This window comes from Streptomyces sp. NPDC017520, from assembly GCF_044329855.1.
Lineage (GTDB): Bacteria > Actinomycetota > Actinomycetes > Streptomycetales > Streptomycetaceae > Streptomyces.
On record NZ_JBIRKB010000002.1, the window covers coordinates 691119 to 748789 of the forward strand.

The 57671-nt window shown below is 72.8% G+C and carries 30 protein-coding genes (2 of these 30 cut by a window edge); 13 read left to right on the top strand and 17 right to left on the bottom strand.

The annotated features are described in order from the left end of the window. The 9 genes from ACH4KB_RS07100 to eccD form a co-directional block, all read right to left on the bottom strand. Nucleotides 1–23708, bottom strand: the 5' portion of a protein-coding gene (locus ACH4KB_RS07100; protein WP_398064411.1) for a lonely Cys domain-containing protein. It extends 14155 nt beyond the left edge of the window; only the first 23708 of its 37863 coding nucleotides appear in the window; it begins with the start codon at nt 23706–23708; the stop codon falls past the left edge of the window. Next, complete coding sequence (locus ACH4KB_RS07105) at nt 23709–24074, bottom strand: hypothetical protein (protein WP_398064413.1); 366 nt, start codon at nt 24072–24074, stop codon at nt 23709–23711. A gap of 32 nt (nt 24075–24106) precedes the next feature. Beyond that, a complete protein-coding gene (locus ACH4KB_RS07110) occupies nt 24107–24541 on the bottom strand; it encodes a YbaB/EbfC family nucleoid-associated protein (protein WP_398064414.1) in 435 nt (144 codons plus the stop codon). Between the two features lie 146 nt (nt 24542–24687). Further along, nucleotides 24688–28389 carry an AAWKG family protein gene (locus ACH4KB_RS07115; protein ID WP_398064416.1) on the bottom strand — a complete coding sequence of 1234 codons (3702 nt, stop codon included), beginning with the start codon at nt 28387–28389 and terminating at the stop codon, nt 24688–24690. Between the two features lie 110 nt (nt 28390–28499). Next, complete coding sequence (locus ACH4KB_RS07120) at nt 28500–28988, bottom strand: type VII secretion system-associated protein (protein ID WP_398064418.1); 489 nt, start codon at nt 28986–28988, stop codon at nt 28500–28502. 176 nt (nt 28989–29164) lie between these two features. Continuing rightward, entirely contained in the window at nt 29165–29494 is a 330-nt protein-coding gene (locus ACH4KB_RS07125; RefSeq protein WP_398064419.1) for a WXG100 family type VII secretion target, read from the bottom strand. 88 nt (nt 29495–29582) lie between these two features. Then, nucleotides 29583–29939: a hypothetical protein gene (locus tag ACH4KB_RS07130; RefSeq protein ID WP_398064421.1), complete on the bottom strand. Its 357-nt coding sequence runs from the start codon at nt 29937–29939 to the stop codon at nt 29583–29585. Between the two features lie 412 nt (nt 29940–30351). After that, complete coding sequence (gene eccB / locus ACH4KB_RS07135; protein ID WP_398064423.1) at nt 30352–31800, bottom strand: type VII secretion protein EccB; 1449 nt, start codon at nt 31798–31800, stop codon at nt 30352–30354. Between the two features lie 21 nt (nt 31801–31821). Then, nucleotides 31822–33222 carry a type VII secretion integral membrane protein EccD gene (gene eccD / locus ACH4KB_RS07140; RefSeq protein ID WP_398064425.1) on the bottom strand — a complete coding sequence of 467 codons (1401 nt, stop codon included), beginning with the start codon at nt 33220–33222 and terminating at the stop codon, nt 31822–31824. Nucleotides 33223–33785: 563 nt separating this feature from the next. On the opposite strand from eccD, the gene eccCa reads away from it, so the two are divergent. Continuing rightward, entirely contained in the window at nt 33786–37751 is a 3966-nt protein-coding gene (gene eccCa, locus ACH4KB_RS07145) for a type VII secretion protein EccCa (protein WP_398064684.1), read from the top strand. A 238-nt stretch (nt 37752–37989) separates the two neighbouring features. Here the strand turns inward: eccCa and ACH4KB_RS07150 are convergent, their stop codons facing one another. Continuing rightward, the gene (locus tag ACH4KB_RS07150; protein WP_398064427.1) at nt 37990–39177 is read right to left on the bottom strand and encodes a S8 family serine peptidase; all 1188 of its coding nucleotides are present in this window, start codon (nt 39175–39177) and stop codon (nt 37990–37992) included. Nucleotides 39178–39399: 222 nt separating this feature from the next. Between ACH4KB_RS07150 and ACH4KB_RS07155 the strand changes: the two genes are divergently transcribed. Further along, nucleotides 39400–42708, top strand: a complete 3309-nt coding sequence (locus tag ACH4KB_RS07155; protein ID WP_398064429.1) for a right-handed parallel beta-helix repeat-containing protein — start codon at nt 39400–39402, stop codon at nt 42706–42708. Between the two features lie 98 nt (nt 42709–42806). Next, complete coding sequence (locus ACH4KB_RS07160) at nt 42807–43520, top strand: DinB family protein (protein WP_398064431.1); 714 nt, start codon at nt 42807–42809, stop codon at nt 43518–43520. Nucleotides 43521–43896: 376 nt separating this feature from the next. On the opposite strand, the gene ACH4KB_RS07165 is transcribed toward ACH4KB_RS07160, so the two are convergent. Continuing rightward, on the bottom strand, nt 43897–44556 hold the full coding sequence (locus tag ACH4KB_RS07165) for a pirin family protein (protein WP_398064433.1): 660 nt from the start codon (nt 44554–44556) through the stop codon (nt 43897–43899). 249 nt (nt 44557–44805) lie between these two features. On the opposite strand from ACH4KB_RS07165, the gene ACH4KB_RS07170 reads away from it, so the two are divergent. From ACH4KB_RS07170 to fabF, 5 genes are all read left to right on the top strand, one after another. Continuing rightward, complete coding sequence (locus tag ACH4KB_RS07170; protein ID WP_397916662.1) at nt 44806–46005, top strand: PucR family transcriptional regulator; 1200 nt, start codon at nt 44806–44808, stop codon at nt 46003–46005. An 89-nt stretch (nt 46006–46094) separates the two neighbouring features. Next, nucleotides 46095–47009, top strand: a complete 915-nt coding sequence (locus tag ACH4KB_RS07175) for an ACP S-malonyltransferase (RefSeq protein WP_398064435.1) — start codon at nt 46095–46097, stop codon at nt 47007–47009. 9 nt (nt 47010–47018) lie between these two features. After that, nucleotides 47019–48050: a ketoacyl-ACP synthase III gene (locus tag ACH4KB_RS07180; RefSeq protein WP_381754503.1), complete on the top strand. Its 1032-nt coding sequence runs from the start codon at nt 47019–47021 to the stop codon at nt 48048–48050. Nucleotides 48051–48113: 63 nt separating this feature from the next. Continuing rightward, nucleotides 48114–48365, top strand: coding sequence for an acyl carrier protein (locus ACH4KB_RS07185; protein WP_398064437.1), 252 nt, complete (start codon nt 48114–48116; stop codon nt 48363–48365). 76 nt (nt 48366–48441) lie between these two features. After that, nucleotides 48442–49704: a beta-ketoacyl-ACP synthase II gene (gene fabF, locus ACH4KB_RS07190; protein ID WP_398064439.1), complete on the top strand. Its 1263-nt coding sequence runs from the start codon at nt 48442–48444 to the stop codon at nt 49702–49704. 105 nt (nt 49705–49809) lie between these two features. On the opposite strand, the gene ACH4KB_RS07195 is transcribed toward fabF, so the two are convergent. Further along, complete coding sequence (locus ACH4KB_RS07195; protein WP_398064441.1) at nt 49810–50304, bottom strand: DUF3145 domain-containing protein; 495 nt, start codon at nt 50302–50304, stop codon at nt 49810–49812. Nucleotides 50305–50704: 400 nt separating this feature from the next. On the opposite strand from ACH4KB_RS07195, the gene ACH4KB_RS07200 reads away from it, so the two are divergent. Together ACH4KB_RS07200 and ACH4KB_RS07205 are read left to right on the top strand one after the other, a co-directional pair. After that, on the top strand, nt 50705–51601 hold the full coding sequence (locus ACH4KB_RS07200) for an SGNH/GDSL hydrolase family protein (protein ID WP_398064443.1): 897 nt from the start codon (nt 50705–50707) through the stop codon (nt 51599–51601). A 181-nt stretch (nt 51602–51782) separates the two neighbouring features. Next, the gene (locus tag ACH4KB_RS07205) at nt 51783–52799 is read left to right on the top strand and encodes an aldose epimerase family protein (RefSeq protein WP_398064445.1); all 1017 of its coding nucleotides are present in this window, start codon (nt 51783–51785) and stop codon (nt 52797–52799) included. A 76-nt stretch (nt 52800–52875) separates the two neighbouring features. Here the strand turns inward: ACH4KB_RS07205 and ACH4KB_RS07210 are convergent, their stop codons facing one another. Together ACH4KB_RS07210 and ACH4KB_RS07215 are read right to left on the bottom strand one after the other, a co-directional pair. After that, the gene (locus ACH4KB_RS07210; RefSeq protein WP_073742187.1) at nt 52876–53484 is read right to left on the bottom strand and encodes a LysE family translocator; all 609 of its coding nucleotides are present in this window, start codon (nt 53482–53484) and stop codon (nt 52876–52878) included. Continuing rightward, the gene (locus tag ACH4KB_RS07215) at nt 53481–54296 is read right to left on the bottom strand and encodes an EI24 domain-containing protein (RefSeq protein ID WP_398064447.1); all 816 of its coding nucleotides are present in this window, start codon (nt 54294–54296) and stop codon (nt 53481–53483) included. Before ACH4KB_RS07215 ends, ACH4KB_RS07210 begins: the two co-directional genes overlap by 4 nt. Here ACH4KB_RS07215 and ACH4KB_RS07220 point away from each other — a divergent pair. Further along, a complete protein-coding gene (locus ACH4KB_RS07220; RefSeq protein WP_398064449.1) occupies nt 54295–54435 on the top strand; it encodes a hypothetical protein in 141 nt (46 codons plus the stop codon). The genes ACH4KB_RS07215 and ACH4KB_RS07220 overlap by 2 nt on opposite strands. Nucleotides 54436–54473: 38 nt before the next feature. On the opposite strand, the gene ACH4KB_RS07225 is transcribed toward ACH4KB_RS07220, so the two are convergent. Both ACH4KB_RS07225 and ACH4KB_RS07230 read right to left on the bottom strand, forming a co-directional pair. Further along, nucleotides 54474–54902: an organic hydroperoxide resistance protein gene (locus ACH4KB_RS07225; protein ID WP_069754619.1), complete on the bottom strand. Its 429-nt coding sequence runs from the start codon at nt 54900–54902 to the stop codon at nt 54474–54476. 101 nt (nt 54903–55003) lie between these two features. Then, nucleotides 55004–56023 (bottom strand): NADP-dependent oxidoreductase, encoded by a 1020-nt coding sequence (locus ACH4KB_RS07230; RefSeq protein ID WP_398064451.1) that lies wholly within the window; start codon nt 56021–56023, stop codon nt 55004–55006. A 132-nt stretch (nt 56024–56155) separates the two neighbouring features. Here ACH4KB_RS07230 and ACH4KB_RS07235 point away from each other — a divergent pair, with 132 nt between their 5' ends. Beyond that, entirely contained in the window at nt 56156–56587 is a 432-nt protein-coding gene (locus ACH4KB_RS07235; protein WP_398064453.1) for a MarR family winged helix-turn-helix transcriptional regulator, read from the top strand. A 21-nt stretch (nt 56588–56608) separates the two neighbouring features. On the opposite strand, the gene ACH4KB_RS07240 is transcribed toward ACH4KB_RS07235, so the two are convergent. Continuing rightward, nucleotides 56609–57469: a hypothetical protein gene (locus ACH4KB_RS07240; protein WP_398064455.1), complete on the bottom strand. Its 861-nt coding sequence runs from the start codon at nt 57467–57469 to the stop codon at nt 56609–56611. Nucleotides 57470–57593: 124 nt separating this feature from the next. On the opposite strand from ACH4KB_RS07240, the gene ACH4KB_RS07245 reads away from it, so the two are divergent. Beyond that, nucleotides 57594–57671 carry the 5' end (the start) of a hypothetical protein gene (locus ACH4KB_RS07245; RefSeq protein WP_398064457.1) on the top strand. Its footprint extends 492 nt past the window's final position, so 78 of the gene's 570 nt are visible here — the first part of the coding sequence; the start codon lies at nt 57594–57596; its stop codon lies beyond the right edge, outside the window.

Below are 57671 nucleotides of genomic sequence, written 5' to 3' on the forward strand. Positions count from 1 at the left end.
AGGTCGAGGAAGAGGTCACGGCGCTCCTCGACCTCCAGTCCGATGGCGCCGTAGCCCGGTTCGACCGGCGCGTCCAGCTCGGCGTGGACCGTGGAGGAGGACGGGGCGAACTCGGGGAGCGCGTGCTCCAAAGCCTGTCCACCGGTGCCGACGACGACGGCACGGGCGTCGGACGCCGCGACCGCGGGCGGGAGCGAGGACACCTGCCGACCGTGGCCGGCCGAGAGGTCCACCCACACCACACCGCCGCGGCCGCCCACGTGGTAGGCCGCCCAGGCGTGCCCGGGGGCCGTTCCCTGGCGGTGCGCCAGGACGAGGGCGACGGCTCCCGGACCCTGGGCGGTGACCGCTCCGGCCACCGCGTCCCACGAGCGGACCCGGCGCCACCCGGGACCCATCACCAGGGACGACTCCGTCGCGGGTACGCCGACCGCCGTGTCGTCCACCGTCCGCGCCGGGCGCACGCCCTGCGGGAACAGCTCCCCGCGCAGCGCCCCCAGCAGCGCCAGGCATCGTTCGACCGTCAGGTCGCGCACCGGTTGCCGGTCCGTCACCCGGCGTACCAGCGCGGTCAGTCCGGCGCGGTCGAGCGGCGGCCGCACGGTGACCTCGGCCCCGGTCAGGCTGCGCGGCACGGTGAGCGCGGTCGTGGACGGGGGCGCGGTGGACGGTTCCGTGTCCGGTACGGGGGTGAGTCCCGCGGTCGGCTCCGGGGAGGAGAACAGGGCGTCGCCGTACGGGGCGGGCACGAGGACGCTGGAGTTCAGGCCCTTCAGCCACGCCTTGCGCCAGACGCCCTGCTGTCCGCTCGCGGCCTCGGGCCGTCCGATCAGCCGCAGCGGGGCGGCCGTGGCACCCGGCGGCGGGGTGGTGGGAGTCACTGTCAACGTGCCGCTGTACGACCAGCCGTTGCGGGCGGTGCGGTTGGAGAACGCCTCGGACAGGGCGGTGGGGCGTCCCGCGCCGCCGCCCGCACCGGAGAGCACGAACAGCACGGGGACCCCGAGCGCGATGGTGCGCAGCGGCGGGGCCAGGTCGAGGAGGGCCAGGAACTCGCGGTCGGCGACCCGGAGGGGCCGCGTGCCCGGCAGGTGGAGGACCACGAAGCCGTCGGCGTCGGTGTCGGTCCACGCGACCATGACGTCCGTGGATTCGCCCTCGGCGGCCCACGGCGCGCGGAAGTGCTGGAGCGAGTGGCCGTCGCCCTCGGTGTTTTGCCGGCCGACGGCCCGCAGGTCGATCCCGCCGGGCGCCGGGTTGCCGCTCCAGTTGAAGCCCTGGAAGCTATCCCCGGCCCGGAGGTGGTGGGCGGGGCCGAACGCGCCCTTGGAGGCGAGGTGGAAGGCGGCCAGCGTGAAGAAGTCCGCCGGATCGTGCCCGGCCGCGATGGCCTGGGCCGTCAGCATGTACAGGTGCTGCTTCCGCGCCGGGGCCCACTCCTCGTCGGGGAACACGTGCAGGACCCGGCGGCCCAGCTTCTCGATGAACGCGTCGTCCCGGCCGGCCATCTGCTGGGCGGCGCCCGCCATCGCCCAGAAGGCCTGCGTCACGGCGCGTTTGGTCACCGGGACGCTGTCGGGCTGCCGCAGCACGTTCCGTACGAGCGGCGCGCCGAACTGGGTGACCTGCCGCACCGCGTGCTGGATCGCCGGGTCCCCGATGGCCTCGCCGAGGGCGGCCTCCGGCTTCTGCGCCAACAGGCCGGCGGCCAGGTCCAGGACCTTGCGGTAGTCGTCGGGACCCGGGTTCTCTCCTCCCACCCGCTGGGCGACGAAGGTCCACAGCTCCATGCGGAAGGGGGTGAGCCGGTTCAGCGCCTCGTCGTTGGCGCGCAGGGTCTCCATGGCGCTGATGCCCCGGAACAGCCGCGCGTGCAGGGCCTTGTCCTGCTCGGCCTCGGGGCCGAAGACGATGCGCAGGGCCCGCATCAGCCGGAGGGAGGTCGCGCGCACCTGCGGTGACGCCTCCCCCTCGCCGGTGTGCAGACCGCCAATCCGGGCCATCTCGTCCAGCTCGTGCGGGAGGGGCTCGGGGACGACCCACCTGCGCCGCCCGACGACGCCGCCGGGGGCGTCGTGCAGGATGTGGGCGTCGGTGTGGAAGCCGCTGCTCATCAGCGACCCCTCGGTGATGCGGCGGCTCACGTTCGCCGTGTGCTGGGCGAGGGAGACCACTTCCAGCGGGTCCTGGACGGCGGGCGCGGGGCGGTTGTCCAGCTGCGGCAGGGCCGGGTCCCCCGGCGCGTCGCTCCAGCAGACCTCCAGCTTCAACCGGTGGCCCTCGGGCAGCTCGGTGACCTCGGACAGTCCGCCGACGTACCGGCCGCCGTCCTCCGCACTCAGCCACACCGTACGGCCGTCGACCAGGGCGAGTTGCAGACCTCCCGGCAGTCCGTGGGCGGCGTACACGTACGACGCCGGCTCCGGAGTGCGGGGCTCCTCGCTGATCAGCGCCGTCCGGCTGCCGGACGCCATCAGGTGGACCAGCTTCCCGGCGCGCTGGTAGGACCGCATCAGCATCTCGCGGCCCCGGGCGTCGTCGCCGTGCGACATCCGGCCGAACCGTTCGTTCCGGTCGGAGACCAGGGGCCGGGTGAGGACGCCGCTGTCGCGGAAGACGGTGCCGTCGAGCGCCGTCCAGACACGGTCCGGGAGCGGTGCGGCCGCCTTCGTGGGCCGGAACGGCACCCAGGAGCCGAGCGGCTCGTCCGGGCCGTGGTCGATGAGCGCCGGGATGTGCTCGCGCTTCTTGTTGCGCACCAGGCGGCCGTCGCCGCTGGGCGCCCACACCGGGCGCTCCAGCAGGTTGGCGACCGCCCGCAGGTAGGCCAGGTACCGCTCGTTGGCCAGGTGCGGGACGACCAGGACGACGGGGACGTCCTTGCGCAGCTTCGCCAGCTCGGGGTCGGCCGCGAGTTCGGCCGCCAGCTTCTCCGCGTCCAGCGTGCGACCGTCGGGGAACCGCACCCCGTCCGGGCCGCTCCCGCCCCACACGACGTACGCCGAGTCTCCCCACGGTGCGGCCTGGTCCGCTCCGGCCTTCTCCTTGGGCGGGGTGCCCGGCTCCTCCTCGTACACCCGGACGCGTCCGATGCGCAGCTGGCGCACCTTCTCGTCCGTCAGGTTGCGGCCGCGCGGGGCGCCGGAGGCGTTCGTCATCAGCGTCCCGGGCGACAGGAGCGAGCCGGCCGGGGGCTGCCCCTGCTCGCCGACGCTCAGGGAGCCGATGTCCGGCAGGGGGCCGGCCTTCCGGTCCGACGGGCTGAAGACGATGAGATCGCCCGTGCCGGAGGCGGCCACGGGGGCGTTGGTCTGCCGGGCGGCCCGGGTCCAGGTGCCCGGGGCCCTGGTGGCCGGGTCGGTCAGCGCGAGGATGCCGAGCGGGGTGGTGGCGGGGTCGCCCGAGGAGAGCATCATCGGCGCGCTGTACTGGTACGCGGGGCGTCCGGTGCGCTCGGAGAACCGCTGCGCCAGCTGAGGGCTCAGGGCCCCCGGGCCGGTGGTCAGGAACAGCACCGGCTGCTTCAGCGGGAGGGTCCGCAGGCCGGGGTCCCTCTCCAGCAGGGCCAGGAACTCGTTCTCGGAGACGGGGAGGGGCGGGCGGCCCGGCAGGTGCAGCACGGTCCGCCCGGCGCCGTCGACCTCCACGGCGTTCAGCACCGGAATCGGCTTGTGCGGGCCGGTCCAGGCGGGCTGCACCGAGCCGAAGCTGCTGCCCTCGGGCCCGAACGTCATCTGCCGCACGGTGCCCCAGTCGACCCCGGCGGGCATGGCGGTGCCGGACCAGTTGACCCCCTGGACGTTCGCTCCCTGCCTGAGCAGGGCGGACGGGGCGAACGCGCCGCTCTCCGCGAGGTGGTAGGCGGCCAGCGCGTCCTGGTCGCCGACGTCCACGCCCTCGGCGATCGCCTTGGTGAGCAGCGCCCACAGCGGCTCCTGCTGCGACCGGTCCCAGGCCGTGGCGGCGTCGAGGTGGAGGATCTTGCGGCCCATGGCCTCCCGGGCGGCGGGCGTCATCGGGCGCAGCAGCCGGGCGGCGCGGGTCGTGGCCCACAGGGTCGAGGCGACCAGCCGGGGGGAGAACGGCGCCGGGGCGGGCAGCGACTGCACGTGGCGGATCATCTGCTCGCCCTTGTCCGCCAGTTGCTTGAGGGCGATCTCCAGCGACGGCGCGGACACCGCGTCGGTGAGCGCGGCGTTCTCGTCGGCGCCGATCTGCTCCGTGGCGAAGTCGAGCAGCTCCACGTACCCCCGCTTGTCGGGGGCGCGGCCGGTGTGCTCCTGGACGAAGAAGTCCAGCATGTCCAGCCGGAACGGGGTGAGGCGGGCGATCGTGCCGTCGTTCGCCCGCATCCGCTCCAGCGCGACGACGCCGTTCATGACCCGCTCGAACCGGCCGTCCGGCCCGCCGCGATGGTCCTCGAACGTGAGGCCGAAGACGGTGCGTACGGCCCGGAACAGCCGCAGCATCGTCTGCCGCGTCTCCGGGGAGACCGGGCCCGGTCCGCGGTGCAGTCCCGTGTTCCGGGCCAGGGTGTCCAGCGCGGGTCCCAACGGCTCGGGGCGGCGCAGGACCCTGCCTCCCCGCTGGCCGGTCGCCGAGGCCAGGGCGATGCGCTGGGTGTCGTTGAAGCCGGTCTGGCGGGTCGAGCCGTCCGTCTCCCGGCGGGTGAGGTTGGCCACCAGCTGGTCGAGCGGCACGCTGTCGAGGGGGTCGTCCACGTGGGGCGTCTCGCCCAGGTAGGGGTACTGGTGGCGCGGGTCGCCGTCCGAGGAGCTCCAGCACACCTCCAGGTGCACGCGGTGGCCGGACGGCAGCTTGCGCATCTCGGGCAGGCCCGCGATGTACGCCGCCGCGTCCTCCTTCTCCAGCCACACCGTCCGGCCGTCGCGCAGCGGAAGGTGCATCCGGCCCGGTTCGCCGTGGCCGGCGTAGACGTAGACGGCGGAGTCCATCGAGACCGGCTCGGAGCCGACCGGCTCGTGTTCGGTGCCCGCGTCGGTGCCTTCGGGGAGCCGGTGCGAGAGCTCCCGCAGTGCGCGGAACCGCCGGAGCCGCTGCGCGCGACGCCGCAGCCCGTCCTTCTGCTCGACGGCCAGCCGCCCGAAGTGCCGGTGGTCCTCATCGGTCAGCGGCACGGTGAGGACGTCGCTGTCGCGGAACACGGTGCCGTCCAGCGCCGTCCACGTCCGGTCGAGGTAGGAGCCGATCGCGGTCGAGGGCTCGACCGAGACCCAGTCGCCGACCGGGACGTCCGCGTCGCGGTCCAGCAGCGCGAGGACGTGGGCGCCCGACCCGTCGGGGACGGCGCGGCCCGTCCCGCTCGGCCCCCAGACGGTGCGGCCCAGCCGGTCGGCCACCGCCTGAAGGGTCTGCTGGTAGCGGTCCCCGGTGTACGGCACGGCGAGGACGACGGGCACGTCCTTCGGGAGCTTCGCCAGCTCCGGGTCGGCGGCCAACGCGTCGGCGACCGCCTCGGGGCCCAGCTCCCGGCCGTCCGGCAGCAGCGCCCGGCCGTCCTCGCCGTCGGCGATCACCACGTACGCGGCGTCCGGCCACGGCGCCCGGCCGGTCGAGACGACCTTCGCCGCGGCGTCCCCACGCTTCTCGATGGTCCGCAGCGTGCCCGGGAGGACGCGGTCGACTTTCGCCCGGGTCCAGTTACGGCCCTGGGTGGCGCCGGAAGGCCCCTTGATCCTGGTCTTCGGGTCGAGCACGGCGTCGCCGGGGCCGGCGAAGGCGTTCGACGCCGTGGTGGTGACGGATGAGGGCGCGGGCGCGGTCGGTGTGACCGGCTGCGCGGCGGGCGCCGGGGCGAAGAGGGACATCTCCTCGTCCTGGCCGGTGACATCCTCGACGACGCCGCCCGGGGCGGGTGCGTCCCAGGCGCGCACACTGTGGTGGAGCGGAGTGATCGCCGCCGCCGCGAGCTCCAGATCGACTCCGGCCGATCCGGCGGCGGAGAGCAGCAGGAACTGCAGCGCCACCGGCAAAGGCGGTTCGGCCTGCCCGTTCGCGGTGAAGTACGCGCTGATCGCGGTACGGAGGTCGCGCCAGGTGAGCGGATTCGTCAAGCCGTTGGCCGCGCGGGTCTGCTCCAGCGCCCGGAAGCCATGGAGCAGCGTGGCGAGGGCGCTGCCCTGATCGTCGACGGTGGGACCGTAGACCAGCCGGGTCGCCCGGACCCACCGCAGGACGTCCGGCGCCCGGCCGCGGTCGCCGGTGATCCGCTCGGCCCACCGGGCCAGTTCGGGGGTGGTGGGCTCGGGGCGGAACCCGGCCCACCAGTCGCCCTCGGCCAGCTGCCAGCGCGGTCCGGTCGGTCCGTCACCCGGGGCGAGGACGGGTTCGATGCCACTGCCGGTGGTCCAGATCCAGTGGCCCAGGCCGTTGGCCAGGATCTGGCCGGCCACCGGCGTCTCCAGCGGGTCGGCGGAGGGCGGGCCGGCCAGATCGGCCCCCGCCACCACGACGGGACGGCCGGGGGCGAGCGCGGTCAGATGACCGTCGAACGCGAACAGGAAGTCCACGATCCGCGCGTAGTCGACGACGGCGTCGGTGCCGTCGGACCGGGCCAGCGCGGCAGCCATGGGTCCGCCGCGCAGTCCGACCAGGTAGGCGTCGTGGAACGGCAGGTTCTGGACCGGGCTCTCCAGGGTCACCGGGCCGGGGCGCACGTAGGTGAAGCCGACCACCTCGCGCAGCAGCCCGTACGTCTGCCGGCGGGCGTCCTGCCAGTCCTGGCCGGGGCGGGAGGAGGTGCCCAGCGGGGTGCCGTCGGCGGCGCGGTGTCTGACCGCGAGGACCTGGTCCAGGAGGACGCGGGAGCCGTCCGCCGCGATCAGTTCGGACGCCCACACCATCGGCGGCGGGGTCCGCTCCGGGTCCGCCAGGACCTCCAGGGCGCCCCGCGCGGCGGTGACCATGGCCTGGAGCCGGGGCCGGTGCCCCGGGGGAAGCGTCTCGACGGCGTCGGCCGCCTCCTGGACCGCCGTACGCAGGGCCCGGTGCAGAGGGTGGTCGGCGGGCAGCGGGGTGCCGAGCGCGTACTCGCCCAGGGCACGGGAGATCTGCTGGCTCTCACCCACCGACATCAGGCGGCGGGTGGGGCCCGACGGCTGGGGCAGGCCGGCCATGAGGACCATCTGGACGAAGTGGGCGAGGCCCCGGACGGCCTCGTTGTCCAGGATGCGGTTCAGGGACTCGGTCAGGACGTCGTCGGGCAGCGGGGCCCGCTGCGCGACGGCCCGGCGGTAGGCCTCGCGGCTCAGCTCCGCCAGCTCGGCCACGGCCCGCCGGATCTCCTCCGGCGTCATCAACTGCTCGCCGTCGTAGGCGAAGTGGCGCAGCTCCGTGAGGACCAGCGGGATGTCGAGGCGGCCGTCGTCGGTGTCCAGGGTCGGATACCGGTGGTCGTCCATGTCGACGGTCTGCTTCTGTGTGACGACCTTGCCCTCGGAGGTGCGCCCGGTCAGCACGGAGGTCGTGTGCTCGCGCGCGGAGGGGACGTCGCCGATCGTGGCGTCGAAGTAGCCCGGGAAGAGGGGCGTGTTGGGGGTGATGGTCCGGCGGTAGAGCTCCAGCAGCCGTCCGAGCGTGGCGGCGAGGCCCTCGCTGATGCCGTCGTGGTGTCGGTCCAGAAAGTTCCTGGCCCGGGGGCGCAGCGCCCGCAGGACCCGGTCGAGGGCTGGGCGCGACGCCACAGCCAGGCCGTTCTTCACCATGAACGCGGCGGGACCCTGGTTGAGGATGACACCGGTCGGCCGGGCGACGGTGTGGGCGTAGGCGAACCGGAGGTAGCCCCACAGGTCGTCGACGTCGGGGACCGGTGCGAGGAAGGGGACGACCACGTCGGGCACGTCGGTCCGCCCGGTGACGGCTCGGACGAACTCCGCGGTGGCCTTCATCGCGAACTCCCGGCCCGATGCCTCCACGGCCCCGATCGCGCCCTTCGGCAGCCGGTCCACCGACCGGTCCTGGAGCAGGCTCAGCCCCAGGGCGGGGAAGCCGGTGGTGGGCTGCACGTAGGCGCGGTTCGTCCGGACCGGGGTCTGGCCGACCAGGGTCCTGCCGCCCAGGTCGGTGACCGTCCAACCGTCCTCGACCGGCAGGAGGTCGGCGAGGGCCGTCTGCGGGGCGGCGCCCGGCTCGTCGCGGCCGTCCAGGGCCCGCTCCACCCGCGCGAGCCGCTCCAGCGTCTCCTCGGGGGACTGCCGCCGCTCGCCCGGGAGCACCGCCATCGGCTCGACGACGATCTCGCCGATGAGGTAACCGAACTGCTGGGGCTTCGGGTCGCCCGGCGCCACGGGCGGAAAGGTCAGGTGCAGGCGGCCGTCGGCCGTCCGCGTGACGCTCGCGTGGTCCGTAACGATCGTGAAGCCGGGGGCGGTGGCCAGGATCTGCTTGGCCGGGACGTCGCCCATGCCGCTGATCACGAAGACCAGCCGCCGCTCGACCTCCAAGCCGATGGCGCCGTAACCGCGGCCGGTCGCCGCGTCCAGCAGGGCGTGCGGGGTGGACGACGACGCGGCGAAGACGGGCAGGGCCCGCTCGACGGCCCGTCCGGCCGGGTCGACGACCACCGCCCGCGCCTCGGACGCCGCGACCGGGGGCGGTGCCGGGGAGATCTGTCGGCCGTCGCGGGCCGACAGGTCCAGCCACATCACGCCGTCGAAACCGCCGAGGTGGTAGGCGGCCCACGCGTGGCCCAGCGCCTCGCCCTGACGCCGCGCCAGGACGAACGCCGCCGCTCCCGGCCCCTGGGCGGCGACGGTCCGGGCCACCGCCTCCCACGAGCCCACGGGGCTCCAGCCCGGCCCCGGGACCAGGGCGGAGGCCGGTGTCGCGGTGCCGAGCGCCGCGTCGTCGACCGTAGCCGCCGGGCGCACGCCGCCCGGGTACAGGGCGCCCCGGAGCTCGCTCAGCAGCACCAGGCACCGCCGCACGGTGAGGCCCTGGCGCGGTGCGGGGCCCGCGATCCGCCGGGCCGTCGCCGTCAGGCCGGGGCGGCTGAGCGGGGCGGACCGCGGCGGCGCGGGCGGCGCGGGGACGGGTGCGTGGGGCTGCGGCTCGTACGCGCCGCCGGTCTCGTCCCACAGTGCGCGGAAGGCCGCCCACGTGTGTTCCTGGGACGAGGGGTTGGCGCCCCAGGGGTGCACGGCCCCCGGGTCGGGTCCGTACAGTTCGCGGAGCAGCGGCAGCAGCTTCGGCTCGTTGCGCCGGACCCACTTCGCTCCGTTGTTGCGGGGGTGTCCGGTGTAGGGGTCGGTGCCGGTGTTCGTGCCGAGGTAGGCGTTGGTGAGCTGGGCGAAGTACTCGAACTCGTTCCGGGCCGAGTAGTTGCGGTGGGTGCCGGAGCTGTCGTACAGCGGCCCGTCGGGCCAGGCGCCGAAGCTGCCCGCCAGCACCTTGTCGTGGTACGCCTCGGTGACGAGCCGGCGCTGTTCGTCGGTGAGGCCGTGGCGGTGGAGGGCATGCGCGAACTCGTGGGTCGCGGCGGAGTAGCCGTCGGCGTACAGCCCCGAGCCGGGCACGGCGGTGGTGTCGCCCAGGAGGTTCTCCTCGCCGACGGCGACCAGCCCGCCGGCCTCGGCACCGCGCAGGATGTCGAAGGGGCGCGCGTTCTCGTCCGTCTCGCCCCGCAGGGTGCTGAACGGGTCGAGTGAGGTCGTCGCGGCGTCCTTGGGGACCACGATCAGCCGCGCCTCCTCGTTCAGCATGCGTTCGGCCACGGCGGGCGAGCGCAGCATCCGGGCCACCTGTGCCCGCGCCTCGATGCCGGAGGAGACGGGGAGGTCCACGCCGGGCGGCACGTCGACCATGAGGAGGGCGGCGGTCCGGGCGAACTCCTCGGCGGTCAGGGTCCGGCGCAGCCGGGCGGTGAGCGCCCGGTCGGCGGCCAGGGCCTCCCGGTCGGCGGACGACAGCGACAGCAGCCGGGAGGTGCGCTTCTCCTCGGTCATCGCGGCCAGCCGCGCGGCCAGTTCGGTGCGTTCGGCCACGGGCAGGTCGGGGCGCGCTACGGGCGTCGGCGTCGGCGTCGCGGCGGGCGTCGGGGCCGTGGCCGTGGCTGTGGCTGTGGTCTCCGGCGGCGGGGCGGGCAGGGGCTGTCCGCGCAGCCGTCCGGCCCGGGTCGGGCGGGCGGGCGCCGAGGAGACGGTGCTGCGCAGGGACGGGCCGTCGCCTTGCCCCTCGGCGCGGCGGCCGGTCTCCAGCGCGTCGGTGAGGGCGGGCAGGTCCTCCCACGCCTGGGTGTGGCGGCGCGCCTGCTCGCCCAACTCCTCACGTGCCTCGATCAGTCCGGTCTCGATGCCGTCGGCCTGGTCCTGGATCGCGTCGCGGGCCGCGGTCGCCCGCCGCAGCCCGGCCTCCGCCTGCCGCAGGACACGGGCGGCCTCGGCCGCGCCCGCCTCGGCGCGCCGGAGGTTCCCGGCGAGCGTGGTCTCCCGGGTGAGGGCCCGCTCCAGTCCGGTCCGCAGTTCCTGTGCCGTCGCGCGGGCGGTCTCCGCCGTGTCCAGGTCCTCCTCGCGCCGCTGGTGCAGGGCCCGGCCCTGGTCCCGGAGCGCGTCGGCCTGTCCGGCCGCCGCTTCCAGAGCGTCCTGCCCGTCCGGGGACGCCGGATCGGCGTCCGGGGCGGCGGCGACCAGCTCTTCGAGCCGGGCCACCTCGGCCCGTGCCCGCTGCCACCGGGCGTGGAGCCGACGCTCCTCGTCGGCGGTGTCGTCGTAGCGGACCTGTGCCTCGCGGGCCTCGGTGTCGAGCCGGGTGATCTCCGCCCGCCCCTCGGTGATCCGGCCCCGCACCGTGGTGAGTTCCGTCGTCACGGTCGCGGCGGTGCGGCGGGCGGCCGTGTGGGCGCGGTCGGCGTCCCGGTGCGCGGTGGTGGCGGTGTCCAGCATCCGGTCGGCGGTGTCCAGCGCGGTGAGCGCGCCGGGCTGCCGCCGGGCCAGCCGCCCCTCGCGGTAACGGGCCGCCGCCTCGGCCCGTACGGCGTCGAGGTGGACGCCGATGGTGTCCGCCACGTTCTGCCATGCCTCGCCGGTCGCCGCGGTGGTGTCGGTGAGCGAGCCGTCGGCGGCGAAGGGCCAGATCCGGAGCTCCTGGCCGGTGCGGATGACCAGCTCGACCGGCTTCCCGGTCCGGGCAGCCGTCAGGGAGCCGACGAACAGGGCGCGGGCCAGTCGGGTGCCGTCCGGGTCCGAGCCGAGCGTGAGCCACAGCTCCGCCGACGCGTCCTGCTCGTCGATGGCGTCCGCCAGCACGTCCGGCAGGTCGGTGACCGGGTGCTGGGCCCAGTCGCGCAGGTCGTCCGCGTCCTGGTCGGCGAGGATCGCGGGCAGGTCGTAGATCTGCGGGCCCGGTCGCGCCGGGGTGACGCCGAAGCCGAGGACGTCGCGTTCCCAGAGCCGGGTGGTGGAGCTGCCGGTGACGTACCGGACGCCGTCGGGGCCGTTGACCTCGATGACGGTGTCGACCAGGGTCTCGTAGGTGCGGGGGATGCGCCGGTCCGCCGGATCGCTGGTCGCCCCGGTCCGCAGCCGGCTGAAGGAGAAGGCGGAGGCGTTGCCCCCCGACGAGAGGGCGTGGGGCTGCTGCGCCGCCAGGGGGAAGGTCACCCCGAGCACCTGGCGGCTGCCGTTGGCCAGGCTGTAGGAGCCCTGCTGGTTGAGGACGAAGGAACCGGCGGCGGACGAGGCCACCGCCGCCGTGCGGTTCTGCCGGCGGACCCGGTCGATGGCGACGTCGCCCGCCTCCGTGACCGGTCGCGGGTTGTGCAGGGATATGCGCACGGACGGTGCGGTGCCGGGGCTCTCGACCGGCCAGCTGCCGGGCATCACGCCGGTCAGGCCCGCCGCCGTGCGGGAGGGGTCGAGGCTGATCTCGCCGGCCTGGATCAGCTCGCCGAGCCGCGCGGCGACGGCCTCCGCCGAGGCGTTCGCGGGCAGGCCCCACGAGGCGGCCATGCGCGGGTCGACGTCGTGCAGCGCCTGCGTCAGCTGCGGGGCGGCGTTGTAGTCGTACACGGGCGTCGGGCCGGTGGTCTCCAGCCGGACACCCTGCGGGAAGGGCGTGGTCCCCTGGGCCGCGGCGTCGGCCGCCGTGAGCAGCAGCGGGTCGCCGCCGAGCAGCGCGGGCCGGCGGGGACCCTCGTGCTGCCTGGGCTGGTCGGCCTCGGAGGCGACGAACCGCAGTGCCGTCGCCGCCGGTACGGAGACCCGGCTGACCGGGCGGCCGCGCAGCAGGCGCCCGACCCAGCCGCGGACCCGCTGCGCCGTGTCCCCGTCCAGGCCTGACAGGTTGAGCAGGCCGGCCTGGAAGAGGGCGCCGGGAATGTTGGCCGGCCACTGCCACACGACCTGGGAGCGGACGGAGGCGGTGTAGCGGTAGTCGACGGCGAAGTCGGCGACGCTGCCCGACCGCGTCCAGAAGCGGTCCTCCGTCGCCACTTCGGAGCGGGCCGTACGGGCCCGGGTCTCGGCCACCGCCAGGGACGGCCCCGCGCGGTCCGTCCACCCGGTCGCGCCGGGGCGCGGGTAGCGGGAGACCGGGTTGACCGTGCCCTGACGGATGGTGGTGGTCCCCGTTGTGGTCACCCTGGACTGCGGGGTGTGGGTGTCGACGTGTTCCAGGCCGGTGCCCGTGGCCGCCCTGCGGCCCCGCAGGCCGCGCAGGGCGGGCGTCTGGAGAATCGGTTCGGCGGTCAGGGCCACTTCGACCAGGCGCGCCCCGCCGAAGGCGACGTGGAGGAAGTGGAAGCGCACCTGCCCGCCGGGGCCCCGTCCGGGCAGGGCGCGCAGCGCGGCGGGCTCGGTGACCCGGGCGACCTCGGTCGCCACGCCCGACAGGTAGGAGGCGTGGGCGGGGCGGACGACGCCCGGCGCCTCGTTCTCCACCAGGTCGGTCAGCTCCTGGCGCATCCGGTCGCGGCGCTCGTGGCGGTTGGTCGTGTCGTCGAGCTGGGTGACCGACAGGACGGTCGCCTTGCCCAACTGGCGGGTCCGGGCGTACCGGTCGGGCAGCGGGACGTCGAGCGGGTTCGGCGTCAGGGCGGGGATGCCGGGCATGCCCTGGAACCAGGCCGCCAGTTGGGCCACGGCCTGGGCGGGGGCCAGGTAGGTGACGGCGCGCGGCAGATCGATGGCGACCGTGACCGGGGCGAAGGCCCCGAGGCCGACGGTGTTCCCCGCGATGTTGCGCACCCCCCAGCGGACGGTCATCAGCAGCGTCAGGTCGTTGCCGATCCACAACGTGTCGCCGCTGTGCTCCGTGGCGTGGGTGATCTTCGTGCCGGACCCCACGGTGGCGGTGCCGTCGGTGCGGCGGGACTGGGAGTAGCGACCGCCCGGGTTGGCTTGGTGGACCAGCAGCTCGGGCGGGGTCGGGGCCGCCTGCAACGCCGTGAGCTGGAGGTTGCCCTGGTGGGTGACGCCGACGCCGCGCTGCCGGCCGGCGGTGTCGCCGCTCAGGACGTCCTGCTCCGAGTAGAGCGATTCGGAACCGAGTTGGCGGGGGTTGGAGAGGTAGCCGGTGACCTCCAGCATCATCACCTGGTCGGCCGCCATGCCGGGCAGCGTCAGCCCCTCCACCACGTAGGCGCCGCCCAGGATCTGCGGGGCCCTGGAGATGAGCTGGCCGGGCCTGATCGCGTCCTGACGGGCCTCGGCCGCCAGGGTGCCCCGGTCGTTCAGGGAGGCGCCCGCCACGGCGACGGAGGTCCACTTGTAGGTCGCCGCCGCACCGTCCGTGGACGTCTTGGCCGCCCAGACCACCGGTGCGGCGGCCCAGTTGACAGCCGAGCCGGCCCGGTTGACTGCGCCGGACAGGCTCGCCGGGAGCGCCTCCTTCACCGCGGAGCCCCGTCTGGCGGTCTCCGTGGCCAGCCCGGACAGCGTCGCGGAGGCGCGCTGGACGGCGCGCCCGACACGGCCCCGGCCCGGACTGCCCGGGTAGGTGCCGGCGACGATCTGCCGCAGGGCCGTCATCAAAGCGGTGGTGCCTCGGAAGGTGTCGACGATGGCGCCTTCCGGGAGCCTGGTCAGGCCGGGCAGCGGACGGCCGCGGTCGTCGACCAGGGCGAGGCGCCGCCGGTCGTCCGTCGGCCCGCCGTCGGTGACAGGCTGCCGGATCACCTGTGCCGGGCGGGGCGCGGGAGCCGGGGCGGGCACGGAGGCCGGGGCGGGGACGCGGGTGCGGTAGTGCGGCACCAGCAGTCGGACGCTTCCCGCGACGGTGTGTGCGGCGGCGACCTGGAGCTGCATCTCCAGGTCGTCCTCCGCCTCGGCCCGCACCGGGTTCCCGTCGGCGTCGGTCTCGGCGAACCGGACGAACGGGTCCTCGTCGGTGCCCTCGTACAGGTCGAGGCCGAGCCTGGCGGGCACCTCGAACAGTTCGCTGCCGTTCCGGGTGGTCATCGTGAACTGGTCGTAGCCGACCTGGCCGGCGGTGGAGGAGGCGTCCGTGAGCTGCCGGGTGCCGAGGTAGTCGGGGGCCGTGTTCAGCCCCCAGGAGCCGCGGGCGATGGGGGCGTTGAGACCGCCGCCGCCTCCGAGGGCGCCGCTCAGCGCCGTGCCCCGCTGGCGGGCGCCGCCGGACTCGTACGAGCTGGAGCCGACGTGCAGCACGTCGGGCAGCCGGCGGGTGTGAACGGCGGGGCGCGAGGTGTCCCGTGCGGCGGAGAGGACCAGCTGCACCCGGCGGGTGCCCGAGACCGCGTTCGGCCGCTCGAACCAGACCGACTGCCCGCCGTCCACGGCGTCGGGCGCCGACGAGGCGAGACCGAAGGTCGAGCGCATCTGCCGCAGCCGTCGCAGGTTCTCCAACTGGGCCACGACGAGCGGCTCGTCCAGCCGGAACGCCGCAGCCCTGTTCCGGGGCCTGACGGGCGGCAGGAACCCCTCCCTGCGCAGCCATGCCTCGGCGGCGGTGAACAGCGGGTCCGCTCCGTCCACCTTCAGCGGCGTCTCGGTGTACCCGATGCTCTCCAGGTTCTCCAGGTGTTCGGGGAGTTCGCGCAGTTCCTCGGGGGTCGGGCGGTGGCCCGCCATCGTGGCGCGCTGGGCGATTCGCAGCCGCAGGCCGTCCGACCACGGCCCGAAGGTGCCGCTGACCCGGCCTCCGCCGGCCCGGTGCAGCGTCGCGGTGTAGGCGACCCGCCCGCTGGTCAGCAGATGGCTGCTCTTGGTGCGGAGCCCGTGCATGAGCGTGGCGCTGCTGACGTTGCTCAGCTGGTCGGTCAGCTGCCAGTTGACGGCGGCCTTGCCCATGAGGTTGCCGCCGAAGGACGAGGCGGCGGCGGGGTGGCCGGGGGTGTGGTCAGTGGTGAACGCCGGTCCGCCGGCCCCCTCGACGCCCACACCGCTGGTCAGCTTGGCCGACTTGTCCACGCTGGAGGCGTGCGAGAACCAGGTCTCCAGCGTGGACTTGCCGTCGGCGCTCTTGCGTATCGGCCGTCCCGGTTCGATCACCGCGGTCAGTTCCAGGACGCCGACCGCGTTGCCGTCGTCGTCCAGGAGAGTCGGCGAGAACACCCCGCCGTCGCGCTGGAGGTGCGGGGTGCCCTGGAGCATCCGCTGCGAGAGGAAGCTCTCCAGCGCCCGTTCCGAGTCCTCGTCCAGGTCCCGCAGCGCCGCGAACGTGTCGTCCTGGAGCAGTTCGGTCAGCAGGCGCCGCGGTTCGGCGACGCTGTCGCCGCCCCACAGCGGCAGGTCGTCGACATCGCCGGGCTCCGGCAGCGCGGTGGTGTCGTCGGCGTCGAAGGCTAGGTGCTCGTGGAACCAGATCGTGAGGGCGCCGTGCGACTGCTCGGGCTGCCAGTTGTCGGTCTCGCCCTCGCGGGGGGTGTCGAGCTGGATCTGCCACCGCCCGTCGACGTCCATCGGGTGCGCGGGCTCCTCGGCCTGCTGCTTGCTCGTGACCAGGAAGGTCTCGCCGACGGTCACGGACTGGGTGAGCTGGTTGTGCGTCGCGGACACGTTGACGGTGCTGTCCCACCACCGGAGCGCCCCGGCGCGGTCGTCCGGGAAGATCCCGCTCCACGGCACCGAGCCGGTACGGATGTTGCCCGCGCCCTCCACGTGCGAGGAGGACTGCCCGCCGCCCGCCCTGGCCTCGACCCCCATGTCCGGGACGGTCGGCGGGCGCCGGCCGGTGTTGCTGCCGTACTTCGTGGACCGCACGGGGTCGGCGTGGGAGAGGCGTACGTCCACCGCCCGGTCGCGGCCGCCGTGCCGGAGCGTGATCCGGTGCCCCTGGCGGCTGCGCAGGTACGGCCGGTTGAGCTCGATCTCCTCGGCGCTCAGCACGTCCTGGAGCTGGGTCAGCAGCCGCTGTCCGTCCGCGTCCTCCGGGGCGGCGCCGAGGGCCTGGACGATGCTCCGGTGCAGTCCGTCCAGGACGGTGGCGGGAGTCGGCTCGTGGAGGACGAGGCCGACGTGCCCGTCGTGGCGCCGGCCGTGGTCGCGTACGTACTGGGAGAGCACGGTGGGCGCGACGGCGGTGGACGTGGTCGCCACCGCCGGGGAGGATTCGGTCCCGGGCGCCCGCCCGGTGAACGTGTGGAGGGAGCCCTGCTGGGCGGAGGCTCCGGGCAGGGCGGCGGGCCGCCGGGTCTGCCAGTGGTCCGGCCGCGTGGTCGTCCCCTCCGTCAGGACGATCACGTTCCGACCGCTCGACGGGTGCGGGACGGGGGCGCTGGGCAGCTCGGACAACAGCGTCGTCCGGGCCGTTCCCGCACGCCCGGCGATGTGCTGCGCGAGCCCGCCGGGGTTGGTGTGGGCGCCGATCACGAGCAGCGGGGCGCGCAGGGCGATCTGCTGGTGCACCCGGTCGTGGCGGAGCAGGGCGGCGATCTCGCTGCCCGGCACCCAGCGGCTGGAGCCGTCGGGCCAGGGCATGGACACATGGCCGTTCGTGCTGTCCGCGTTGAGCACGTACGCCTTCGTGGCCGATCCCGGCGGGGCGTCGGGCCACGGCGCCGGGTGCGGGGTGGCGCCGTCCGGGCCACCGTCGGGCGAGACGAGGTACCCGTCTGTCGCGATGTCCCCGGTGACGGGCCGGCGGGTCCAGTCGCGGCCGGTCGGCACGCCGTCGGCCGTCAGCCGGGTGCTGTCGTCGAGGGCGCCGTGCCGTACGAGGTCCCAGGCGGCGAGGTCCGCCGGGTCGGCGGGATCGAACCCGGAGACGGTCGCGCCGGCCATCAGCCACAGCAGCCGGTCGCCCGCCTCGTCCGCCGTCGGGTCGGCGGAGACGGGAAGGTGCAGCGCCTTCTTCGCCAGGGCCACGAGGTCGGTCACCGACCGCAGGGCCTCGGCGCCCCTGACCGCACCCCACACCAGCCGGCTCACGTCCGCACGCGACACCGCGGCCGCGTCCGGCAGCCGCAGCACGTCGGCGGCGAGCGCGGCCAGATCCCGCCCGGCCAGGCGCTTCAGCGCCCAGTCCAGCGACGGCAGGGGCGTGTACTGGTGCAGCGTCAGCCGCCCGGCGGCGGCCTCGTCCTTCTTTCCGGCGGCGTCGATCAGGACCCGCCGGACGTCGTCCCGGGACGGCGGGTCGTTGCTGGTGCGCCGGTGGCGCGCGTGCGTGACCAGGTGCAGGTGGTGCAGCGTGAACGGCCCCATGACGCGCAGATGCGGATCGGCCCGGCGCATGTTCTCCAGGGCCCCGATGCCTCTCAGCAGCGCCCCGAACTGCCCGTCCGAGGCCACGTCGGCGCCGAACGACCGCCGCAGGGCCTTCACCAGCCTCAGCGTGGTGTCGAGGACGTCGGCGGGGACCGGCCCGTCCCCGGTGTGCAGCCCCGCCGTCCGTGCCAGGGCGGCCAGGGCGGCCGGGCCCGGTTCGGGAAGCAGCAGGCGGCGCTCGCCCTGCTCGCCCGAGGGGCTCGCCAGCGCACCCGCCTTCGGGGTCGCCGCGCGCATCAGCACATGGACGCGGTCCACCGCCATGACCCCGGCACCGCTGCCGTTCGCCACGCCCTGCGCGTACGAGGTGGCGCCGAGGACGTCGAACACGTACGGGGGCTCCCCCGCGTCCGACAGGTAGGGCAGGTCCTCGGCCGTGGCGTCGGCCCAGCACGATCCGAGGTCGATGACGGCGTTCGGGCCGAGCTTCCGCATGCTCGGCCGGCGGCGGATGTACCGGCCGCTCTCCTCCCCGTCCACCTGGACCGGTGGGCGGCCGTCGGCCACCTCCATCACGCCGCGCAGCGGCATGCCGTGCTGCGCGAAGTGGTAGACGGGCCGGCCGTTCTCCAGTAGCGGGGCCGGTTCGCCGATCACCCCCTCCGACACCGGGTCGAACGAGACGAACTCGGTGATCTCCGACATGGCTTCGAGCATGGGCTCGTTCGTGACCAGGTCCGGGTCGGACATGGTGACGCGGCCGAGGGACCGGCCGTCGTCGCCGATGGTCCGCGTCTTGATGGCGGCGTCGGGGAGGATCGTGCCGTCCAGCGTGGTCACGAAGCCTGCCTCGGCCACTCCGTCGGGACCGAGGTCGTCGGCGTCGCTGCTGAACCACCCGCCCAGGGGCCGGCCTTCGGACCGCCGGTTCTCGACGACGATCCGCTCGACGCCGGTGGTGGGGTCGGTGACCAGACCGACCTGGCCGCTGTGCGCCCAGACGCCGTCGCGGCCCGTCCGGAACGCCAGGGTGCGGGGCAGGGCCAGGCCCTGGTCGCCGCCGTGGGCGAGCACCAGGACGACGGGTGTGCCCGCCGGAAGTCCGGTGATCCCGGGGTCGCGGGCCACCAGCTCCGCGAACTCCTGCCAGGGGACGCGGATGTGCCCTTGTCCCCAGGGGAGCATGACGTGGTCGTGGCCGCCGTCGGCCACCACCACGTACGCGCCGGTGCTCGCGTCCCACAGCGGATCGAGCGGCCCCTGGAACTGGTCGTCGCGGCGCTGCCACACCTGGGTGGTGTCCACCGGCCCCACGGGCCGCCCGGTGAGGTTCAGCCCCTGGTAGGCCCCGTTCGCCGCCGTGATGTGGCGCGCGTGGTCCAGCGCCCCGCCGGTCGCCAGGTGATAGGCGCCGAGCGCGTCGACGCTCGACGACCACCCGGCGGCCATCGCGTTCTCCACCGTGACGAGGAGCCGGGCCCTCTGCCCGGCCGAGACCTCGGCGTCGGCGGGCAGGTGCAGCACGCGCCGGGTCAGGGCGTCGGTGTCCAGGGCGCTGCCGGGCTCCTCCCGCAGCGTCAGCCGCTCCAGTTCGGCGGTGGCGTACGCCTGCGCCGACGCGGGCGCACCGCCCGGCAGCCTCGTGGGGAGGCTCAGTTCACGTCGTACGCGGGCGGCCGTCTCCGTACCCGACACCGCGTCCGCACCGTGCGCGGCGAGGTGCTGGGCGACCTGCCGCACGGCGTCGAGATAGTCCCCGCGCGCGTGGCGCGAGTCGGCGAGCACGGGGTGCAGCTCGAACGGCAGCACCAGCGATGTCGCCCGCCGCCACGCCTCGGCCGGGTCGGTGCCGGCCGGTGCTCCGGCGGCCCGGAACGCGTCGAGCGCGAAGTCCTCGTAGGCTGCGTGCCAGGTACGACGGGAGGCGCGGGCCGCGATGCCGTCGAGCGCCTCGGACCAGGGGCCGGGCCGGTTCATCAGCAGGCGCACCTGCTGGACCGGGTCGGTGATCCCGCTGTCCTCGAAGCGCGCGGAGCCGTTGAGGGCGGCCTGGAGCGCGGGGCTCTGGTCCGGCGTGACACCGGCGGCGGCCAGCTCGTCCGCGGTGATGAGGTCGCCGGGCGCCGGGCCTGGCGGGTCGACGGGCAGGTCCTCGGCGGTGACCAGAGCGGCCGTGAGCCGCCGTTCGGCGTCCGTACGGTGCACGCGCGGCACGATCGCCGCGACCGCGGCGTCGTGGGCGGCGTCCGCGCCGAGGTCGCGCAGTCGGTCCAGGGCCGCGTCGAGCCGCCGCTGCGCCCGGTCGACGTCCTGCCACGCATCGTACAGCCGCGCGGTGTCGTCGGTGCCGCCCCGGCCGCTGGTCACCCGCTCGTCGAGCGTGCCGACGGTGCGGACGGCTCGGTCGAAGGCGGCTACGGCGTCGTCGTGCTCCCGGCGGGCCGCGTCGACGGCCTCGTCGACCGCCGCGGTGCCGGGGAAGGCCAGTAGGGCCGGATCGTCGGCGGGCGCGGTCTCCTGGTCCGTGCTCCGGCCCTTGCCCTTGCCCGCTTCCGGAGTGGGTCCCCGGCCGTCGCCCCGGCCCTCGGTGGTCAGGGGAACGGCGGCGGGCGGGGCATTCTCGGCGTCCTGCCGGACGGCTTCCTGTCCGGAGACCGGCCGGGCGTCCCGGTCCGCGTCGGCGGCCGTGGCAGGGGCGGACGCGGGCGCGGTGGTCTCCGACTGCGTGCCGCTCTCCGTCGGCGCGGAGGACGCAGTGCGGAAGGGGACGGCCGCCGCGACCGGCGCCTGGGGGTCCGCGGTGCCGGGTGCGGGCGTCCGCAGGGCCTGCGCCGGGTCGTCGATGCCGCTCGCGGGTCGGGTGCTTCTCGCGGTGAGCGGGTGGTCGACGACGGCGGCGCTCGTGACGACGGACTCGACCGCCGCCAGGAAGTGCGGCGGAACGGCGGGACCGGGCGTACGGGCGTCCGCGTCGCTCTGCCGCACCAGGCGGCGCAGCAGCGCCTCGGCCGCCGGGCCCCGGTCCGGTACGCCCGCGTAGTTCAGCAGGTGCTGGAGCACCGCGGCGTCGTCGCGGGTCCGACGCTCCGCCGCTTCCTCCGGCGAGGCGGCCGGATCGGTGCTGTTGAGACGCCAGTTGAGGTGGTCGGACCCCTCCGGCCGCGCGGTCCGGCTCAGCTCGACGGCCTCGGGGTGGTCCGGCGCGGCCGTGAGCGTGAGGTCGATGTGGAGCTGGTCGCCCGATCCCGGGAGCTGGAGACCGTGGTTCACGTGTGCGTCCAGGAGTGAGCGCATCCGCTCCTGGAGGGCGTCCAGTTCGGCGTGGGGGAACCCTTCCCCCGTCCGGATCGGCAGGTGGAGCGAGACGTTGCTCAGCCAGCGTCCGTCGTCGGCCTGGATGCGCTGGACCCAGGCCCGTACGGGGGTCTCCGGGCCGTCGAGCGGCGTCGGGTCGGCCGGGGTACGGCCGGGGTCGGACGGCGGGTCGATGCGCACGGCGGTGGCGGGCGCGTCGGTCCGCCCCGCCCGCCACTGCTCGGGCCGCACGGGATCGGCCACCGGCACGGCTGGCTCGGGTGCCGGGCCGGCGGGGAGGCCCGTCCCGGCCCCGGCTCCGAGATCACCGGTGACGCCGCCCGCGCGGTCGTCCGTCGCACCGTCGACCGGCAGGTCCGAGGAGGTGCGTACGGGCTCCGGCGCGGCCGGGGCGTTCTCGGGCCCGGTCGCGCTCCGTCCGCCTCCGGGTGCGTGAGCGGTGTCGTCCGTCCCGGTGCCACGGGGCCGCGGGGCGGCCGGGCTCTCCGTGCCGTCGGCCGGGACCGGCCGGCCCTCCGTGTCTGCCTGGTCCGTCTCCTGCTCGCCCGGCAGGCCGCCCGCATCGCCGGGATCGGCCGCACCGTTCCGGGTGGGCTGCTGCGAGGAGCTCCCCGTCCCGGAGGAGCCCTGCTGCGAGCCCTGCGGGGTGCCCTGCTGTGTGCCCTGGTTCCCGGCTGCCGGCGCCGGGGTGATCGGTCCGGCCGAGGTGGCGAGGGGCGTGGGAGGTGCCACGGCGTCCGCGTCGGCCGGGTTCGGGGCGCCGTCGGGCCGCTGGTGCGCGGTCTCGTCGAGGCCCGGCTGCCCGCCGGTGTTTCGGCCGCCCGTGCCGCGTCCGGGGGTCTCGTGCGCGTTCTCGTCCTGCTGCCGGCCCCCTGCGGTGTCCGCGTCCGCCAAGGCGTCGTCGGGGAGGCCGGCGCTGTCCGAGCCGTTCGAACCGCCGATCGGGCTCGGGCCCGGCGCGGTGGACGAACCCTTCGGCCCGGTGAGGTTGTCGGGGAGGTCGTTCGTCGCCCCCGACCCGTCCGGAGACGTACCGGGCAGCAGGTCGGGCGCCAGTTCCGGCGTCAGGTCGGGTGTGGTGTCCGGGGTCAGGTCGTACGAGGTGAGGTCGGTGCCCGTCCCGGGCCCGGAGGTGCGCCCCGACGTCGGCGGGGGCGTCAGCGGCGTGGTGTCGGGCAGGGACGAGGACGGCAGCGTGGAGGGCGTGGACGTCGAGGGTGAGGGCAGCGACGACGTGGGCGGCGGCAGCTGGGGCAGGGGCGATCCGCTCGTACCGGTGAGGCCGTTCGAGCCGGTGAGGCCGTTCGAGCCGGTGAGGCCGTTCGAGCCGGTGAGGCTGTTGGACCCGGTGACGCCGTTCGGACCGACCACACGGTTCGGACCGACGATGTCGCCGGGGTCGAAGACGCTGTTCGGGCCGGTGACGCCGTTCGTACCGTCGGTGTTGCGGGGGGTGAGGTCGGTGGGGCGGGTCAGCGCGTCGGGTCCCGCCTTCGGCAGGGTGTTCACGCCGACCGGGGGCGAGACGGCCGGCGGCGGCGTGTACGTGGGGGGCGGCAGGACGCCGATCCCGCTGCCCGGCCCGTTCGGCAGGTCGGCCGAGACCGTGTTGGGGAAGGGGGTCGCGGGGCCGGGGGTGAACGGGTTGGTCCTCGCCACCGAGGGGCCCTGGACGTCCGGGCCGCTCGCCGGGCCGCCGGGCTTCTCCGACCCCGACGGCCCTCCGTCGCCGCCGCCCAGGATGCTGTCGGGGCCCGGCAGGTCGTTGATGTCGGTGAACCGGTCGTTGTTGAAGTAGTTGTTGTAGATCGAGAAGGCGCCCGCGCCGACGGCCAGCCCCGCACCCATGTCGAACACGGTGCTGGTGCCGGAGCCGACGAACGTCTCCCACTTGAACTCCCACTTGTCGTAGAAGGCCCCGTTGATGATGACTTCGGCGGTGCTTTCGGCGGTGGCTCCGACGACGAAGACGGTGACCACGGTGGGAGGGCCGTTCACCAGTCCCTTGAACAGCAGACTGTTCGGGTCGATCTTGAACTTGCTGAAGATGTCCCCGAGGAGGTCCTTGAAGTAGTTCTTGATGGGCTTCAGGAACTTGTCGAAGATCTCCATGAAGCCGGCGGTGAGCGCGCCGAAGGCGGCGGCGACGCCGACGTCCTTCCAGTCCACTCCCCCGGGCTTCCGGCCTCCCGGGTTCAGCGCGATCTGCGCCAGCCGGACCGCCAGCGTCTGGATGGCCTCCTGGATGGCCTCGCCCAGGGTCGGCGCGATGTGCGACATCCGCAGCAGGCGGTCGATGATGATGAGGATCGCGAGCTTGCTCCGGGCCCGCGCCAGGAACATCTGCGAGACCGACGCGCCGCCGGTGAACGCGATCAGCGCCGCCAGGATCGCCAGTTCGGCGATCAGCATGATGATCTCGGCGATGATCTCCCACTTGGACGCCTGGATCTTCTGCGAGTAGTCCACCTGACCGTCGGCCAGTTCGTCGAGCTGGAGCAGCAACGCCTGGATGGGGTCGGTGCCGGTAGGTGCGTCGGTGAGCATCCGCACACTGTCGATGTACGGACGCGCCACCTCCGGCGGCAACGCCGCCTCCACCATCTGGATCGTCTCGCGCGAGGCCGCGCGCAGATCGATCAAACCCTTCTGGAGGGCCAGGTAGAGCTCACGACTTTCCCACGCCAGATTCTCCCTGGCCTGCAGGGGCATTTCGCCCAGCAGGATCCAGAGCATCGTCCGGACGTCCGGCGGAAAGTCGATCTCTTCCACTTAGTGCCGGCCGCCCTGGGAGGAGTCGCCCGGCGTGTCCATGCTGGACATCTGCCGGTCGATCTCGTCACGTGCGTAGCTCGAAACGCCTTCGATGTGCTGGCCGTTGGCCCAGACCGCCTGGCCCAGTGCCGTGAACGCGCTGCCGACGGCCCTGATGAGGTCCAGGCACGCCTGGTTGTTGGCGTCGTACTTGGGCAGCACTTCGAGGGCGAAGTCGTCGCTGTAACCGGCCCAGCCACGGTAGTTCTGGATGTCGGAGATGAAGTTGTCGCCGATCTTGGCCGCCTGCGCGGGCAGTTGCTCCATCATGTCGCTGGCCCGGCGCAGTTCGCCGGGGTTCGCGGTGAACTTCCCTACCGCCATGAGTGCCTCCCTCTCGTCCGGTGGTCCGTACGTCAGTCCTCGTGGATCTCGTCGTGCAGGCGGGCCGACGAACGCCTCCCGCCGCCGTGCGAGTCCTCCAGGGCCGAGCCGAAGGCCCGGTCCCAGTCGATGTCGATGCCTCTGATGCCCGTGGCCCGGCCCGTGGTCCGGGTCAGCGGCTCGAAGGCGTCCATCACCTTGCGGGCCATCTCCGAGCGGCCCTCCTGCACCGCCTCCATGATCGAGGCGGCGAGCTTAGGGCCCGTCATGGACCGGTGCCGGTTGTCCGGGAACTTCAGCCCCGTCAGCTCGCCCTGCGGGCCGACCGTCACCTCCACCGCGCGGTCCCGCGATCGGGCCGACGCCGAGGACTGGCCGAGTTCGCCCTCAGCCCGTGCCACGGCCTCCTGCACAGCCGTGAGTTCGGCCATGGCCTCGGCCAGCTTCTTCTCCATCGATTCGCTCAACAGTCGCCCTTCCACCTGCGCGTACACCATTCTGTCGTACGCGTGTGCGTGCTACGAACTCCCCTGCGCCTGAACGGTGTCCGAGGCGGCCGGAACCGTCTCCTACCGCTCCCGCGCGGTATCCGCCGTGACCGGCGCATCGCTCCCTAGCGTCCGATCACCGCCGGTGCGCCGCCTTCGTCGGTGCCCCAGACGTCATCGTCCTCCGGCACCCAGGAGTCGCGGGTCCGCTCGCCGCTCTGGGTCGCGGTCTGGCCCGGCGCGCCGCCCGCGCCCGGGGCGCCGCCGGCCATCGGCGGGAGGAAGGGCGAACTGCCGGCGGTCGGGCCGCCGGCCGCCACCCGCACCTCGTCGTCGGCGTAGCGCCCGCCCGAGCCGGGAACCGGGGCCCCCGGCCGCGCGCGGCGGTTCCGCGAGACCGAACCGTCGATGACGTTGCGGACGCGCTCACCGGAGTCCGACTGGCCTCCTCCGCCGCCCATGCCGCCACCCATGCCGCCACCCATTCCGCCACCCATGCCACCGCCCATTCCGCCCCCCATCGGGGCACCGCTGCCGCCGCCTTCGCCCCCGCCGTAGCTACTGGGACCGGGGAACGGCCCGCTGTTCAGGAGCGGGCGGTTGTGGCTCGGCGCGTTCGACCCGCCGGATGCCCCGTTGCCCGCCAGGGGCGACTCGTAAGGCTGGTCGTCGAACAGCTCCTCCTCGTAGGACATGGGGTCGTACGAGGGGGGCGTGTGGCTGGAGAGTCCGTCGCCGAAGGAACCGGGATGGAGGGAACCGTTGTTGAGCTGGCCGGATTCGAAGCGGGACGGGCCGGACTCGTCCAGGTAGCCGGAGACGGTCGAGCCGTCGGGCCGGGTGATGGTGGTGGTGCCGGTGTCCGGGTTGATCGTCTGCGTGGAGCCGTCCGGGAACTCCGTGACCACGTTGCCGCCGGGATCCAGGTGCGTGACGCTGCCGCCGGGGTTGGACAGCAGGTCCCCGGTGTTGAGCGGACCGGAGATGACGGAGCCGTCGGGCCGGGTGATGGTCGAGGAGTGCGTGTTCGGGTCGATCGTGACCTTGGAGCCGTCGGGGAATTCGGTGATCACGCGGCCGTCCGCGTCGAGCCGCGACTCACCACCGCCGGGGAGTTCGAGCGGGCCGTCGTTGACCGGTCCGGTGATGGGGGTGGATGACAGGTCGGGAATGTCGCCGCTCCCGAAGAGGTCCCGCCGGGAGCTGTCGAGCCTGGACTCCGCCTCGGCCTGCCGGCGCTCCTGCTCCTGCCGGACTTCCTCCTGCTTGGCCTCGGCCTCCTTCTGCCGGGCCTCCTGCTCGGCCCGGACCTCGTCCTGCTTGGCCTCGGCCTCCTGCTGCCGGGCTTCCTGCTCCGCCCGGACCTCGTCCTGCTTGGCTTCCTGCTCCTCGCGCAGCCGGTCCTGCTTGGCTTCCTGCTCCTCGCGGATGCGGTCCTGCTTCTGCTCGGCCTCGGCCTGCTTCTGCTCGGCCTCCTTCTGCCGGGCCTCCTGCTCGGCCCTGGCCTCGGCCTCCTTGGCCTCCTGCTTGGCCTCCTGCTCCGCCTGCTTCTGCTCCGCCTTCGCCTCGGCCTCGGCCTGCTTCTGCTCCTGCTCGGCCTGCTGCTGCTCCTGACGCTCTTCCTGCTCGGTGCGGATGCGGTCCTGCTTCTGCTCGGCCTCGGCCTGCTTCTGCTCCGCCTCCTTCTCCTTGGCCTCCTGCTCGGCCCTGGCCTCCGCCTCCTTGGCCTCCTGCTTGGCCTCCTGCTCGGCCTGCTTCTGCTCCGCCTCCTTCTCCCTGGCTTCCTGTTCGGCCCTGGCCTCCGCCTCCTTGGCCTCCTGTTCGGCCCTGGCCTGAGCCTCCTTGGCCTCCTGCTCCTTCTTCGCCTCCTCCTGCTGGGTCTTCGCCTGGTTCATCTGCATCATCTGCATGTTCTCCGCACGAGCCTGGGCCTCGTCCTGCTTGGCCTCCTGCTCCTTGCGGATCTGCTCCTGCTTGGCCTCCTGCTCGGCCCGGAGCTGTTCCTGCTTGGCCTCCTGCTCGGCCTGCTTCTGCTCGGCCTCCTTCTCCTTGGCCTCCTGCTCGGCCTTGGCCTCCGCCTCCTTGGCCTCCTGCTCGGCCTTGGCCTCTGCCTCCTTGGCCTCCGCCTTGGCCTCCTGCTCCGCCGCCTTGGCCTCGGCTTCCTTCTCCTTGGCCTCCTGCTTGGCCTCCTGCTCGGCCTCCTTGGCGGCTGCCTTGGCCTCGGCCTCCTCCTCCTTGGCCTCGGCTTCCGCCTTGGCTTCCTTCTCCTTGCGCTCCGCTTCCGCCTTGGCCTCGGCCTCCTTGCGCTCGGCCTCAGCCTTGGCCTCAGCCGCCTTGCGCTCGGCCTCTTCCTTCTCCTTCTTCCGCTCCGCCTCAGCCTTGGCGGCCTGGTCCTTCTGCCACTGGATGAACTCTTCCTGCTTCCGCGCGGCGTCCTCGGCTGCCGCCTTGGCCGCGGCGGCGTCCGCCTCCGCCTTCTCCTCGGCGAGCTCGGCCTTCTCCTCCTTGTACTCGGACTCCAGCGTGTCGCTCGTCCCCCGCGAGTTGATCGATCCGAAGTCCAGCTCGCTGTTGCTCCAGCTGTCGCGCACCTTCGTCATGGCCGCGATCGCCGCCTTGTCGAGGTTCTCCTCGACGGTCTGCTTCCACATGAGAAGGGCCTTGTTGCCGACCTTCACCCAGGTGTCGAGCTCCTTGAGCTCACCGAAGTCCTCGGCGCCGACGGTCAGCGCCATGTCGCCCGTGCCGGTGATCTCCTCGATCGCCGCCTGGTTGCTGAAGTGCTCTTCCGAGATGTAGTTCGTCGTGGTGGTGTAGCCGCCGCCGTACGACCCGTGGGTCTCGATCTCGTACGTGATCTTCGTGATGTTGCGGTCCCAGACGTACTCCATGATCGCGGAGAGGAGGGTGTGCAGCACCACGAGCGGGTTGCCGTACTTGTACTGCCACTCGCTCCAGACGCCGTGGAGATCATTGACCGCTTCCTGGAAGGCCTTCTTCGCAGCCCGGATCTCGTTGCCCTGCCTGGAACCCCCCTCATCGCCGTTGCCGCCGCCGATCGGTTTCATGTCGTCGGCGTAGTCGGAGTACTGCTTGTTGATCTTGTTGATGAGGTCCCAGAAGACACCGGCGGCCTTGCCCCGCCAGGCCTTGTCCTTCTCCGTGCCGAGCCGGCTCTGCCACTCCTCCACGATCTGCTGCTGGGACGAGAAGAACGTGGCGACCCGGTCGAACGCCGAGGCGACGGTGTCGAAATTGGCCGGGGTCACGGAGTCGGGGTCGTTGACGGGGAGGCTGTTGAAGCTGAACCCGTAGGTGCCCTGACCAGGTTCGAAGATCATTTTCTCCAGGGCGAGCCCGGTGCCGTAGGCGTAGCGTGCGGTAGGGGTGGTGTCCCAGGTCGGCTTGCCGTCCATCCCCAGGTGGCCGTCGATGCCGCTGGAGAACTGTCCGCCCTCCTGCCACCCCTGGCTCGGTATCCGTCCGTCCCCCTTGCTGCCGAGCAGGGTGATGCGTGCCCGGTACATCGACACGTCGGAGCCCGTCCCGCCCTTGGCGTGGTAGAAGGGGATGACGAAGTCGGTGTTCTTGATGTCGGAACCGGCGTTCTCGTAGAGCCAGTTCAGGTCTTCGGTGTCGACGTAGTCGACATAGCCCACGTCGGAGATCTCCACCTTCATCAGGGGGATGCCCTCATTGCCGACGAGCGAGTCGAACAGGTCGTTCCGGTTCGGCGCCTTGAAGCCCGTGAAGAAGCCGACCGCCTCGGCCCACTGGTCGTTGGAACCGCCGAGGTCGTCGGTGACCTTGCTGGAGTCGAGCGCCATGCCGAATGCCTTTTCGTCAGGGGAGACAGGGGTGCGGGCGGGGGACGGCCCGCCGGACCGGGGGCGTGCGGAGGGGCGTCGGCCGGGTCACCGGCCGACGGCGACGAAGGTCAGTCGTCCTCGTCGTTGTCCGAGCCGCCACCGGCGGATTCGGAGAGCACCTCGTCCACACCCTCGAAGAAGTCGACCATGTCCTTGCCGTCGATCTTCTCCAGGTTGCCGTCCTGGGTCTTGAACAGCTCCGCGATGGTCTCCTCCAGGTCCTCCTCGATCTGCTCGAAGAGTTCGACCTGGAGCTTGAGGATGTCGTCGAGCTGGTCGACCAGTCCGTTCAGGCACTTGACCAGGTAACCGCCGTTGGTGCGGCCGTTCTCGTCACCCGCCATCGTCCCGATCGCGAGCGGCCTCGCCTGCCCGTCGAAGAACCCTGCCGCGGTCTTCGACCCGTCGTCGCCGCCCTGCAGCGAGGGAATCGCCGGCACGCCGTCCGTGCTGTCCTCGCGCATCTTCTTGATCTCGGCGAGGAACGGGACGAGGTCGTCGTCGAGGAAGCTCTGCAGCCACGCCTTGTTGAGATTGAGTGCGGGTGCTTCCGCCATGTCGCGCTTCTCCAGTCTTCCGGGATGTCCAGGGGCTCTCGGGGCCGGTGCGCCCTCCGCCGACGACCCGCTGGGACCGCGGCGGACGGCGCGCCCCGACTACGGCGGGGCGGCCGTGCGCGCGAGGACGCACGCGAACGGCCGCCCGGGAAGGACCAGGGGCGCGCCGCCCCGGGTCAGCTGCCGATGCGCACGCTCTCCCAGAGCGACTTCAGTGAGTTCTCGCTGTACTGGTAGCTGCCCGAGACATCGTTCAGCAGGGCCGAGTGCTCGGCGAGTATGCGCTTCATCTCCTCGACCGCGTTGTTCCAGGACGCCTGCTTCTGGGCGTACGCGGCCTTGTCCTCACCTTCCCAGCTGCGCTGGAGCTCCTGGAGTTCGGCTTCCAGGTTGGTGAGGATGCTGTCGATCGCCTTGGTCTGCTGGACCATGTCGTCGGCGGCGTTCTCCATGTGGGAGTAGTCGACGTAGATCTGGCCGTCGGTGAAGTCAAGCGGGGGGGTCATGGTCTTCCTCGTCTCGCGGCAGGTGCGTCAGGGACAGTGGTGTGCGGAGCCCGGTCACCCGTCAGGGCTCCGGGTACGCGAGGAGTGGTCAGCGGCCCCCGGTGGAACCGGCGAGCGCGTTGAAGATCTCCTCGGAGCGGTTGAACGCCTGCTGGATCGAGTCGTTCGAGTTGTTCTGCTGGATGCCCTGCGCGCGCATGGTCTCCTCCAGCGTCGTGATCATGTCGCGGAGGTTGCTGGAGATGATCTCCGCCTGCTGGTCCCACCGGTCGAGCAGCTTCTGGAACGCGCCACCGTCGCTGCCGGCGTAGCCGGAGGCGAGGTTGTGCTTCATGTTCTCCACGTCCTGGCGGCTGCTCTGCACGCCGGTGAAAGCCATCTCCAGTGCGGTGACACCGTTCTGAGTGGCTGACGCCAGTGACTGCTGTGCGCCCGTACCTGCCATGTTGCTGCGCCTCCTGATGTGTCGCGCCGCGGGGTTCCGGTTCCCGCGTGGCGCGGTGCCTGGCCGGACGCGGCCGGAAGACCGGCATCCGAATGGTCTGGACGAACGGAGCCTAAAGAAAAGGGCGTTGAGGATTCAATGCCTTGCGTCATCTCCTCGGCCCCGGCCCCGCTTTTGGGGTGATTCGTGAAGGAGATTTGATCTGGATCTGAGGTGGGCACCTTGTGGAATCACCTTCCGAATGGATCGGCCCCCGTGCCCGAACGGGCAATGCCCGTTCGGGCACGGGGAATTGCCGGATCCCTTCGGGGAGGAAGACGGCGGATCCCCGCCCCCCGTTGTCACGACACACGCATTTATCAGCCGCGCCACAGGAAATTCACCTCCTCCGGTACGAGCCCCCGCCGGGCACTCATGTCCGCGTACAGCGGGGGGCCGTGTTCGTGTTCCGCCCCACGGCCGCAGCCTCCTTGGTGAGGTCCGGCCCGGTCGGCAGCATGGCCAGCAGCGGCGCGGGCAGGCCCCGTGCCTGGCCCTCGCTGTAACCGAGGGCGGCGAGTCCGTCCGCCGTGCCGACCCGGTACTTCATTCCCGTGTCCGTCACCAGGTAGACCGTGGTGCCGAGCGTGCTCCCGCTCGCCCCGAGCGCGCGCACCAGGGACCCGCCGCCCGGCCGCACGCTGATCGTGCCGACCGGCATGCAGGCCGGGGTGAGGCCCTCGGGCGGCGCCTGTGCGGCGGGGCCCAGAGTGCCCGTCCCGGTCAGCGCCACGCTGACGCGCGGTCCGCGCTCGCTCGGCTGGACCCGGATGCATACGGTTCGGTCCTCGCCGAGTGCCACCGCCTCCGGCGGCTCCGAGGGCAGGTTCGTCTCCTCCGCGCCGCCCTCCGCGCCGGGGGCCAGCCGGCCGCTCAGCGCATCCGCGCCCAGCGTCACGACGTTCGCCGCGCCTCCCCCGTACACCTTCTCGCGGGTCTCCGGGTCGCCGAGCACCAGCGCGGCCCCGGTCGCCGTGAGCGGCGTCAGGCCCTGCTGGCGCAGCAGGTAGTAGCGGTCGGCGGAGCCCGGCACGGTGACCCGGAAGACCTGGCCGATCCGGGACTGCGCACCGCCCAGCGAGGGGCCCTTCCTGCCCTTGCCCAGTACGTTCGGCGGGCGCAGGTCGGGCCCTGAGGGCAGAGCGTTCAGGAAGGCGGCGGAGACGGGCAGCTGGGGCGTGGAGCCGTAGCCGAGGGCCTCGCGGGCGCGGGTGTCGTCGTCGAGCAGCAGCTTGCTGCCGCGCCAGACCAGGTAGTCGGCCTTGTCCGGCCCCTTGACCAGCATGGCCTGGTCGGTGGGCAGCCCGGCGGCGTCCGCCGGCAGGCCCACCGCGACGGTGGTGCCCGTCTTTGCGGTCCCGCTGCCCGAACAGACCTGCCAGGGGCCCGTATCCAGGTCCGCGCTGCCGGGCAGGGCGTCCGGGGCGCCGCTGATGCCGACGGGCGCCCCGTGCGGCGTACCGCTCAGGGACTTGGAACCGACCGTCACCGCCTTCATGTCGGCGCCCGCGAGCAGCCGCGCCGACGCGTAGTTGCGCACCGGGCGCAGCCGCCCCTCCAGGTAGAGATAGCGGGACCCCGTGTCCTTGTTCACGACGAGGGTCCCGGCTGCCTTCCAGGAGTCCTTGGTTCCAGGCTTGAGGAGGCCGAGGACGAAGGAGCCGGCCGACAGCAGGACGGCGATGACGATGCCGATCACCACGCCCCGGTTGGTCCGCCCCTGCGGGCTCTCCGGGGCGTCGGGGTCGGCGCGGAGCAGGCCGGAGGTCAGCCGGCCCATGACGAACATGTGAGCCTGGACCTGGTCGCGTTTGGACTGCATGACAGTGGGTCTCCCTTCCGGTCAGCCGTTGAGGGACCGCAGGGCGCCGTACACGCCGAGCACCCACAGGGCGAGCGGAAGCACGGCGATCGCCAGGGCCGAGTGGAGCACTTCGCCCGCGCGGCCCCAGTACGGGACGAGCCGGCGCCCGGGCACGGTCCAGGCGACGATGGCGACCGCGGCAGCCGCCGCGAGCAAGCCCGCGGCCGTGACAAGGCGGTTCCCCGGGGTCGCGGCGGGAGCGGCGACCAGCACCAGCAGGAGCAGCCCGAGCACCCCCGGGACCACCAGGGACATGCGCTGCCAGATGTTGCCGAGGCCACGGGCGTGCAGGACGAGCAGCAGGCACAACGCCACCGTCATGATGATCTCGGCCAGTTCGCGCTCCCATGCCAGGACGACCACGCACGCGGCGCCGACCAGGCCCACCGCTCCGTAGAGCGACGTCATCCAGCCGTCGGCGAGGATGGCGCGGGCCGAGACCGCGGAGGCGGCGTGCGGCTCGATGCCCTCCTGCAGTTGCTGGGCGTTGGTCGGCAGGGGAGGCATCCGCATCCCGGACATCCGGAAGGCCAGCGAGGGTACGAACGCCCCCAGGACCACCGAGAGGACGGCGAGGATCCCGGCGGCGTGCACCGGCGCCAGGTCCGTCGTGAGGAGCAGGACGGCGGCGATCGCGGCGAACAGCGAGACGACGGCGACGCTCAGAAAGAGCGCGGCGAACGCGGCCACGACGGCGAGCGTGAGCACCGCCCCGCCGGCCATCGCCGCACTGGCCGCGAGCAGCCGCGCCCCCAGCGTCTCGTAGGCGTGCGGCCCGCTGAGCTCCCCGCCGGGCAGCAGCCAGCCGGCCAGCGCCAGATAGGGCCCGACCATGAACCCGAGCGCGGCTCCGGCACCGGCGTCCCCGACCGCCCGGCTCGCCGCGCCGGCGCCCGCGAGCAGGAGGAGGCCGGCCGCGGTCCCGAAGACGGACCGGGACAGCGAGGATCCGCCGGGCCAGGCGATCACCAGGACACCGCCGATGAGCACCGCGACAACGATGCCGAGCAGCACCCAGCGGCTCACCTTGGGGGTCCAGCCGAAGGGGTGGTCGCGCATCGTGGTGGCGATGCCGTCGACCAGATCGTCGAGGTGCACCTCGGGCAGAGCCTCGTCGCGCGGCCGGAGGTAGAGGGTGTCGCCGTCGCGCAGACCGTAGGAGTCGAGGGTGAGTTCCTCGTCCAGCGGTTCGCCGCCGAGCCGCTGGAGCACCCAGCCGCCGTGGTCGATACCGGCTTCTTCGAGGTTGTCGCCCGCGTAGCCGAGCACGGCGGGCAGCAGGTCCGCCACGGGGACGTCGGCGGGTACGGCGAGATCGATGCTCTTGGCAGGAGCTCGTACCGTCAGACGGCACAGCTCGGCCACCTGAGTGTCAGTCATCGAGATAGCTCACGCTTCTCCGGTTGCGGCTGAGAACGGACGGGGGAACAGGGGCCGGCGGACCGGTGAACACTCCTGCTTCGGTGGGGGGTTCCAAACCATTGGACAGCGACGGTTGTTGACGACCAATACAGCGATCGTAATATCAGCGGCCTAGTCTGGATCACGTGGCCCGCACAGTGGAATACGAAACGGTCGTCCGTGTCCGGTGAATTGCGGCGTGGCGGGCCGTGCGGCACGAAGGGCGGTTCGGCATGCGCGGTTTCGGCCGGGAAGACGGTTCCACATGCGCTGTCCCGGCCGGGAATACGTCCGCGCGGACCATGAGCCGAAGCCGTGATGTAGCGGAACTGTGACACAGCGGTTCGGCGCCCACTCCCGTCCGGCGCGGGTGCCCCGGGCGGACTTCAGACCCCGGCCGGGGCGCGGCGTAGGGTGCGTGCACGGCGAAGGCCCGTCCGCGTCCCGGCCCGGCCGACGGCGGCGCGTGGCGCGTGGCGCGCCCTGCGACGCCGTTCGGCCCGCTCTCCCCCCATGTCCCTGAAGGAGACGGTTCCTTGAGTGTGATCCTGTTCCGCCGCCCGGCCCGACGCCGGGGCCCGGAGATGCCCGACGGGGAGCTGAATCTCCAGGAACCGCCGATCCTCCCCGAGACGGTGCCCGACACCTCCGCCGTGTGGACGTACCTGCCCATGGCACTGATGTCGGTCTCGATGATGTTCATGTTCATGCGCCCCGGTATGACCCGGGGCTCCGGCGGGTTCATCTACATCGCCCTGGGCCTGATGGTCCTCGGCGCCGCCGCGATGTTCATCGGCCAGTTCATGCGCCGGGCCGCGGAGCGCAAGCAGAAGCTCAAGGGCGAGCGCCGGGACTACCTGCGCTACCTCACCCAGATCCGGCGCAAGGTGCGCGGCGCGGTCGTGGACCAGCAGCAGGCCCTGGCCTGGCGGCACCCCGAGCCCGCCGCCCTGTGGTCGATGACCGGCACCACCCGGCTGTGGGAGCGCCGCCCCCGGGACGAGGACTTCGGCGAGATCCGGATGGCCGTCGGCGAGCAGAAGCTGAGCCTGAAGCTGACGTCGAGCTCGACGAACCCCGTGGAGGACCTGGAGCCGCTCAGCGCGCACGCGTTGCGCAGCTTCGTCCGCGCCTACTCGACGGTGCCGGAACAGCCCATCGCGATATACCTGCGCGCCTGGGCCCGGGTGCTGTTCCAGGGCGACGAGGAGCGGATACGTTCTCTGGCGCGGGCGCTGCTCGCCCAGTTGGCCACCTTCCACTCGCCGGACGACGTATGGATCGCCTTCTGCGTCTCCGACGAGCGGCGCGCGCACTGGGAGTGGACGAAGTGGCTCCCCCACAGCCTCCACCCGCACGACACCGACGGCGCGGGTCCGACCCGGATGACCGTCTCCGCCTGGGGCGAGCTGGAGAACCTCCTCGGCGCCGAGTTCATGGAGCGGCCGCAGTTCGACCCGGACGCGGTGCCCGGACGCGAGGAGCCGTTCACCGTGATCGTCGTGGACGGCGGGGTCGTCCCGGCGGGCCACCGCCTGGACGGTCCCGGCTTCCGCAACACGGTCGTCCTGGACCTCAGCGGTGCGCTCTCCTGGCGGCCCGGCCGTATCACCCTGCGCTTCAAGGTCGACGAGGACGAACTCGGCCTGGTGCGCACCGACCGCGAGCGCAAGGAGCAGCTCACCCGGCTCGGCAGGCCCGACGGCTTCGGACTGACCGGCGCGGTGTCGCTCGCCCGGCGGCTCGCCCCGTACCGCATGGGCCTGGGCTCGGCTTCGGACTCCTCCGAGCCGCTCTCCTCCAACGTGGAACTGACCACGCTGCTAGGCATTCCCGACCTGCACCGCCATGACCCGAACACGCTGTGGCAGCAGCACACCGGCCCCAACCGGCTCAAGGTGCCGATCGCGGTCGGCGCGGACGGCGAGCCGGTCGAGCTGGACATCAAGGAGTCGGCCCAGGGCGGCACCGGGCCGCACGGGATGCTGATCGGCGCCACCGGTTCCGGCAAGAGCGAGCTCCTGCGGACCCTGGTCCTCTCGCTCGCCCTGACGAACTCCTCGGAGACGCTCAACTTCGTCCTGGTCGACTTCAAGGGCGGTGCCACCTTCCTGGGTCTTGAGGACCTCCCGCACACCTCCGCCGTCATCACCAACCTGGCGGGCGAGGCGGCGCTGGTCGGCCGCATGCAGGACGCCCTGCACGGCGAGCTGATGCGGCGGCAGGAGCTGCTGCGCTCGGCGGGCAACTACACCTCCGCGCTGGACTACGAGAAGGCTCGCGCATCGGGCGTCCCGCTGGAGCCGTTGCCCAGTCTGTTCGTCGTCGTCGACGAGTTCAGCGAGCTGTTGGCGGCCCATCGCGAGTTCATGGAGCTGTTCGTGATGATCGGCCGCCTCGGCCGGTCCCTCGGCGTGCACTTGCTGCTCGCCTCGCAGCGCCTGGACGAGGGCCGCATGCACCAGTTGGAGAGCCACCTCTCCTACCGGATCGGTCTGCGAACGTTCTCCGCGATGGAGAGCCGCGGCGTGCTCGGCGTGCCCGATGCCTACCAACTGCCGTCGGCCCCCGGCAGCGGCTTCCTCAAGTCGGGTGTGGAGGCGCTGACCCGGTTCCGCGCCGCCTACGTCTCCGGCCCGTACCAGCAGCGCCGCGGCAGTGCCAACCAGGCGCGGGTGGCGAGCCAGACCGTGCCGTGGACCAGCAGTTACGTCGTACCGCGCCAGCTCCCCGACACACCGGAGCCCGAGCCCGAGCAGCAGGAGGAGACCGGCGAGACCCTGCTCTCGGTCGCCGTGGACCGGCTGCTCACCGCCGGCCCGCCGGCCCACCAGGTGTGGCTGCCGCCTCTGGACCTCCCCGCCACGCTCGACCAGGTGCTGCCGCCGCTCACCCCGCACCCCGAGTACGGGCTGACGACCGACGCGGCGCACCGCGGGCGGCTCACCATCCCCCTCGGCATCATCGACCGCCCCTTCGACCAGCTCCGCGACCTGCTGACCGTCGACCTCTCGGGCGCGGGCGGGCACATCGCCATCGCGGGCGGCCCGCAGAGCGGCAAGAGCACGATGGTCCGGACGATCATCACCGCGCTGGCGCTCACCCACACCCCCCGGGAGGTCCAGTTCTACTGCCTCGACTTCGGCGGCGGCGCGCTCGCCGGGCTGGCCGGACTGCCGCACGTCAGCGGGGTCGCGGCGCGACTGGACGCCGAGCGGGTGGGCCGTACGATAGCCGAGGTCACGACGCTGCTGGCGGAGCGCGAGCGGTTCTTCCTGGACAACGGCATCGACTCGATGGCGACCTTCCGCCGTCGGCTGGCCGCCGGGGAGTTCCCCGAGCACCACCACGGCGACGTGTTCCTGGTGATCGACGGTTGGTCGACGGTGCGCCAGGACTTCGACCGGCACATCCAGACGTTCGGCGCGATCGCCGCGCGCGGTCTGAACTACGGCATCCACCTGATCGTCACCACCGCCCGCTGGGTGGAGGTGACCTCCGCGATCCGGGACCAGGCCGCGACCCACCTGGAGCTGCGGATGGGTGACCCGATGGACTCCGAGATCGACAACCGGCGCGCCGCGACCGTGCCCCGGCTCCCTGGGCGCGGCCTGACCCGGGACGCCAAGCTGCACTACCTCACGGCGCTGCCGCGCATCGACGGCGTCGAGTCCGTCGACGATCTCTCCGACGGGGTGGCCGGCCTGGTGGCGGCGGTCCGCGAGAGCTGGCAGGGCCCGCCCGCCCCGCAGGTGCGGATGCTGCCGACTCGCCTCAAGCTGTCCGAACTCCCGCCACCCAAGGGCGACTTCAAGATGCCCATCGGCCTGGAGGAGGAGCGCCTGTCGACCGTGTGGCACGACTTCTCCGAGACTCCCCACATGATCGTGGTCGGGGACACGGAGAGCGGCAAGACCAACATGCTGCGGATGACGGCCAAGGCCATCATGGACCGGTACACCCCGGCCGAGGCGCGGATCATGGTCGTGGACTACCGCCGTGCCCTGGTGGAGGCCATCCCGGACGCCTACCGGCTCGGCCACGCGGTGTCGATGGACGCCCTCAAGGAGCTGATCGGCGGGGCGGCACGGGCGGTCGCCGCGCGCGTACCGGGTCCGGAGATCACCCCGGCCCGGATGCGCACCTGCGACTGGTGGGACGGGCCGCGGCTGTTCATCCTCGTGGACGACTACGACATGCTCGGCACCAGTGCGATGAACGCGCCGTTCGACCCGCTGCTGAACCACCTCGCGCTCGGTTACGAGGTCGGTCTGCACATGGTCGTCGCCCGCTCCGCCGCCGGTGCCGGCCGCGGCCTGGGCGAGCCCATGCTGCGGCGCATGCAGGAGGTCAACACCCCGACGCTGCTGCTGTCGTGCCCGCCCTCGGAGGGCTTCATCCTGGGCAGCGTCAAGGGCCGCAACCTGCCACCGGGCCGGGGTACGCGGGTGACGCGCCGCAAACAGATCCAGGTGCAGACGGCCGTGCTGGAGGACGAGGAGTCCTGAGCGGCGGGCCCGGGTCTCCCGGCCCGTGACGGGGACGGGGGGCCCGGGCCCGCCCACGGGCCGGGACGCGCGGATGATCCCCGGCGCAGGGACGCCCGGGTCCGGGGGCGTACCGGACGACCAGGGACGGCCAGGGACGGCCAGGGACGGCCAGGGACGGCCAGAGCCCGCGAAGTCCCGCCGAACGCACGGGAGTTCCGAAGCCGCCCGCGCCCCGCCCGCAGCGCCCTGCGCCCCCTCAGCGCCCCGCAGGGCGCCAGTTGCGGGCCCGGCCGCGCGGGATCACCGCCGCGCCCGCCGCGACCAGCAGCACCACGCCGCCGCCCACACCCGCCACGATCAGCGCACGGTTACGGGGCTCCGCCGCGGGCGGCTGCGGGACCTCGGCCCGCTCCGGCCGGGGCGCCGCCCTCTTCTCGTCCGTGAGAACGGCCGTCAGGGCGGCGTACGGGTCGAGTCGCGGCGGGCTCGCCGGGTAGGCCGCCTCGGTCAGGCGGCGCGCCGTCCCGGCGGCCGAGAGCTTCGGGTGGCGCGCCCGTACCTGCGCCGCCGCTCCCGCGACGTGCGCGGCGGCGAACGAGGCTCCGTAGCCGATGAAGTGGCCCGAGCCCTCGGGGCCGATGCTCACCACCGCGTCACCGGGCGCCGCCAGGTCCGCCCCGCCCACCACGGGCGCGTTGGCGGGGCGCTGCCCGTCCGGACCGTAGTCCGTCACGCCGATCGCCCCCGGGGCGGCGGCGGGCCAGTACCAGGGCGCGGGCTTCGCGTTCCTCGGCAGGGCGTCCGGGGCGAGGGGGGCCACGACCAGCGCGTCCCTGTCGCTCGCGTAGGCGACGGCCTTCGTCAGCTCGGCCTTGCCGTCGGCCAGGGCGGCGGCGACGTAGATGACAGAGGCGCCCTCGTCGGCCGCCTCGCGGATGGCGGCGGCGACCTGGCCCACCGTGGCCCCGCCGCGCTCGTCCGTGCCCCGCACGGCCAGGATGCGGGCCTCGGGGGCCAGTCCGGCCGGCCCTGCGGCGGCGCCCGGGGCCGCCGCGATCAGACCGGCCGCGAACGTGCCGTGCCCGACGCAGTCCTTGCCCGCGTCCCCGATCGCGGTCACCCGGCCGGAGAGAGCCGGGGCCGACTCCCCGACCCCCGTGTCCACGACCGCGACCGTCTGTCCGGCGCCCTGGGAAAGCGGCCGTGCGCGGGCCGCCCCGAGCGCGCCCATGGTCCAGGGATCGGACCGGGCCTTCACCTTCGAGGCCTCGACGCAGGTGTCGTCCTCAGCCATGACGGAGCGTACGACGGGGAGTCCCACGGAATCGGCCACCGCGGGCACGGCGCCCGCGGCGACCAGCGCGGCCGGGATCACCATGAGCGACAGGGCGGCGGCGACGGCCGTGGCCCGTGGGCGGCGGGAGCGAACTCGGGCAGGGGGCATGGCGCGCATGATAGGCCGAACGGATGGCGGCGCGTCGTGCGGGATCCGGCACCCCGCTCATCGGATCCGGCCCGAACTGTCCTGTCCCACCTGGAACATCGCGGTACCGGTCCCGTAGCCTTCGTCGCGTGCGCACAGCTGCACGTTCCCGACGCGACCCGGTTTCCTTCCGGCGCCCGGCGGGAGAGGCAGGCAGCGGCACCACAAGGAGGAGGATCGGGCGTGTCACGGCAATTGCTCAGGGTCGGGTCGGACCAACCGGACAGCTTCCGGACGATCAGCGAGGCCCTGGACAAGGCACGCACGGGTGCGGTGATCCGGGTGCACCCCGGCCGCTATCCGGAGAACCTCACGGTCCGGACACGGGTAACCATCGTCGCCGACGGGGAGCCGGGCAGCGTCGAGATCTGCCCGCGCCGGGGCACCGCCGTCATCCTGGTGGCCGACGCCGTCATGCTCACCGACCTCACCCTGCGCGGCGGGAGCGAGGACCTGCCGGTCGTCGACGCCCCGCGCGGCCAAGTCGCCATGGACGGCTGCACGGTCGTCGGCTCCGGCTGGACGGCCGTGCTGGCCCGGGAGTCGGGCTCGGTCGCCATGCGCGACTGCCAGGTCAGCAACCCCAAGGGCGCCGGGCTCGTGGACTCCGCCCCCACGGGCAGCGTCATAGCGGGCTGCCGCATATCGAACCTCGGTACCTCCGGCGTCGTCATCGGCGCGGAGGCCCGGACGACGGTGCGGGACTGCCGCATCCTCGACGCGCGCGCCAACGGCGTGCTGGCCTCGGACGAGGCCCAGGGCCTGGTGGAGGACTGCGACATCTCCGGGACGGACAAGCCGTCCATCGCCCTGGAGGGCCGCAGCGGTACCCGGGTCCTGCGCACCACGGTGCACGACACGTCCGTCGGCGTCTACATCACCAGCTCCGCCCGCCCGTCCCTGGAAAACGTCTCCGTCAGCGACACCTCGGGCCCCGGCATCATGCTGGCCGTGAACGCCGACCCCGAGTTCCTCGGCTGCCGGACCTCCCGCACCAAGGGCAGCGGCCTGGTGGTCAGCGAACGCTCCCGGGGCACTTTCCAGCACTGCGAGTTCGACACAGCGGCCGCCCCGGCGATACGGGTGATCGACTCCAGCTCGCCCACGCTGATCGGCTGCGCGGTCCGCGACTGCGCGGACGCGAACGGCGCCGTCCTGCTGGAGGAGGACTCGACCGCCGAGTTCGACGAACTGCTGGTCAGCGACGCGGCCGGGGTCGCCGTCCGTATCCGCACCGGAGCCGACCCGCTGCTGCGCCGGGTACGGATCACCTCGCCGGGTGGCAACGGTGTCGAGGTGGCCGAGGACGGGCGCGGCCGGCTGGAGCACTGCGAGATCGACCGCGCGGGCGCCTCGGCGGTACGGATCGCCTCGGGCGGCAACCCCGACATCCGCGACACGGTCATGAGAGCGGCCGAGGACACCACCATCTCCGTCGGCACAGAGGGGCGGGGCACCGTCCGGGACTGCGCGGTCGAGTTCGCCGCGGCGGGCGGCATCACGGTGGACAACGGCGGTGAACTCTCCGTCCTGCGCGTCCACATCACCGACTCCGGCGCCCACGGCGTCCTGCTCGCCAACGGCTCCCGCGCCACCCTCGCTTCCTCGCAGGTCATCGGCAGCGTCGGCGACGGCATCCGGATCGACAGCGCCGAGCCCGTCACCGTCGCCGACTGCACCGTCCGCGACAACCGCGGTGCGGGCCTGCGGCAGACCCGGGTCAACGAACGCCTCACGATCGAGGGCCTCAACAGCGCCGGCAACGCGGTCCCGGACGCCTGGGGCGACACGCTGCCGCCGGACGTCGCCAACGGCGGCCCCGACGCGGCGAAGAAGGAGCCCGAGGGGCCGCTGGAGGAGCTGGAATCCCTCGTCGGCCTCGCCGAGGTCAAGAGCCAGGTGCGCATTCTGGTCAACCTGAACCAGCTGAACCAGCGCCGCACCCAGCTCGGCATGCCCGTCGCCCAGGTCAGCCGCCACCTCGTCTTCTCCGGGCCGCCCGGCACCGGCAAGACCACCGTGGCCCGGCTGTACGGCGGCATCCTGGCCGATCTCGGCGTCCTCAGGTCGGGGCACCTCGTGGAGGTCTCCCGCGCCGACCTGGTCGCTCAGGTGATCGGCGGTACGGCCATCAAGACCACCGAGGCGTTCAACGAGGCGCTGGGCGGGGTGCTGTTCATCGACGAGGCGTACACCCTGCTCTCCGACAGCAAGGGCTCCGGCGCCGACTTCGGCCGGGAAGCGGTTGACACGCTGCTGAAGCTGATGGAGGACCACCGCGACGACGTCGCCGTGATCGCCGCCGGGTACACCGGCGAGATGGCGAGCTTCCTCTCTTCCAACCCGGGCCTGTCCTCCCGGTTCACCCGGACCATCGACTTCGCCAACTACTCGGTGGACGAGCTGGTGACCATCACCGAGAACATGTGCCTGGGCCACCGCTACGAGCTCGCGCCCCAGACCCGCGAGGCGCTCGCCGGGCACTACCAGCGCATGCCGCGCGACGCCACGTTCGGCAACGGCCGTGCGGCCCGCCGGGTGTTCGAGGAGATGGTGGACCGCCAGGCGTCCCGGTTCGCCTCCATGAAGAATCCCGCCGAGAGCGACCTGGCCCTCCTGCTCCCCGAGGACGTGGCGCCCGACGCGGGCACGTCGGCGGACGACGGCCCCGGCTCCGAGGAACTCCTCGCCCAGCTGCACTCCATGATCGGCCTCACAGCGGTCAAGAACGAGGTGACCGCACTGGTCAACCTCCTCACCGCGACGAAGCAGCGCAAGGCCGCCGGGCTGCCCACCCCGAAGATCAGCAACCACCTCATCTTCTCCGGGCCTCCCGGTACGGGCAAGACCACCATCGCGCGACTGTACGCGGACCTGCTGCGCTCCCTCGGGGTACTGCCAAAGGGCCAGTTGGTCGAGGTGGCGCGGGCCGATCTGGTCGGCCGATACGTGGGCCACACCGCACAGTTGACCAAGGACGCCTTCGAACGCGCCATAGGCGGCGTGCTGTTCGTCGACGAGGCATACACGCTCACGCCGGAGGGCGCGACCTCCGACTTCGGCCGGGAGGCGGTCGACACGCTGCTGAAGCTGATGGAGGACCACCGCGACGAGGTCGTGGTCATCGCCGCCGGCTACACCCGCGAGATGCGCCGCTTCCTCGACTCCAACCCGGGCCTGGCCTCGCGGTTCTCGCGCACCGTGGAGTTCGAGAGCTACTCCACGGACGACCTGTTGCAGATCCTCTCCCAGCAGGCCGCCGGCTACGGGTACGACTGCTCGCCGGAGACGATCGCCGCGCTGCACGCCTACGTGGACTCCCTGCCGCGCGACCACTCCTTCGGCAACGCACGGACGGCCCGCCAGATCATGGAGGCGATGATGACGCGCCAGGCGGGCCGCCTCGGCGCGATGTCCGCCCCGAGCCTGGACGATCTGCGTCTGCTGCTCCCGGACGACCTGCCGCCGGAGGTGGCGGCGGTGCGGCACTGACCGGCCCGCTCGCTATTTCGCTCGCGGAGGCCGGGCCCGGCCGCTACCGTCCTCCGGACGCCGTGGACCGCCCGGCGCGTGACGAGGAGGAGCTGCGGATGAGCGGCCAGGGTCCGCGGACCGACCGACTGAGCATCCTGATCGAGCAGTTCGACCAGGCGCGGGAGATGGCCCAGGTCCGGCTGAAGGGGCTCGGGGACGAGGAGTACCTCTGGGAGCCCGCGCCGGGCAGCTGGTCGATCCGACGCCGGGAGGACGCGGTGACGCCCCGGGCGTACGGGCCCGGCGCGTGGGTCATCGACAAGGGGGCACCGGAGATTCCGGCGAGCGAGTACGCGGAGGTGGCACGGCAGGCGGCGGGCGGGATGTCCGTGGCGAGGATCGCCGAGGACTGGAGCGTGAGCGCCGAACGGGTCGAGGACGTCCTCGCGTTCACCGGTGAGCCGGAGCCCGATGTCGTGCCGGTCACCACCATCGCGTGGCGGCTGGGTCATCTGCACTCCGACTTCGCGGGCCGGTGGGAGTGGACCTTCGGCGAGAGGCGGCGGGATCCGCATCTGCTGGTCGACTTCGCGCCGTCCGCCTCCCTGGCGCTGGAACGGCTCTGGGAGACGCTCGACCGGCACCGCGCGAGCATCGACGCACTCACCGAGGAGCAGCTCGACACGGTGGGCTTCTCGCAGTATCCGTACGGCTCCGACCCCGATGACCCGTACATCGGCGTGCTGGCCAACGCCAATCTGGAACTCATCCACCACATGGCCGAGATCGCTCTGCTCCGCGACCTCTGGCGGGCCCGCCGCTCCCCGTGACACACCACCGGGCCGGAAAAGGCCGACAGCGCGACTCCGCCACTCCTGCCGAGTGGAATCGACGGGAGGGACGTCACTCTCGGGAAGTACATTATTTCCGTCGACGGCAAGCGAGACGGGGTACACGAAGTAGTTGTACCTCAGGGCCACCGCATCCAGTTCGGCCAGGTTGACCTCACCTCGCCCTACGGCTTCCTCAAGCCCCGGAGGCGCGTCCCGACCAAGACGCTCAGCGAATTCAATCTTCACCATTGAGTACCTGACCATAGATTTCGGGATGAGACATCATCAGTCTTTCCATGTACCACTTACAGATCATCGCCTGCGCAACCACCCGACCGGACTCCGTGAGTCCGCACTCCGTCGGCACAGCGCCTCAACCCGCCAGCTCCCACACCAGCAGCTCCGCCGCCCCCGCCACCGCGACCGCCTCCAGCCCCTCCGCTCCGGTGATCCGGGCGGCGTCGCCCGGGCCCAGCTCCTCGCCGCCCAGGGCGACCCGCCCGCGCACCACGTGGACGTACACGCGCACCGCGTCCGGGACCGCCGTGCGCTCGCCCATGGTCAGGCGGCGGACATGGAGCATCGCGCCCGCGCCGGGCAGGGCGTACGGGGTGGAGTCGGCGATGCCGGGGACCACCGAGTACGAGGGTTCGCCGCCCGGCTCCCGGGGGGCCAGCCACATCTGGAGGAAGGTCAACGGGTCGGTGCCGTCGTTGCGTTCGACGTGGCGGACCCCGGAGGCGGCGCTCAGGTGGGCCACGTCCCCGGCGCGGACGACGGTGGAGTGGCCGGCCGAGTCGCGGTGGGTCAGCTCGCCCTCGACGACCCAGGTGACGATCTCCGTATGGCTGTGCGGGTGCTCCTCGAAGCCCGCGCCCGGGGCGAGGCGCTCCTCGTTGCAGGCCAGGATCGGGCCGAAGCGGAGGTTGTCGGGGTCGTAGTGGGGACCGAAGGAGAGGGCGTGCCGGGTGACGATCCCGGCGGCCTCGTCCCCGCCCCGGTAGCGGTCATCGGACCGGTGCACGGAAATCACCCGGCCACGGTAGCCCGGCCGCGCCCGCCGCAGGGGCCGGGGGAACAGGACCGGCCGCACCCGCCGCAGGGGCCGGGGGAACAGGACCGGGCCGCACCCGCCGCAGGGCCGGGGGAACGGGACCGGCCGCACCCCTCGTACGGCCGCCGGAGCGGAACGGTCGCGTCAGGTGTTCGTCTACCCGCCGGTACGGGGGCACCGTCGCCCCGGCCCACCGATCCACCGGCCCGATAAGGCAGTCTTGTCCTCGTGCCCCGACCCGATCCTGAGCTGCCCCCCGCCCACGACGCCCACCTGCACGCCGCGACCCTCAAACGGCTGGAGCAGTCCTCCGGCCGGCTGGCCGCGAACGCGATTGCCCGCATGGACGAATCGCTGCCGTGGTACCGGGCGATGCCTCCGGAGAACCGGTCCTGGATCGGCCTGGTCGCCCAGGCCGGCATCGCCGCGTTCACCGAGTGGTTCCGGCATCCCGAGACCCCGCAGGCCATCTCGACCGATGTGTTCGGCACCGCGCCACGCGAACTGACCCGGGCCATCACCCTGCGGCAGACCGTGGAGATGGTGCGCACCACGATCGAGGTCATGGAGACCGCGATCGAGGAGGTGGCCGCCCCGGGCGACGAGTCGCTGCTGCGGGAGGCGCTCCTCGTCTACGCGCGCGAGATCGCCTTCGCCACCGCCCAGGTCTACGCCCAGGCCGCCGAGGCCCGGGGTGCCTGGGACGCCCGGCTGGAATCCCTCGTGGTGAACGCGGTGCTCTCCGGCGAGGCCGACGAGGGGGCCGTGTCCCGGGCCTCCGCGCTCGGCTGGAACTCGCCCGAGCACGTGTGCGTGATCCTCGGCACCGCGCCCGACGGGGACAGCGAGCTGACCGTGGAGGCGATCCGGCGCGCCGCCCGGCACGCCAAGCTCCAGGTCCTCACCGGCGTCCTGGGCAACCGCCTCGTCGTCATCGCCGGCGGCAGCGACAACCCGCTCCAGGTCGCGAAAGGCCTGATCGGGCCGTACGCCGCCGGGCCGGTCGTCGCGGGTCCCGTGGTGCCGGACCTGCTGGCGGCGACCCGGTCCGCGCAGGCGGCGGCGGCCGGGCTGAAGGCGTGCCTGGCATGGCAGGACGCGCCCCGGCCGGTCCTGGCGGACGATCTCCTTCCGGAGCGGGCGATGGCCGGAGACCCGGCCGCGCGGGACCAGTTGGTGGAGGAGATCTACAGACCGCTGGAAGAGGCCGGTTCGGCGCTGCTGGAAACGCTCAGCGTCTATCTGGAACAGGCGAGCAGTCTCGAAGGCGCCGCCCGGATGCTTTTCGTACACCCCAACACCGTGCGCTACCGGCTGCGACGTGTGACCGACGTCACCGGATGGTCTCCTTCCGATGTGCGCTCCGCATTCACTCTGCGGATCGCCCTGATCCTGGGGCGCTTGGCGGCAGCGGATCCTCAGTCCTAGACTTTTGTTGGACTTCAACAATTCCCCCGACGGTTCTTCGTCCCTGTCCCCACGGGCGTGCGGAGCCGTCCACAAGAGAGAGTGTGAGGGTGCTCGTACTCGTCGCTCCCGGCCAAGGCGCTCAGACGCCCGGCTTCCTGACTCCCTGGCTCGACCTCCCCGGTGCCGCCGACCGCATCGCTGCCTGGTCCGACGCCATCGGGCTCGACCTTGCCCACTACGGCACGCGCGCCGACGCGGACGAGATCCGCGACACCGCCGTGGCCCAGCCGCTCCTGGTCGCCGCCGGACTGCTCTCGGCAGCCGCCCTGGACGCCTCGCCGTCCGTCGTCGCGGGTCACAGCGTCGGTGAGATCACCGCCGCCGCGCTCGCGGGCGTCATCGACGACGAGGCCGCACTGCGCTTCGTCCGCGTCCGGGGGCTCGGCATGGCCGAGGCCGCCGCGGTGTCCGAGACCGGCATGGCGGCCCTCCTCGGCGGTGACCCCGACGTCACGGTCCCGCACCTGGAGAAGCTCGGCCTGACCCCGGCCAACGTCAACGGCGGCGGCCAGATCGTCGCCGCGGGCACCGCCGCCCAGATCGCGGCCCTGGAGGCCGACAAGCCCGAGGGCGTGCGCCGGGTCGTGGCGCTGAAGGTGGCCGGCGCGTTCCACACGCACCACATGGCTCCGGCCGTGGAGAAGCTGCGCGCGGCGGTCGGCGACCTCACGGTCTCCGACCCGGCCGTGCGCTACGTTTCCAACGCCGACGGCCACACCGTGGCCACCGGCACCGAGGTCATCGCCCGGCTGGTCGGGCAGGTCGCCAACCCGGTCCGCTGGGACCTGTGCATGGAGACCTTCCAGTCGCTGGGCGTCACCGCACTCGTCGAGCTGTGCCCCGGTGGCACGCTGACCGGGCTCGCCAAGCGCGCGCTGCCCGGTGTGAAGACGCTCGCGCTCAAGACCCCCGACGACCTCGACACGGCCCGCGCGCTCATCTCCGAGCACGCAGGCGCCTAAGGAGCGAGCATGTCGAAGATCAAGCCCAGTAAGGGCGCCCCGTACGCACGGATCCTCGGGGTCGGCGGCTACCGTCCGACCAGGGTCGTGCCGAACGAGGTGATCCTCGAGACGATCGACTCGTCCGACGAGTGGATCCGCTCCCGCTCCGGCATCGTCACCCGCCACTGGGCCTCCGAGGAGGAGACCGTGGCCGCGATGTCCATCGAGGCGTCCGGCAAGGCCATCGCGGACGCGGGCATCGATCCCGAGCAGATCGGCGCGGTCGTCGTCTCGACCGTCTCGCACTTCAAGCAGACCCCTGCCGTCGCCACCGAGATCGCCCACAAGATCGGCGCGGGCAAGCCCGCCGCCTTCGACATCTCGGCCGGCTGCGCGGGCTTCGGTTACGGCCTCACGCTCGCCAAGGGCATGGTCGTCGAGGGCTCCGCGGAGTACGTCCTCGTGATCGGCGTGGAGCGGCTCAGCGACCTGACCGACCTGGAGGACCGGGCGACGGCCTTCCTGTTCGGTGACGGCGCGGGCGCGGTCGTCGTCGGCCCCTCCCAGGAACCGGCCATCGGCCCGACCGTGTGGGGCTCCGAGGGCGACAAGTCCGAGACCATCAAGCAGACGGTGGCCTGGAACGACCTGCACGTCGGTGACGTCTCCAAGCTGCCGCTCGACTCGAAGGGCGAGATCAAGTTCCCGGCCATCACGCAGGAGGGCCAGGCGGTCTTCCGCTGGGCCGTCTTCGAGATGGCGAAGGTCGCCCAGCAGGCGCTGGACGCGGCCGGGATCGCCCCGGAGGACCTGGACGTCTTCATTCCGCACCAGGCCAACATGCGGATCATCGACTCGATGGTGAAGACCCTGAAGCTGCCGGAGCACGTCACGGTCGCCCGTGACGTCGAGTCCACCGGCAACACATCCGCCGCCTCGATCCCGCTCGCGATGGAGCGGCTCCTGGCGACCGGTCAGGCGAAGAGCGGCGACACCGCGCTCGTCATCGGCTTCGGGGCGGGTCTCGTCTACGCCGCGACGGTCGTTACCCTCCCCTAGGCACACCGGACCTTCCGGTCCGTACGCACGAACACCGAGAAAACCCACCGAAGGAGCGCCAAGATGGCCGCCGCCACGCAGGAAGAGATCGTCAAGGGTCTCGCCGAGATCGTCAACGAGATCGCCGGTATCCCGGTCGAGGACGTCCAGCTGGACAAGTCCTTCACCGACGACCTGGACGTCGACTCGCTGTCCATGGTCGAGGTCGTCGTCGCCGCCGAGGAGCGCTTCGACGTCAAGATCCCCGACGAGGACGTCAAGGACCTCAAGACGGTCGGCGACGCCGCCGGCTACATCCTGAAGCACCAGGGCTGACCCCAGCCCGGCTGTGTCGCCACCCGGCGGTGGCGCCGCTGATTCACGACCCTCTACACGTGGAGAAGATTTTCCAGTGAACTCGACCAATCGCACCGTGGTCGTCACCGGTATCGGCGCAACCACTCCGCTGGGTGGCGACTCCGCATCGACCTGGGAAGGTCTGATGGCCGGCCGGTCCGGCGTCAAGCCTCTCGAAGGCGAGCGCTTCGCCGAACTGCCCGTCCGGATCGCCGCCCTCGCGGCCGTCGACCCGGGCGACGTACTCCCCCGCCCGCTGGCCCGCAAGCTGGACCGCTCGGCGCAGTTCGCGCTGATCGCGGCCCGTGAGGCCTGGGCGGACGCCGGCTTCACCGGCAAGGCCGGTGAGGACGAGAGCATCGCCCCCGAGCGCCTGGGCTCGGTCATCGCCTCCGGCATCGGCGGCGTGACCACCCTGCTCGACCAGTACGACGTGCTGAAGGAGAAGGGCGTACGCCGCGTCTCCCCGCACACCGTTCCCATGCTCATGCCCAACGGCCCGGCGGCCAACGTCGGCCTGGAGGTCAACGCCCAGGCCGGTGTCCACACGCCCGTCTCCGCCTGCGCCTCGGGCGCGGAGGCGATCGGGTACGCCGTCGAGATGATCCGTACCGGCCGTGCCGACGTGGTCGTCGCCGGTGGCACCGAGGCGGCGATCCACCCGCTGCCGATCGCCGCGTTCGCCAACATGATGGCGATGTCCAAGAACAACGACGAGCCCGAGACGGCCTCGCGCCCGTACGACACCGGCCGGGACGGCTTCGTCCTCGGCGAGGGTGCGGGCGTCGTCGTCCTGGAGTCCGCCGAGCACGCCGCCAAGCGGGGCACGCGGGTCTACTGCGAGGTGCTGGGCCAGGGCCTGTCGGCCGACGCCCACCACATCGCGCAGCCCGAGCCCACCGGGCGGGGCATCGCCGCCGCGATGCAGAACCTGCTGGACTCCAGCGACCTCAAGCCGTCCGAGGTGGTCCACCTCAACGCGCACGCCACGTCGACGCCGCAGGGCGACCTCGCGGAGATCAAGGCGCTGCGCAAGGTGCTGGGCGACGACCTCGACCATGTCGCGATCTCCGCGACGAAGTCGATGACGGGTCACCTGCTGGGGGGCGCGGGCGGCATCGAGACCGTGGCGACGGTTCTGGCGCTGCACCACCGCATCGCTCCGCCGACCATCAACATCGACGAGCTCGACGAGGCGATCGACGCGGACATCGTGCGCGGTGAGCCACGGGTGCTGCCCGAGGGGCCGATCGCGGCGATCAACAACTCGTTCGGGTTCGGTGGGCACAACGTGGTGCTGGCGTTCCGGTCCGTGTGAGCCTGCCTTTACGGCTGAAGCCCGCTTCCCGTTCGTCCGGGAGGCGGGCTTCCGCATGCAGCCCCTCCGGCGATTGAGGAGCGAGGTCCGGGGCAGAGCCCCGGGTCACACCACCTGGTGGAGCCAGCGGACCGGGGCTCCCTCGCCCGCGTGCCGGAAGGACTCCAGCTCGTCGTCCCAGGGCTTGCCGAGCAGGGCGGCGATCTCGGTCTCCAGGTCGCTCTCGCCGCGCACCGACCGGGCCAGCGCGGCCCGCAGCCGGTCCTCGGGGACCAGGATGTCGCCGTGCATGCCGGTGACGGCGTGGAAGATGCCGAGGCCGGGGGTGGAGCTGTAGCGCTCGCCCTCGGCGGTGGGGCACGGCTCGGCGGTCACCTCGAAGCGCAGCAGGTCCCAGCCGCGCAGGGCGGAGGCGAGCTGCGAGGCGGTGCCGGCGCGGCCCTTCCAGGAGAATTCGGACCGCCAGGTGCCGGGCGAGGCCGGCTGTCTGATCCAGTCCAGCTGGACCCGTACCCCGAGGACGCCCGCCACTGCCCACTCGACATGTGGGCACAGCGCGCGCGGTGCGGAGTGAACGTACAGGACTCCACGTGTCGTCACCGGAACCTCCCGTGTGGGACGAGGTACGCCTTCCCCAGCTGCCTCGCGCCCGTACCGCCTCTTTCCGGCCGGTTCCCGAGGTTGTCATCAGTAAACAGCATCGGGAGTTAATCTCCTGAAAAGGGACAGTATGTGACGTGACGTAATGTACCGGAGCCGCCCGCGTGTGCGCGGGCGGGCGGGACGCCACTGGTTCGACGGGGAAAAGCTACCGTGCGCCGGGGCCGTCCGTGTGACGTACCGTCGGTCTCGGGCCCCTGATTCGCCGGCTTTCACCCGGCAGGGCGCGCAGAGCCCCGACCTGGGGATCGTGTGCTTGCCGGGGGCATGTCCAGAGGCATAGGCCAGGGTTGGACCGGAGGGGATCCGAGTGATGCCGGAGCGTGCGACACGCCCACGAATGCGTACCACTGCCGCCGCGCTGACGGCGCTCGCCTGCGTCGGCGTCGCCGCGTTGGCCGGGTGCGGCTCCGACGAGGCGGAGGGCGGCGTGTCGCGGAACGCGCCGGCGGCCACGCGCGGTGCCTCGCCGTCCCCCTCCCCCACCCCGGACTGGAACCCCCGGCCCGGGTCGGTCGCGGCGGTCGGGGACTCGATCACCCGGGGCTTCGACGCGTGTTCGGTGCTGGCCGACTGTCCCGAGGTGTCATGGGCGACCGGTTCGGACGACGCGGTGCGCAGTCTCGCGGTCCGGCTGCTCGGCCCGTCCCGGGCGGCGGACCGCAGCTGGAACCACGCGGTGTCGGGGTCGCGGATGGTGCAGTTGCCCGAGCAGATGGCGCGGGCGGCGAAGGAGCGGCCGGAGCTGGTGACGGTGATGACGGGCGCGAACGACGCGTGCCGGGACTCGGTGCGGCTGATGACGCCGGTCGCGGACTTCCGGGCGTCGTTCGAGGCGTCGATGCGGCAGTTGCGGGACGGGGCCCCGAAGGCGCAGGTGTACGTCTCCAGCGTGCCGGACCTGAAGCGGCTCTGGTCGACGGGGCGGGAGAACGAGCTGGGCAAGAAGATCTGGCAGCTCGGGATCTGTCGGTCGATGCTGGCCGACGCGGACGATCTGGGACCGGCGGCCGTGGCCCGGCGGGACGCGGTGCGGGAGCGGGTGGTCGCGTACAACGGGGTGCTGCGGGACGTGTGCGCGAAGGACCGGTACTGCCGGTACGACGGCGGGGCGGTGTTCGACTTCCGTTTCACCGGGACGCAGCTGAGCCAGTGGGACTGGTTCCATCCGAGCCGCGACGGCCAGGCCCGGCTGGCGGAGATCGCCTACCGCAACATCACGGCCGCCGGGGGGTGACCGGCGGATCAGGGCCGGTCAGGCCGCGGCGTCCGGTGCGGTGCGTCGCAAGGCGCGGGAACGTCCTCATCGCGGAGCGATTCGGGCGTTTCGGCAACGCCGCGAGGTGCCGTGCCGGACGTCGCGGACCCGGCCCTGATCCGCTGGTCACCCCCTTGCCGCCCGCGTAGGGTCGGTGACCATGACGACCAGCGCGGATACGGCCACGTACACGGAAGATTTCGGCGCTCTCGCGGACGGGTCGCCGGTCCGCCGGTGGACGCTGGAGCGGGACGGGGTCCGGGTGCGGGTCCTGACCTACGGGGCGATCGTGCAGTCGGTTCAGGCGCCGGGCCGGGACGGGTCCCGGGCCCCGGTGGCGCTCGGGCTGCCGGACGTCGCGGGCTACGAGGAGTTCCCGGCCCCCTACTTCGGCGCGGTGGTCGGGCGGTACGCGAACCGGATCGGGGGCGCTTCGTTCGTCCTGGACGGGCGCACGCACCGCCTGACGCCCAACGAGGGCGGGACCCATCTGCACGGCGGGGCCAGGGGCTTCGACAAGCGGGTGTGGGACGCGGTGGCGGTCCCGGACGGGGTGCGGCTCTCCCTGGTCTCGGCCGACGGGGAGGAGGGGTACCCGGGGCGGCTCGACTTCTCGGTGACGTACACCCTGGGGCCCGGAGGGGCGCTGCGGCTCGGCTACCGGGCGGTGACCGACGCCCCGACCGTCCTGAACCCGACGAGCCACCTGTACTGGAACCTGGCGGGCGCGGACAGCGGGAGCGCGCTCGGGCAGCAGTTGCGGATCGCGGCGGAACACGTGACCCGGGTGGACGCGGCGTCGGTGCCGACGGGTGAGCTGCTGCCGGTGGCCGGGACCCGGTTCGACTTCCGGGGGATGCGGGCGGTGGGCGCGGGCTACGACCAGAACTTCGTGCTGGCAGAGCCGGAGGAGGGGGCCGAGGAGCCGGACGGGGTCGCCGCCGAGCTGTACGACGCGGCGTCCGGGCGGGTGTTGACGGTGCGGACGAGCGAGCCGGGGCTCCAGCTGTACACGGCCGACCACTTCGACGGGCGGCCGTTTCGGCCGTGTGCCGGGATCGCGCTGGAGACCCAGCACTTCCCGGACTCGCCGAACCGGCCGGAGTTCCCTTCCACGGTGCTCCGGCCGGGCGAGGAGTTCGTCTCGCGCACCGAGTACGCGTTCTCGGTGCGCTGAGGCCTCCGCGTCGTCGGTACGCCGAGACCTCGGCTTCGTCGGTGCGTCGAGACCTTCTCCTCCTTCGGTGCTCCGCTCAGCGGGCCAGGCCCAGGGTGACGCCGAGGCCGACCAGGACCGAGCCGATCGAGCGGTTGAGGGCCTTCTGGCGGCGCAGCATCGCACCGCGCAGCCGGGAGTGCGAGAAGAACAGCGCGACGAGGGCGAACCAGCCGAGGTGGGCGGCCGACATGAACAGGCCGTAACCCGCCTGCTGCCACAGGGCGGTGTCGGGCCCGACGACCTGGGTGAAGGTCGCGACGACGAACAGGGTCGTCTTCGGGTTGAGGGCGTTGGTCAGGAAGCCGCTGCGCAACGCCCCGAACGGGGAGAGGCCCGGCCGGTCCGTCAGGTCGACGTCGAGGTCGGCGCGGGCCAGGAAGGTGCGCACCCCGATGTAGATCAGATAGGCGGCGCCCGCCAGCTTGACCGCCGTGAACAGGGCGGTCGAGGAGGCGATGAGCAGCCCGACGCCGAGCATCGTGTACGTGACGTGGACCAGGACGCCCGCCGCGACGCCGGTGGCCGCGAGGACGCCGGTGGTGCGGCCGTACAGATAGCTGTTGCGCACGACCATGGCGAAGTCGGCGCCCGGCGAGATGACCGCGAGGACGGTGATGGCGGCGACCGCCAGCAGTTCGGTCACGCGGACCACGCCCGGGGAGCCGGTGCGTCGCCGCTGTCGGCGGTGCCGGGCCCGGGGCCCGGGTCCGCCGCCGCGTCCGGGTCCACCAGGTCGCGGGCGAGGAGGGTGGCCCCGGCGACGGCTCCCGGCATCAGGAACACCGCGACGACGGGGATGAGGAAGGCCAGGGTCAGCGGGACGCCGAAGCCGAGCACGAGCATCCGGCGTCCGCGCAGCAGGACGAGGCGGTCCTTGAGGACCATGCCCCGGCGCTGGAGGGCGACGGACGTCAGCTCCTCGGCCAGGAAGTAGCCGGAGACGCAGAAGCCGATCGCGGGGACGACCGTCTGCCCGATGACGGGGATGAAACCGCAGGCGAAGAGGGCGATCCCGTACAGGGCGACGCGCAGCAGGATGCGCACGGAGTCGCGGGCGGAGATCCACAGTTCCCGCCAGAGCGGCAGTCCGGACTCGGGGACGTCGCCGCCCTCGCTGCGGTCGACCTCCTCGGAGAGCGACTCGTAGAAGGGCTGGCCGACCAGGAGGGTGACGGCGGTGAAGGTGATGACCGCGAGGAACAGGCCGAGGACGAAGACGAGAGCGGTCAGCCCGGTGCGCAGGATTCCCTGCCAGGGCGAGGACCAGTCGTCGGCGAACGGGGTCGCCCAGCCGACGAGGTCGTCGGCTCCGTAACCGAGTCCGATCAGTGCTCCGGCGTAGATGACGAGGGTGACGAGTCCGGGCAGCAGCCCGAAGCCGAACCATCGTCCGTGTTGGGCAACCCAGCGTTGCCCCTTCATCAAGTAGCCGAAACCCGCCCCGAGATCACTCATGGGCGTCAGCGTACTGGCGGGGGAAGGCGGTGAGGACCGCACCCGGGGCGGGGTGCGGTCCTCACGCGGTGCCGCCTTCGACGACGGCGGCGGCGCTGTGGTCAGCGACTCCGTGGTCGGCGGCTCCGTGGTCAGGTGACTCCGTGGTCGGCGACTACGTGGTCGGCGACTACGTGGTCAGGCGACCGAGAGCGCGACGTTGATGTTGCCGCGGGTGGCGTTCGAGTACGGGCAGACCTGGTGGGCCTTCTCGATGAGCGCCTGCGCGGTGGCGGCGTCGACGTTCGGGATGGAGGCGCTGATCGCGACCTCCAGGCCGAAGCCGCCGGCCTCGGTCTTGCCGATCGAGACCGAGGCGGTCACGGTCGAGCCGGAGATGTCGGCCTTCTCCTGGCGGGCGACGACGCCCAGCGCGCCCTGGAAGCAGGCGCTGTAGCCGGCCGCGAAGAGCTGCTCGGGGTTGGTGCCCGCGCCGCTGCCGCCCATGGCCTTCGGCGGGTTGACGACGACGTCGAGCTGACCGTCGTCGGAGGAGACCCGTCCGTCGCGGCCGTTCTCGGCGGTGGCGACGGCGGTGTAGGCGACGTCGATCTTCTGGATGGTCATGGTGTGAGGATTCCTCCTGTTGGTGCGCCGCGACTCGCGCCCACGGATCGCGACGGCCTGCGGACGAGCCTAACGCGTGACCGCGACCGGCAGGGAGCGGGTCAGGCCAGGGAGACGATCATCTTCCCGGTGTTCTCACCGCGCAGCAGCCCGACGAACGCGTCGTAGCCCTTCTCGATGCCCTCGACCTTCGTCTCCTGGTACTTCAGCTCGCCCGAGGCCAGCCAGCCGGCGACGTCCTGGACGAACTGGGGCTGGAGGTCGGCGTGGTCGCCGACGAGCATGCCGGTCAGGCGCAGCCGCTTGCCGATGATCAGCGCCATGTTGCTCGGGCCGGGGGTCGGCTCGGTCGCGTTGTACTGGGCGATCATTCCGCAGATGGTGGCGCGGCCGTGCACGTTGAACGAGGAGATCGCGGCTTCCAGGTGCTCGCCGCCGACGTTGTCGAAGTAGACGTCGATGCCGTCGGGGGCGGCTTCCCTGAGCTGGTCGCGGACGGGCCCGTTCTTGTAGTTGAACGCGGCGTCGAAGCCGTACTCCTCGGTGAGGAGCTTGACCTTCTCGTCGGAGCCGGCGGAGCCGATGACCCGGGAGGCGCCCTTGAGCTTCGCCATCTGGCCGACCTGGCTGCCGACGGCGCCGGCCGCGCCGGAGACGAAGACCGCGTCGCCCTCCTTGAAGGAGGCGACGTCGAACAGGCCCGCGTAGGCGGTGAGTCCGGTCATGCCGAGCACGCCGAGGTAGGCGGAGAGCGGGGCGAGGTCGGGGTCGACCTTGACCGCGTGCTTCGCGGGCACGTCGGCGATCTCGCGCCAGCCGAGGCCGTGCAGGACGTGGTCGCCGACGGCGAAGCCCTCGGCATTGGAGGCGATGACCTCGCCGACCGCGCCGCCGTCCATGGGGCGGTCGAGCTGGAAGGGCGGGGTGTAGGACTTCACGTCGTTCATCCGGCCGCGCATGTACGGGTCGACCGAGAAGTACTTGTTGCGGACGAGGACGCGGCCCTCGGCCGGAGCGGCGACCTCGGCCTCGCGCAGCGCGAAGTCCTCGGCCTCGGGCCAGCCGTGCGGGCGGGCGACCAGGTGCCATTCACGGCTGGACGTGGGAAGTGCTGCAGACATGGGCTCGGGTTCTCCTCAATGTCATACGAGGGGGTGTGCTTCCGCACCCGGTGGCGCGAAAAGCTTCATGACATGAAACAACCATGCTCCTGAATATTTCATGATGTCAAGTAAATCGGTACGCTGTGCCCCATGGCCACTCGCACAGACCACCTGACCCTCGAGGTCGTCGAGCTCATCGGCGCCGTCGTGGCGCGCTACCACGAGGAGTACGACCGGGCCGCCACCGAGCACTCCCTCACCGGAGCGCAGGCGCGGGTGCTCGGGCTGCTCTCGCTGGAGCCCCTGCCGATGCGGAAGATCGCCCTCAGGCTGAAGTGCGAGCCGTCCAACATCACCGGGATCGTCGACCGGCTGGAGGCCCGGGAGCTGGTCGAGCGCAGGCCCGATCCGGCCGACCGGCGGATCAAGCTGGCCGCCGCGACGGAGAAGGGCAGGCGCACGGCCCGTGAGCTGCGGGACGCGCTGGACTTCGCCCGGGAACCGCTGGCCGGCCTCTCCGACGCCGAGCGCACGGTCCTGCGGGACCTGCTGCGCCGGATGCTGGGCGAGGACGCTCTGTAGGGCGAGTTTCGAAAGTCCCGCCTACGTGCACCACCACAGGAAGCGGGTGCAGGTCGGGGACGGCGTCGGGGCGGGTGTCGGTTCCGCCGGGGGCGACGGGGGTGCGGGCGCGGTGGTCGGCTCCCGCGGATCGTCCGGTTCCGGCGGATCGGCGGGCGGGCGGTCGGGGGCGTCGGACGGGTCCGCGCCGTCGGGGCCCGCGTCGCCGGGGTCCGGGGAGGCGGCGTCCGCGTCGCCGGGGTCCGGGGAGGCGGTGGGCCCGTCGGTGCGCGAGGCATCGGGGCTCGGCGGGCGTGAGGGGTTCCCTCGGCGCGTGCCGGCCGGTGAGGCGTCCGTCGCGGAGCCCGTGGCCGCCCCGGGCCGGGACCCGGCCGGGCCGGGATCGCGGGGCTCGTCGGCGGACGACTCCTCGGGCGCGGCCCCGGACGGGCCGGACGGCGACTCGCGTACGTAGTCGGCGGCGGTGTCGTCCCGCCCGGGCTCCCTGGCCAGTTCCGCCAGGCTCAGGGCGCCCGCCGCGAGGAGCAGCCCGAGCGCGCCGAGCAGGACGGCCCGGCCGCGCCGACGATGACCACCGCGGGCCCGCCGCCGCGACGCGGGGCGGCCGTCGGGGCGGCCGTCGGGGCGACCTCCGGCATAGCGTCGGGCGTCCAGCCGGGCATCGCGTCGGGCGGCGCGTCGGGCATCTCGTCGGGCATCGCGTCGGGGGCTTCCCTCGCCGGCAGGCGCGGCCGTCCCGTCCGGCGGTGCGGCCCCGCCGGACGCGTCACGCACGTCCGGGGTGGGCACGGCGAAGGGACCCAGTGCCTCGGCGGGCGTACCGCACCCGGCGCAGGCCAGGGCTCCGTTGAGATGCCGTCGGCACGGGTGGCAGTAATCCATGGCGCCCGCAGGTTAGGCGGGTGCGGAAGAACCAGGGAAGCCGCACAGGTGAGGATCGTGTGAGGAAGCGCTGATTCGGGTGACGGCCGGTCCGATACGCCTGACACGCGGGAGGATGGGCGGCATGACCGCTCCCGCCCCCTTCGGCCCCCTCCAGTTCCAGCTCGTCCTGCTGCGCCGGATGGCCGACCACCAGCCCGAC

Excerpts from the sequence above, each read along its gene's own strand:
- ACH4KB_RS07115 (WP_398064416.1), bottom strand. The coding sequence starts at position 28,389 with ATGGCGCTCGACTCCAGCAAGGTCACCGACGACCTCGGCGGTTCCAAC.
- ACH4KB_RS07150 (WP_398064427.1), bottom strand. The coding sequence starts at position 39,177 with ATGCCCCCTGCCCGAGTTCGCTCCCGCCGCCCACGGGCCACGGCCGTC.
- ACH4KB_RS07125 (WP_398064419.1), bottom strand. The coding sequence starts at position 29,494 with ATGACCCCCCCGCTTGACTTCACCGACGGCCAGATCTACGTCGACTAC.
- ACH4KB_RS07120 (WP_398064418.1), bottom strand. The coding sequence starts at position 28,988 with ATGGCGGAAGCACCCGCACTCAATCTCAACAAGGCGTGGCTGCAGAGC.
- ACH4KB_RS07105 (WP_398064413.1), bottom strand. The coding sequence starts at position 24,074 with ATGGCGGTAGGGAAGTTCACCGCGAACCCCGGCGAACTGCGCCGGGCC.
- eccD (WP_398064425.1), bottom strand. The coding sequence starts at position 33,222 with ATGACTGACACTCAGGTGGCCGAGCTGTGCCGTCTGACGGTACGAGCT.
- ACH4KB_RS07225 (WP_069754619.1), bottom strand. The coding sequence starts at position 54,902 with ATGACCATCCAGAAGATCGACGTCGCCTACACCGCCGTCGCCACCGCC.
- ACH4KB_RS07185 (WP_398064437.1), top strand. The coding sequence starts at position 48,114 with ATGGCCGCCGCCACGCAGGAAGAGATCGTCAAGGGTCTCGCCGAGATC.
- ACH4KB_RS07130 (WP_398064421.1), bottom strand. The coding sequence starts at position 29,939 with ATGGCAGGTACGGGCGCACAGCAGTCACTGGCGTCAGCCACTCAGAAC.
- ACH4KB_RS07230 (WP_398064451.1), bottom strand. The coding sequence starts at position 56,023 with ATGTCTGCAGCACTTCCCACGTCCAGCCGTGAATGGCACCTGGTCGCC.
- ACH4KB_RS07220 (WP_398064449.1), top strand. The coding sequence starts at position 54,295 with ATGGGCGTCAGCGTACTGGCGGGGGAAGGCGGTGAGGACCGCACCCGG.
- ACH4KB_RS07240 (WP_398064455.1), bottom strand. The coding sequence starts at position 57,469 with ATGGATTACTGCCACCCGTGCCGACGGCATCTCAACGGAGCCCTGGCC.
- ACH4KB_RS07235 (WP_398064453.1), top strand. The coding sequence starts at position 56,156 with ATGGCCACTCGCACAGACCACCTGACCCTCGAGGTCGTCGAGCTCATC.
- ACH4KB_RS07200 (WP_398064443.1), top strand. The coding sequence starts at position 50,705 with ATGCGTACCACTGCCGCCGCGCTGACGGCGCTCGCCTGCGTCGGCGTC.
- ACH4KB_RS07160 (WP_398064431.1), top strand. The coding sequence starts at position 42,807 with ATGAGCGGCCAGGGTCCGCGGACCGACCGACTGAGCATCCTGATCGAG.
- ACH4KB_RS07180 (WP_381754503.1), top strand. The coding sequence starts at position 47,019 with ATGTCGAAGATCAAGCCCAGTAAGGGCGCCCCGTACGCACGGATCCTC.
- ACH4KB_RS07215 (WP_398064447.1), bottom strand. The coding sequence starts at position 54,296 with ATGAGTGATCTCGGGGCGGGTTTCGGCTACTTGATGAAGGGGCAACGC.
- eccB (WP_398064423.1), bottom strand. The coding sequence starts at position 31,800 with ATGCAGTCCAAACGCGACCAGGTCCAGGCTCACATGTTCGTCATGGGC.
- ACH4KB_RS07205 (WP_398064445.1), top strand. The coding sequence starts at position 51,783 with ATGACGACCAGCGCGGATACGGCCACGTACACGGAAGATTTCGGCGCT.